The sequence below is a fragment of the Promicromonospora panici genome (assembly GCF_900608595.1).
In the GTDB taxonomy this organism is placed as follows: Bacteria; Actinomycetota; Actinomycetes; order Actinomycetales; family Cellulomonadaceae; genus Promicromonospora; species Promicromonospora panici.
In genome coordinates this window covers 339720-397390 of record NZ_UWYY01000001.1, presented here as the reverse complement: position 1 = coordinate 397390, position 57671 = coordinate 339720, and the positions used below count along the sequence as shown (strand labels likewise).

The following is a 57671-nucleotide window of genomic DNA, read 5'->3' as shown; positions in this document are numbered from 1 at the left end:
GATCGGTGAGCGGCCCTCACTGTACCCAATGGAAGGCCCAGGTTTCAAAGCGAAACCGTGTGACGTGCTCGACCCCGCGAATCGGGGTCGACGACGGCTCAGCAGGTGAGGCCGTCCTGCGGCACGGTGCCCTCCACGAGGTAGTCCTCCACTGCCTCCGCGATGCAGGTGTTCGACCGCCCGTACGCCGTGTGCCCCTCGCCCTCGTACGTGACGAGGAGGCCCGATGAGAGCGTCTTAGCGAGCGACTCGGCCCAGCGGTACGGGGTGGCGGGGTCGTTGGTGGTGCCGACGACGAGGATCGGCGGCGCGCCCTTCGCGGTCGGGTCGAACTCCTGCTTCGCCGGCGGGTAGGGCCAGTCCGTGCACTCGATGCCGGAGTACCCGAACGACTCGCCGAGCGTGGGCGCTGCCTCCCGGATCTGGGCCGCGAGCTGCTGCATCTTGCCCATGTCCTCCTCGGCGCGGGCGTCGGCGCAGTTGATCGCGCGGAAGGCTTCCTCGCTGTTGGACTTGAACGTGCCGTCCTCGCTCCGGTCGTTGTAGACGTCCGCCAGGTAGAGCAGGTCGTCGCCGGTGCCCTCCCAGAGGACCTCCTGCAGGGCCTGCGTGAGGAACGACCAGGACGCCTCGTCGTACATCGTCACGGCCACGCCGTAGAACGCGAGCTTCTTGGTCACCGAGCGATCGGACGACGTCGGGATGGGGTTGGGTTCCGCGTCCTCGACGATCGCCTGGATCTGCTGCAGGCCGCTGGTGACGTCGCCGGTGAGTGGGCATTCGCTGCTCGCCTGGCAGTCCGTCACGTAGGCGCGCAGCGCGCTCTCGAAGCCCTCTGCCTGCTGCAGCGCCACCTCGTCCGAACTCAGCGTGGGGTCGAGGGCGCCGTCGAGCACGAGGCGCCCGGCGCGGTCCGGGAACAGGCCGGCGTAGGTGGCGCCGAGCTGGGTGCCGTAGGAGAAGCCGAGGTAGTTGAGCTCGTCGTCGCCCAGCGCGGCGCGGAGCATGTCCATGTCGCGCGCGGCCGACTGCGTGTCCACCTTCCCGAGCAACGGGCCCGTGTTCTCGGCGCAGGCCTGGCCCCAGGCCCGGACGGCGTCCTGCCGGTCGGCCAGGCCCTCCGGCGTGTAGGGGTAGTCCGTGCTGAGGAACTCGTCCTTGCCCGCGTCGTCGTAGCACTCGACCGGCGTCGACTGCCCGACACCGCGGGGGTCGAAGCCCACGATGTCGAACGAGGAGCGCAGCGACTGCCCGAACCGCGCCGGATCGCTCACGAAGTCGACGCCCGACCCGCCCGGCCCGCCCGGGTTGACCAGCAGCGAGCCCACCTTCTGCCCCGAGGCGGGGATTCGCTTGAGCGCTACCTCGATGCTGCCCGCCCCGGCGTCCTGCCAGGAGAGCGGCGCCGACGCCGTGGCGCACTGGAAGCCCTCGCCGCACTCGGTCCACTCCAGCGACTGGCCGTAGTAGTCCTCGAAGCCCTCCGGGGCGCCCTCCGTCGCCGAGCCGTCCGACTTGCCCACGTCCTCCAGCGCCGTCTGCACCTTGGGAGGTGCACCGCAGGCGGCGAGGAGGAGGACGGTGGTGAGCAGGGTGGCGACGACGGCCGCAGGCTGACGACGGCGGGCGGGGCGAATCACCCGGACAACCTACCGGTTGTGCCGGGAAGATTTCTTACCCGTTGGCGAACCGACACGCGACCCTCACGAGTCGAGCCAGGCGACCGGTCCAGGGCTGCCCTCAGCGGTCCGGGGCAGCAGCTGGACCTGGCCCTTGTCGCCCAGCATGACCGGTATCTCGTCGCCGGTGTCCGACTCCGCCGGCACCTCGACGACTGTGGTGGTCGGCACGAAGTCCATGGTGCAGATGCCCTCGCTCGGCGGCGTCAGGCGCACCGAGAGCACGCCGTCCGCGGCGGCGACCTTCGCGTCCTTGCTGCCCCCGCCCATGGTCGCCTTGGGCTCCGCGTAGGTGGGGCACGAGCTCGAACCGTTGGTCACGACGTACAGCAGACCCTCCACGGGGGCCCAGGCGACGCCGACCGTCGAGTCGGTGTTCCCCTCCAGTCCGGGCGGCAGGCCGCGCCCGGAGTTGCCCGCCGCGATCTCCATGTCGGCGGCCTCCACCGGCACGTCGCCCTCGCCGGCGTCGTCACCCGTGCCGTCCGAAGGGCTGGGGCTCGGCGTGTCGCTGTCCTCCGGGGTCGGGGAGGTGGTCGTGGTCGACGTGCCCGCCTCAGACCCTCCGACGTCGGACTGCGCGCATCCCGATAGCGCGAGCGCCGCCGTCATGCCGAGGCCCAGGGCCGTCATACCCGCACGTGCCATAGCCCGCGTCGTGACGCCGGACCGGTCCATCCGCCTGATCTTCATGCCCAGATCCTTCCACTCGCCGCTGAAATCCACCTGGTGGAGGGGCCGCGACTGCGGCCCCTCCACCCGTGTCATGTGGCGGGCGGTGTGGATCTTGCACTTCACCCCCGACGCGTAGGACTCACACGCGCGCCGAGGAGAAGCGCAGCTTCTCCGGGGTGGCGTCCGCGGCGGTCTTGCGCAGGAAGGCGCGGCGGTGCACGGAGAAGGCGTTGCGGTCGTCGAAGAAGTCCCGCGCCATCTCCGCCAGCTCGATGGTCTGGTAGTACGACAGCGGCCGGTCCGTCGCCCGGCGCTCCGCACGGGCGGCGAGCATCCAGCCGAGCGTGGCGGGCTCCTCATAGCCTTGGGCGGCGGAGGAAAGCCAGGTGTTGAACTCGCCCCACTCCCGCGGCCCGACGGCGCTGATCAGACCGATGCGGGCCGCCTCGGCCACCGAGATCGGCAGCTTGCGGTTCAGGAGCAGCGACGCGCGGTGGTCCCCGACGCGCGCCGGGACGCTCCACGAGTGCAGCTCGGAGCCGTAGATCCCCATGTCGTAGTACGGATTGAGGACGACGCCCTCGCGGGCGAGCGTGACGTCCGCGCAGAGGCCGGCCATGACGCCGCCCGCGCCGGCGTTCGCGGTGAACGCGGCGACGGTGAGCTGCTCGGCGGTGGCGATGGCGAGGCACAGCTCGTCGATGGCGCAGATGTTGTCCCAGGCCTCGGCGGCCGGGTCCGGCGACGCGTCGACGGTGCCCAGGTGGATCCCGTTGGAGAACGCGTGCTCGGTGCCCTTGATGACCAGCACCCGCGTGTCCTCCGTGAGGGCCTTCTCCACTGCGCTGGTCAGGCGGCGGCACTGCTCGGTGTACATGGCCCCGCTGTACGAGCGGATCGTGAGGTAGCCGACGGCGCCGTCGCGCACGTACGTCGTCTCGGCCAGGGCGTCGGGGACGCGCCGGAACGGGGCGTTGCTCGCGTCGATCACCTGCGCGGCCGGGAGCTTGGCACCCCGGCGGCCGCTCAGCTCGGCGGCGTAGCCGACCCAGAGCGTGCCGACGCCGCAGGCGATCGCCACGGCGTCGAGGTTGCGGCCCACCACGGTGCCGGGCGCGGCTCCGGTGTGCTCGGGCGACGCGACGGCGTCGAACACGCAGACCGACCTCCCGTTCACGCCGGCGGGGGCGCCGGGGGCGCCGTCGGCCGCGGCGACGAGGCGTTCCAGCTCGGTGGCGGGGCGGCTCCAGTCGATGCGGAAGTCCTCGCGGCGCAGCAGCGGCAGCTCACCGTCGACGGGCACGATCCGCAGGCAGGCCTCCGCCGGGATGGGCCGTTCGCCGTCGGCGACCTTGCGCACCACCTCGCCGATGCAGGCCATCGCCGCGTCCGCGACGCGGCTGTTGTAGAGCGCGCTCTTGGCGATCGGCTGGTCGGGCATGTCGAAGACCGCCGTCGCCCACACGGGGCCGGCGTCCAGCTCCTCGACGGCGGACAGCGCGGTGACACCCCACCGTTCCCTGCCGTCGCGGATCGCGTGGTCGAGCGACGAGGGGCCACGGTCTCCGACCGGTCCCGGGTGCACGATGACTGTCGGCCAGCGGTCGTAGATCGTGTCCGGCACGCGGTGCTTGAGGAACGGGCACAGGATCAGGTCAGGGTCGGCACGCTCGACGGCGCGCGTCATGGCGACGCCCGACTCGAAGGTCGGGGCCAGCTCGACACCGACGTCATGCCCCTGTTCCCGCAGGGAACACCAGACCCGCTGGGTGAGACCGTTGAAGGCTGAGACCAGCAGGAGGATCCTCATCGGGCGGTGGACTCCTTGTCGCACGGAAAAGCTCTGGGGGCGTCCCGCACTCTAACCAGGGACGGCAATCGGGACAATGTGCCTCGGTGGTTCATCTTCACCCGCGCCAAATCTTCACAGGTGCGGGACCAGAGCGGACGGCGCTCACCCTTGCGGACGCAAGGCTATCGCCATCGCCTCCAGCGCCAGCAGCGGCGCGACGTTGCCGTCCAGGCGCGTCCGGGCGACCCCTATCGAGTCCATCCGGCGCACCGTCTGCTCGGGGGTCGAGTCGGCGGCGAGGGAGCGCACCGTCTCGGCTAGCTCCGCGTTCACCAGGTCGACCTCCGCGCCGAGCTGCACCACGAGCACGTCCCGGTACAGCGAGAGCAGGTCCACCATCGCGCGGTCGAGCACGTCGCGCTGGTGCCGGGTGGCGCGCCGCTTCTGGTCGTCCTCCAGCTGCTTGAGCTGCGAGCGCAGGCGGGGCGGCAGCGTCTCGCCGTCGGCCACACCGAGGGCACGCAGCAGCTCGGCCTTCTCGGCCGCGTCCCGTTCCTGCGTGGCCGACACCGCCTCCGCCTTGGCCACGTCCACGAGCTCGCCCGCGGCGAGCACCGCGTCGCCGACGCCGCGGATGCGCCGGGCGATGCTCAGCACGGCGGTGCGCCGCTCGCGCGCCCCGGCGTCGCGCGCCAGGCGCTTCGCGAGGCCGACGTGGCTCTGGGCCGCGCGGGCCGCGCTCAGCGCCACCGCGGGGTCCGCACCGTCGCGCCGCACCAGCAGGTCCGCGACCGCCTGCGGCGGCGGGACGCGCAGGACCACGGCGCGGCAGCGCGACCGGATGGTCGGCAGCACGTCCTGGACCGACGGCGCGCACAGCACCCACACCGTGTGCGGCGGCGGTTCCTCGATGGTCTTGAGCAGCACGTTGGTGGTGCGCTCGGCCATGCGGTCGGCGTCCTCGATGATGATCACGCGCCATCGCCCGCCGGAGGGCGACCGGGACGCCGTCATGATCAGGTCGCGCACCTCGTCGATCGCGATGACCACCTTCTCGGTGGCCAGCAGCGTCACGTCCGGGTGGGTACCCGCCATGGTGGTGGTGCACGCATGGCACACGCCGCAGCCGCCCTGCGGGCACTGCAGCGCCGCCGCGAACGCCCGCGCGGCGACGGACCGGCCCGATCCCGGCGGCCCGGTCACCAGCCACGCGTGCGTCATCGCGGCCGGGTTCGCCACGGCCCCTTGGAGCGCGGCGACGGCGGACTCCTGGCCGACGACGTCGTCCCACACCGTCATGAGGCCTCCTCGTCGCCGGTGTCGCCGGGCGCGGCGGGCGCGGCAGGCGCGGCGGGCTCGCCGGGCGTGGGGAGGCTGCTGGCCTCGGCGACGACGGGCGTGAGACCCAGCCGGGCCGAGAGGTCCACCCGGATCTGTCCCTGGATGTCATCGATCGGCGCGCTGGCGTCGATGATCACCCAGTGCTCCGGGTCCGCCGCCGCGCGCTGGAGGAACGTGTCCCGGACGCGGGTGTGGAACTCGAGACCCGCGCGTTCCAGACGGTCCAGCGCACCCTTGCCCTCGGCGGCGGCACGGCGCGTGGCGGCCGCCCCTGGCTCGAGGTCGAGCAGGATCGTGATGTCCGGCCGCAGGCCCTTGGTGGCCCACAGGGAGAGGTGCTCCACCTCGTGGTCGGGCAGATCGCGGCCGCCCGCCTGGTAGGCGACGGAGGAGTCGATGTAGCGGTCGGTGATCACGACGGCGCCGCGTCCCAGCGCCGGCCGCACCACGGTCTCGACGTGGTGGGCGCGGTCGGCCGCGTAGATCAGCGCCTCGGCCCGCGGGCCCATGTCCTGGCCGTGCATGACCGCGGCCCGCAGCTCCTTGCCGAGCGCGGTACCACCCGGCTCGAACGTGAGCACGACCTCGCGGCCGGTCAGGTCGGCCAGCCAGTCGCCGAGGAGGCGTGACTGCGTCGACTTGCCGACGCCCTCGCCGCCCTCGAAGGAGATGAAGTAGCCCGGTGCGTTCACGCGGCAACCCTAACCGCGACCACCCACATCGACCGGTCGACCGACTTTGTCAGGCACACAAGTCACTCGGGTGGCCTGTACGTCTGACAAGTCGGTACTCAGCGCCGCAGACGCCGGCCTGTCACCTGGGTGGCCGTGATCCGCACCCAGGTGTCCCTCGTGTCGTCCAGGTAGCTGATCAGGTTGGTCGACTCGGCCGCGGCGATGTCGGCGTCGGTCTCCAGGATCTCCGCGGTGCCCTTCACGACGACGCTGTACGCGATCTCCGGACCCCACTGATCGACCTCGAAGGCGACCTTCTCGTTGATCGCGACCTCCGCGACCTTGGTGCCGGGGATGGTGTGGAAGTAGATGGTCCGGTCCGCCGTGGCGAAGTTCAGCGGGAAGATCTCGGGCTCTCCCGCGACGGCAGTGCCGAGCCGCCCGATGGGCTGCATCGAGAGGAACTCCCAGCACTCGTCCTCGGTCATCGGCGTGATGCTCTGCTCGTTGTCGGCCATATGCCCATCGTGCGCCCGGTGAGCAGGCCCCGCCTGGTGAGCCATCCGGTCCGCGCGTGTCAGACGTGCAGGTCACCGGGGTGCCCCGCACGTCTGACACGTGCTACTTGTTCGACGCCGACGACTTCTTGGCGGCCGGCTTCTTCGCCGGGGCCTTCTTCGCCGCAGGCTTCTTGGCCACCGTCGACCGCGTGGTGCGCTTCTTGGCCGGGCCCTGGGCGCGCTTCTCCGCCAGCAGCTCGATCGCGCGCTCTGCGGTGACCGACTCCGGGGTGACGTCCCGCGGCAAGGTCCGGTTGGTCTCACCGTCGGTCACGTACGGGCCGAACCGGCCGTCCTTGACCTGGATCGGCTTGCCGCTGTTCGGGTCGTCCCCGAGCTCACGCAGGGGCGGTGCCGCCGTCCGCCCGCGACCCCGCTTGGGCTGCTTGTAGATCTCCAGCGCCTCGTCGAGAGTGACCGTGAACATGGCCTCCTCGGACGGCAGGGTGCGGGAGTCCGTGCCCTTCTTCAGGTACGGGCCGTAGCGGCCGTTCTGCGCGGTGATCTCGTCGCCCGACTCCGGGTCCACACCCACGACGCGCGGCAGCGACATGAGCTGCAGGGCGTCCTCCAGCGACACCGAGTCGAGCGACTGCGTCTTGAGCAACGACGCGGTCTTCGGCTTGGGCAGTGCGGCCAGCGCCCGCTTCTTCGCCGCGGCCGACAGGTCCGGGTCGAGGTCCGGCTCGGGCAGCTGCTCCGTCACGTACGGGCCGTAGCGGCCGTTCTTGGCGACGATCGGGTTGCCGGTCTCCGGGTGCACACCGAGCACGCGGCCGTCGTCGGCCCCGGCGGCGAGCAGCTCGCGGGCCTTGATGACGGTCAGCTCGTCGGGCGCCACGTCGTCGGGCACCGAGGCGCGAGGCGGCGTCTTGCCCTCCTCGACCTCGGCCGCGAGGTCCTCGAGGTACGGGCCGTAACGGCCCACCCGCACGCGGATTCCCTCACCGATGTCCACGGAGTTGATCGCCGCTGCGTCGATCTCGCCGAGGTTCGCCACGAGCGCGCGCAGGCCGCCGCCTTCGCTGTCCACGCCGAGCGGGTCCGACGTACCGAGGTTGCCCGGCGCCTCGCCGAAGTAGAACTCCTTCAGCCACGCCACCCGCTCGCGCGACCCGGCGGCGATCTGGTCGAGGTCGGCCTCCATGGTGGCCGTGAAGTCGTAGTCGACGAGCCGGTCGAAGTGCTCCTCCAGCAGGCGGATCACCGCGAACGCGAGCCAGGTCGGCACCAGCGCCTGGCCGCGCGTGATCACGTAGCCGCGGTCCTGGATGGTCGAGATCGTCGCGGCGTACGTGGACGGGCGGCCGATGCCGCGCTCCTCCAGCGCCTTGACCAGCGACGCCTCCGTGTACCGCGCGGGCGGCGACGTGGAGTGGCCGTCCGCGGCCAGGTCGGTGCCGATCAGGGCGTCGCCCTCGGCCATCGTCGGCAGGCGCGTCTCCTTCGCCGCGGCGGCGCCCTCGGCCGCCTCGGTGTCCGCGTCCGCGCTCTCCTCGTAGGCCGCGAGGAAGCCGCGGAACGAGATCACGGTGCCCGACGCCGAGAACACCGCCTCGTTGCCGTCCTGCTCGCCACCCACGATGACGGCGCCGAGCCGGACGGACGCCGTCGAGCCCTTCGCGTCGGCCATCTGCGACGCGACGGTGCGCTTCCAGATGAGCTCGTAGAGGCGGAACTGGTCGCCGCTGAGCTCGCCGGCGACCTGCGCGGGCGTGCGGAAGGAGTCGCCCGCGGGGCGGATCGCCTCGTGCGCTTCCTGGGCGCCCTTCGACTTGCTGGCGTACAGGCGGGGCGCGCCCGGCACGTACTCGGGCCCGTACAGCTCGGCGGCCTGACGGCGCGCGGCGTCCGTCGCCTCCTTGGAGAGGGAAGGGCTATCGGTACGCATGTAGGTGATGTAGCCGTTCTCGTACAGACCCTGCGCGGTGCGCATCGCCTGACGCGACGACATCCGTAGCTTGCGGCCCGCCTCCTGCTGCATCGTGGAGGTGGTGAACGGCGCGGCCGGACGGCGCGTGTACGGCTTGGTCTCCAGGCTGCGGACGGCGAAGTCGGCGTTCTCCAGGCCGGCGACGACGGCGCGGGCGGCCCCTTCGCTGAGCTGCACCACGCCGGTGCGGACCTTGAGCCGCCCACGGTCGTCGAAGTCGCGGCCCGAGGCGACCTTGTCGCCCGCGAGCTGGGTGAGCCGGGCCCGGAAGGAGGGCTGGCCCGAGGCGACGCCGTCGTCGGGCGAACCGTCGGTGACCGCGAAGGTGCCCGCGACGTCCCAGTAGTCCGCTGAGACGAACGCCATGCGCTCGCGCTCCCGCTCGACCACCAGACGCGTCGCCACCGACTGCACACGACCCGCCGACAGGCCCTGGCGCACCTTGCGCCACAGCACCGGCGACACCTCGTAGCCGTACAGGCGGTCGAGGATGCGCCGCGTCTCCTGAGCGTCCACGAGGTCCTGGTCCAGCTCGCGCGTGTTCTCCAGGGCGCGGAGGATCGCGTCGCGGGTGATCTCGTGGAACACCATGCGCTTGACGGGGACCTTGGGCTTGAGCTCCTGGATCAGGTGCCAGGCGATGGCCTCGCCCTCGCGGTCCTCATCGGTCGCGAGGAAGAGCTCGTCGGCGTCCTTGAGGGCCTTCTTGAGCTCGCTGACCTTCTTCTTCTTGTCCGCGTGGACCACGTAGTACGGATCGAACCCGTTGTCAACGTCCACGGAGAACTTGCCGTAGGGGCCCTTCTTCATCTCCGCCGGCAGGTCCTTGGGCTGCGGGAGGTCGCGAATATGCCCGACGCTGGCTTCGACCTCGTAGTCGTCGCCGAGGTAGCTCTGGATCTTGCGAGCCTTCGTGGGCGACTCCACGATCACGAGCTTGCGTGCCTGGGACATCCGGTCCTGCCTGCTTCCTGCGGGGTCTGGGGGAGGGCGCCGAGCGGCGTTGGAGAGTTCACGGTACGCCAGGCGCAACGGATCGCACCCTATCCGGGCCGACAGCCGGTTGCCCGGCGGTTTCACATGACCGTGGTGATTTTCACCCGTGGCGTGAACGACAGCGGAGCGTCACATCAGGCACACGGTCTCTTCAGGCTGGTCCCCTACGGTTGAGCCTATGACGGACCGTACCCTCCCGCTGCCTGACCTCCCGCAGCCCGCACGGGGTCGCGTCGTCGGTACGGCCAAGGGTTACACACCGCCCGCCGCGCCCGCATCCAAGGCTCGCAGGACCCGCCCGGTCCGGCCGCCTGCACCTCGCCCGACGCCGCCGGGCCCGCCCCCGCCGTCGGACGACGCGGGCGGCCGCCCGACCCCGGCGCGAGTGCCCGGGCTCCAGCCGCGCCTGCGCCCCCGCATCCTCGCAAGTGTCGTAGCGGTGCTCGCACTGTGGGGCGTGTGGGCCACGTGGGACACGTTGGTCGTCTCGGAGCGTGGCCAGCGTGCCGACCAGCTCGCGCTCGAGGGCGCCGTCAACGGCAAGGGCGTGCTCTGGGAGCTCGCGGAGCCGGTGCTCGGTGTGGTGTCGAACACGTTCGTCGGGCTCGGCCTCGCGGTCGCCGTGATCCTCGCGCTCGCCCGCGGTCGCTGGTGGCTCGCGGCGCAGGTTGCGATCCTGGTGGCCGGCTCCAACCTCACGACCCAGCTGCTCAAGCACGCGGTCCTCGACCGGCCCGCGCTGCTCGACGTCCCGCGGGCCGACATCAACACCCTGCCCAGCGGGCACACCACAGTCGCCGCGTCCGTCGCCGCGGGCCTCCTCATCGCCGTTCCCCGGCGCTGGCGGCCCGTGGTCGCGGTGGCGGGCGCCGCCTACACGGCGGCCACCGGCGTATCGACGCTGATCGGGCAGTGGCACCGGCCGTCCGACGTCGTCGCCGCGGTCCTCGTGGTGCTCGCCTGGAGCGCGGGCGTCTGCGCGCTGAGCTCGCCGTCGTCCCTGGACGAGCCGCAGGCCGGCCTGGGGCGGGGCGCGGGCCTGGGGCGGAGTGCGCTGGAGCCGGGGACGTCCGGCGTCGTCGGCCTGCTGCTGCTCGGCACGGCCGCCACGGGAGCGCTGGCGATCGGTGCGCTCGGCAGCGTCCGCGGCTACGGCTGGGGGCTGCCCTTCGGTGGCGACCTGACCGCTTACATGGGCGGGATGCTGGGCGTGATCGCGGTGACCCTGGCCTCGTTCGCGCTGCTGCTGGTGGTCCGCCAGTCCACAGCCCGCCCCTGACCCGCCGTTGAGTGCGGGATCTTCGCCCTTCAGATCAAGTTTGACGGGCGAAGATCCCGCACTCAACGACCGGTTGTCACGGGGTGGTCGAGTAGCCGCCCGTGTACGAGCCGGAGCCCGAGTACGCGTCGACGACCCAGCGGTAGGTGCCGGACGTGCCCGAGTAGGTCACGCTCTCGTCAGGCGACGAGGTGATCCCCTGGGCCACCGTGGTCCAGGAGCCGTTGCTCGCCTTCTGCAGGTAGAGGTCGAAGTCGGCCCCAGAAGGCCCGTCGAGGCAACCCTCGATCGTGCCCGTCAGCGCCGAGAAGCCGGTGGCGCCCGGCTTGAAGGCGTAGCCGCCGCTGCTCAGCGAGCCACTGAACGCCGTCTCCTCGCCCGTGCAGCCGGTGGGCGTGGTGCCGCCCCCGCCGGTGACGAGCGAAACGCCCGCGGCGCTGAGGGCCTCGTTCACCGGGTTGAAGTACGTGGTGCCGCCGGAGGAGCAGTTGCCGGAACCGCCCGAGGTCATGCCCTGCGCCTGCGTACCGGCGAGCAGCGAGCCGCCGGAGTCGCCCGGCTCGGCGCACACGTTGGTGCGGATCAGGCCGTTGACGGTGCCCTCGGCGTAGGTGACCGACGCGTTCAGCGCCTGGATGGTGCCGCAGTGCCAGCCGGTCGTGGAGCCCGAGCGGCAGACGGTGGCGCCGACGGCGGCAGCGGTGGAGCCCGCGACGTTGACCGTTCCGCCGTTGTAGTTGTTGACCGCGCCGATCGGGGTGTCGTCCGTGCCGGTGTTCACGTAGGCGTAGTCGTTGCCCGGGAACGACGAGGTCCGGAAGGTCCCGCTGGGGCTGGTCGTGGTGTTGCCGACGTTGCCGCAGTGGCCGGCGGTGACGAAGCCGCTGGTGGCCGCGAAGCCGACCGAGCAGCGGGACCCGCCGATGTAGTAGGCGTTGCCGCCGATCACGTTGATGAACGTGCGCGGCATCTCGGCGACCTCGACGAGAGACACGGAGCCCGCCGGGATCCCGGCCTGCTCGACGGCGGCGGCGACGGAGGCCTTCGCGCCCTCGGCGACCTCCATGACCACGGTGTTGGACTCGACGTCCACGTAGGCGCCCGCGACCTCGGCGTCCGGCGCCGCCCGGAAGGCCTTGGCGGCCAGCCGGTCGAGCTTGCTCAGGGACTTGTCGACGGTGACCGCGGTGGCACCGGCGGCGCGGACCTCGGCCGCGCCGGCCTTGTCGGTGACCGCGACGAACAGCTCGGTGCCGTCCACCCAGGCGCCGGCGTAGCCCTGGTCGAGGGCCTTGGCGATGGCGTGCTGCTTCTCCGACAGCGCCTCGTCGGTCTTGATCCGGTCCACGGCCTGCGCGGTCGTCAGACCCAGGTCGCGCTCCATCGCGGCGACCATGCCCGGCGCGTAGCCGGAGACATCGGGCTTGTCGGATCCGGCGGCTGCACCCGCGGTAGCGGCGGTGATGCTGGCGGCGAGGAGCGTCGCAGCGGCTGTAGCCACGGTGATCGCTCTGAAGGATGTGCGTCTCATGTCCAGCGACTCCTTGTCGTCGGGGCAATGAATTCACCCAGTGCGGCAAAGCGTAGGGTCGCTTCCAGCGAACTCCCAGATACCTTTTGGGACATATCGGGAGGATATGCGGGCATGCCGAGGAGCAGGTAGGGGAAGTCCCTACCCGCTCCTCGACCGACCGGACGTCGGTCGCTAGCGCGGTTCGATCAGTTGGTCAGCAGCGAGACCCCCGCGGCGCTCAGTGCCTCGCCCACCGGCTGGAAGAAGGTCTGGCCACCGGAGGAGCAGTTGCCCGAGCCGCCGGAGGTCATGCCCTGGGCCTGCGAGCCCGCGAGCAGCGAGCCGCCCGAGTCACCCGGCTCGGCGCAGACGTCGGTCTGGATGAGGCCGGAGACACTGCCCTCGGCGTAGTTCACCGTGGCGTTGAGCGCCTCGATGGTGCCGCAGTGCCAGCCGGTCGTGGAGCCCGAGCGGCAGACCGAGGCGCCGACGGCGGCCGGAGACGAGCCCTCGACGGCCACGGTGCCGCCGGCGTAGTCGTCCACCACGCCGACCGGGGTGTCCGAGTCGACCGAGACGAAGCTGTAGTCGTCACCCGGGAAGGAAGAGACCTCGAAGGTTCCGGACGGCTCGCTCGCCGTGGCGCCCACGGACCCGCAGTGGCCGGCCGAGACGAAGCCGCCCGTGACCGCGAACCCGACCGAGCAGCGCGAGCTGCCGTTGATGAAGTAGGCCTCGCCACCGATCACGTCGGCGAACGTCCGAGGCCGCTCCGTCGCTTCGTTCAGGGTGACCGCGGAGGCGGGAACGCCCGCCTCGGCCACAGCGGCCTTGACGTCGGCAGCGGCGCCGTCGACCACGTCGATCACGATCTCGTTGGTCTCCACGTCCACGTGGTACGAGGTCACGTCGGACCCGGTCAGCGCACCGTCCAGGTCCGCCGTCCAGGCGTCGAGCGCCTCGAGCGAGTTGTCGACGGTGACGGGGGTGGCCCCGGCCGCACGGACGTCGGCGGCCTCGGCGGCATCGGTCACGGCGACGTGGAGGGCGTCCGTGCCCTCGACCCAGGCCCCGCCGTAAGAGGCACCGAGCGACTTCTCCAGGCTGCGCTGCGTACCGGCCAGGATCTCCTGGGCCTCGATCTGAGCGACGGCGTCGGCCGTGCTCAGGTTCAGGTCGCGCTCCATTGCGGCGACCAGACCTGGCGCGTAGCCCGCTCGTGCGGTCTCGACGGCGGACGGTCCAGCGACGGCGACGGCGTTGATGGTGCCGGCAAAGAGGCCCACGGTGGCGGTTGCCACGGCAAGACCCCGGAGGGAAGTGCGTCTCATCTCCAGCGACTCCTTGTGTCGTAGAGCGGGTGAAATTCCACCCACGAGTGATTTTTCACCCGCAGCGACACTGTAGGAGGAGTCGGACGTCCCGCCCAGATCACACTCAGGTCATACATATTTCCTATGGAGGGCAAACCACGTAAGGGCTTGTCAACGCGCAACCGGTCAGACGTACGGGTCACCCCGGTGACCTGCACGTCTGACACGTCGGGGAGTCAGCCGAGCATGCCGTACATCGCCAGCCACTGCTCGTACTGCGGGCTGCGCCGGACGGCGTCCCGGTGCGCGCGGTGGGCGGCACCCTCGACGGCCTCCAGGTCCACGCGCAGGTCGGCGTCGTGCCGCCACCCCAGGTAGTGGGTGCGCCGCAGGGGCGCCCCCGCGAGGGGGACCGTCACGACGCCGGGCGGGTCGAGCTGCCCGGGTTCCACGAGCGCGACGGCCCGCCCCGCCCGCACCTGGTCGACGGCGGTGGTCCACTCGGCGTCGCCCATGCCGCGCGGCGTGAAGCCCGCGCGCACACAAGCCGACACGAAGCACTCCTCGAGGCAGCCGTGCGACGGCACGCAGAGCCACTGCTCCTCGGACAGCTCGGCGAGCGAGACCTCGGGCTTGCCCGCGTACGGATGGTGCTCGTCGATCAGGACGAACATCGGGTCGGTACAGACCCGCGTCCACGCGACCTCCACGGCCGCGGGCGGCGAGACGTCGGAGCACATCCCGACGAGCCCGACGTCGATGGTGCCGCGGGCGAGCCGGGACGCGACGTCGTCCGGAAGGTGGGGCATGGCCGTCGTGACCTGGGCGCCCGGGATCGCAATGTGCAGCTGGTTGACGAACAGGCCGCCCAGCGCGGTCCCGGTGATGCCCACGCGGACCGTCTCCCCGTGCGCGACGTCGCCGTTGACGAGCCGCTCGGCGTCGTCCGCCAGGGCGGCCATGGCCGGGAGCAGCACACGGGCGTGCCGGAGTATCAGCTCACCGAGCTCGGTCGGGCGCGCGCCGAAGCGGTCGCGGACGAAAACGTTCCCGCCCAGCGACCGGTCGATGCGGTTGAGCTGCGCAGTCAACGCCGGCTGCGCGATGCCGAGGGCAGCGGCCGCCTTCGTGACGCTGCCCGACTCAGCAACAGCGACAACCATCCTCAAGTGCCGCATGTCGAGTTCCACACGGTGGAAAGTATCTGCCATAGGCGCGGATGTCTCTGTTCCGGACAAGATTTATCGGCGTGAGCGACTGACCGTTACGTCCCGGAAACGGACCGGTCACCGCGTGCGGGGCAGATCCTGACGATCGAGCGTCACTCCGCCAGGAAACCGTCACGGACCAGCCCGCGTACTGCCGGGAGCAGCTCGGTGGCCAGGGCGTCCACCGGAACGTCGAACAGCGAGGCGAGCGCGCCGACGATCTGCCCCACCGTCAGCTCGCCGTCGCACGCACCGACCAGGGCAGCGAGCGGGCTCGACGCCTGGACCCCGCGGCCCAGCCCGTCTCCCTGCCGCAGGATCACGACGTTCGGGTCGGCCTCGCCCGGCGTCAGGTAGCGCTCCTCCGTGACATCCGCCGCCGTGACCAGGTGCGCTGCGGCCAGGTGCGCGTCGTCGCGGGACGCGAGCCAGTCGTGGCCGGCGAGGCTGCGCGCGATGTGCGCCCCCAGCGGCTGGCGGACCGATCCGGTGTGCTCCTCGAGCCGCCGGAGCGTGGGCGCCCCGGACGCCGGACGCCGAAGGGTCACGATCCCGAAGCCCACGGCCTCGACGTCCCGGGACGCGAAGTCGTCGAGCCACGCGCCGTACGCGGCGGCCCAGGCATCGGGTTCGCGGTCGGGTGTGGTGCCGCCGTCCCGGATCCACGTCTCGGCGTACTCGGCGGGGTCGAGGACCTCACGCTGGATGATCCAGCCGTCGAGGCCCGCGCCGTCGAGCCACGCGCCGACGCGCTCCGTCCACGGCTCGCCCCGCCGGTGCTCCCAGTTGCCGAGGAGCTGCGCGACGCCACCCGGCGCGAGCACGCCGCCGACGCCGAGGACCAGGTCCCTGACCAGGTCGTCGCCCGCCCGGCCGCCGTCGCGGTACTCGTAGTCGCCCAGAGCGTCGGCGACCGCCCGGCCGGCCGCGCCCGCGTGGGGCGTGATGACGAACGGCGGGTTCGAGACCACGAGGTCGAACCGCTCCCCCGCCACAGGTTCCAGCATGGATCCGTGCCGGAGCTCCACCTCCGTCCCGGACCGGGCGTTCAGCGCGACGTTGAACTCCGCGAACGCCAGCGCCCGCCGCGAGATGTCGGTCGCCACCACTCCCTCCGCGTGCCGCGCCGCGTGCAGGGCCTGGACACCGCAGCCGGTGCCGAGGTCGAGCACCCGCCCGGTCGGGTTACGCACGGTGACCTGCGCCAGCGTGAGGGACGCGCCGCCGGCCCCGAGCACGTGGTCGGTCGCCAGGCGGCCGCCCGTCGCCAGCTCGCCGAGGTCGGACGCGAGCCACCAGCGTGCGTCGCCGACGGCGTCGACCGAGGAGTAGGGGCGCAGGTCCGCGACGGCGCGCACCTCGTCGTCGTCCACCGTGCCCTGCGCGGCGACCAGGCCGAGGCGCTCGGCGCCCGCCGTCCCCGTGCCGGGGAGGGCCCGGTCCAGTGCCGACCGTTCCACCGGGGCGCCCAGGAGGAACAGTGCGGCGAGGGTCGCGCGCGGGTCGTGGTCCGCCGGCGGCTTGCCGGCCACCGCCGCGGCGAGTGCCCGCCGAGCGGGCAGCGCCTGCTCCCGGTGCAGCGCGGCCGCGGCGAGCGGTCCGAGCAGGTCCTCGACGCCGTCGACGTCGTAGGCGGAGGAGACCAGGTCATCACGGAGCGAGACGACGAGGGCGGGGTCGGTCACGGGCGGCTGCACGAGCCCATCCTGCCCGCAGACTCCGCACCCTTACCAGACGGGCGGCTCGCGCCTGCTGGTGGGCCGGTCACGCCCGCGCGGCGAGCCGCCGGAGCTATCCGCGGCAGTTGGACGCCACGTAGGCCTGCACGCGTTCGAGTGCGCCCACCATCGCCTGGGTGTCGAGCTCCTCCTGCGCGCCACCCACAGCGGCGCTGACGGCCGGGCCGTCGTTCGCCTTCACCTTCTCGATGTTGTTCGCGACCGTCGAGTAGTAGGTGAAGGCGATCGCCCAGTCCTCGGCGATGTCCTCGGGCGGCGTCACGCCCTCCAGGGCGTTGCGGGCGTTGATGAACCCCTTGCGCAGGGTCTCCGGCTCGTCCTCGACCATCGCCGACTGCGCGTTGGCGGCCTGCGTCCACGCCATCTGTGTCTGTGCGCAGGACGCGGCCTCCGCGCTCGTGAGGGCGCCGTCGCCCCCGACCAGGCTCATCCCCCAGCCGGTGCCCAGGCCGAGGACGGCTGCGACCACGCCGGCCGTCACCAGCACCACCGGGCGGTCCAGGACCTTGGGCAGGCCACGGCGCAGGGTCTTCTTGATGCGCTTCTGCTGGGCGGTGTCCGGGACGGGGATACCGCCCCTGGTGCGCTTCTGGCCCGCCTTCGGCTCGGCCTCGCTCTTGCGGGACTCGGCCTTGCTCCTGCGGGACTCGGCCTTGCTCTTGCGTGACCCCGCAGAGCTCGGCAGGGCGGGCGGGACGTCGTCCGGAAGTGCCGCGGGCGGGACGTCGTCGGCCTCCGGGCCGACGTCGGCCACCGGGCCCGCGTTCAGCGGGAAACCGCCGGCCGGGGTGGGGGCGGGGTCGCTCTTGGGCGCCCCCTTCGTGCCGGACTTGGCACCCTTGCCCTTGGACCTCGACTTCGCGACCTTGGCGCTCTTACCGCCGACGTTCTTGCTGCGGCCGCGCGTCGTGGCCGGTTCCGTGGTGACCACCGGGCCCCAGGGATTCGCTTCGCCGTCTCCCTCACCGTCTGCGACGACGGGCGCCGGGACCGGACCCCAGGGAGAGCTGCCGTCGTCGTCGGGGGCGGTGGTGGTGTCCGGGAGGGCGGGGGCCGTGGTGCTCGCGCTGCCCCAGGGGCTGGGAGCCGGCTCGCTCTCCGCGAGGCTTTCGGCCCACTCGAGAGCGCTGGCGCTGGGCGCGGACTCCCCGGCCGCGAGGCTCTCTGCCCACGTGAGCGCGTTGCTTGCGGGGGGACCTCCAGCGCGGGACGCAGCACGACCACCCCGGGAGCCCTTGCGCCGTGTCGCACTCATAGCCGCGAACTTTACCCGCTACCCCGGGGAAGACAGGAGGGGCGATCGTGTGATACGTGATGAACTGGGGGTGAAGTTGCTACCGGTTCAGGTAGGTGATGCTCGCCCAGAACACGACGATCACCCAGGCGACGATACCGATGGCGAGCGTCACGAGACCCCAGTTGCGCGCCCGCCGGGAAGCTTTCCGCGCCTTGTCGTGCTGCTGCGTCTTCCACAGGGAATTAACGCGCAGCGCGCTCACGAGGGCGACGATTCCGGTGGGCCAGAAGCAGAAAATGGTCACCAGAACGGAGAACAGGAGATACGTCCGCGGCGGGTACTGCAGCTGCGCCGGGTAGGTGTGGACGTTGACGTGCACGGGCGCGCGCGAGCCTCCCGGCACCACGGGCGGTACGGCGGAGCTGCTCATGGACGTCCCCCTCACCTACGTAAAGGGAGAACTTAGTCCAATTTCGGCGATTTGTTGAATGCGCAGGTCAACCGGGGATTTTTCGTAGTACCTCACGATAGAAATGCACACCCCGGCTCAGGGAATCAACACTGAGGTGTTCGTCCGCGCCGTGCATCGACTGCCGCTGCTCACGCGTCAGAGCGAACGGGCTGAACCGGTAGACATGGTCGCTGATGGGGGTGAAGGTGCGGGCGTCAGTGGCCGTGAGCGTCACGTACGGCACAACTACTGCATCCGGGTACGAAGCGCCGATCGCCTCGCTCAGCAGGGCGAACTGCTGGCTGTCGGCGGGCGAGACCTCACTGGGCTCACTGCGCTCCACGATCTCGATCTCGACCTTCTTGTCCCGGATGGTGCGGCGAAGCCGCGCGACCGTCCGGTCCACGGTCTCGCCGAGCGCCACCCGGACGTCAAGGTGCGCGCGGGCAGACGACGCCGCGACGTTCGCCCCCGAGCTGCCCTCGAGCTCGGTGACCGCCACGGTCGTACGGACGGTCGCCCAGGCCTCGGGGCCGCCCCGGGCGAGCATCCAGGCGGCGATCTTGCGCAGCGGTCCTGAGGCGAGCTTGGTCGCCGTCCGCAACAGCACGCCTCTGGCCCCCTTGGCGCCCGGCGCCACCCGCTCCAGCATGTCCACCGTCGGCGCGTTCACGCGGGCCGCGTACCGGTGCTTGCTCACCCGCGTCACGGCGCGGGCGAGGCGCGCCGTCGCCGTCCGCCTGCCGGGTGTCGCGGCGTGGCCGCCGACGTCGGTGGTGTACAGGTCCACCCCGACCCGGCCCTTCTCCGCGACGCCCACCAGGGCCGTCTGCCGGTCCAGGCCCGGGAAGGCGTCGGTCACCACGCCGCCGCCCTCGTCGATCACGAGCCACGGGCGCACGCCCAGCTCGTACAGGCGCCGGACGGCGGTCTGCGCCGATCCACCTGCGGTCTCCTGGTCCGCGCCGAAGAACAGCCAGATGTCCCGCTCGGGGACGAGCCCCTCGCCGAGCAGCGTCTCCACGGCGTCGAGCACCGCGACGAGCCCGCCCTTGTCGTCGAGCGTGCCGCGGCCGTGCACGACACCGTCCCGGATCTCGCCCGAGAAGGGGGGCGCGGACCACTCCATGCCCCCGACCGGCGCGACGTCCTGGTGGGCCATGAGCACCACGGGGAACGGGTGCAGCACGTCCTCGCGGCCCCGACCCGGCCAGCGGTAGAGCAGGCCGTGGTCGCCCGCGGGCTCGCTCTGCAGGGCGTGCACGCGGGGGTAGAACGCCGCCAGCGCCGCCCTGTGCCGCGCGAACGCCTCGTGGTCGACGTACTCCGGGTCCCGCACCGACACGGTCGGGATCTGCACGAGTGACGACAGGTGCCCGGCCGCGATGTGGCCCGCCGAGGCGTGGCGGTCGCCGTACGGCTCGGACGGCGTGAACGACGAAGCGCCCGGCCTGTCACGCAGCACGGCGTCGGGCGCCGCGGGCTGCTCGGAGACCCGCTCCGCCTGCTCCGGCGGCTCGGCCGCCGGCGTGCCGGAACCGCCCGAGGCGGAACCTGCCCGCTCGGCCGGCGTCGTCGCGGATCGCGAGGGCCGGGAGGATGTCGTGTCCGGGCGCCTCGGCGACAACGGCGCCGAGGGCTGCGGCTGCGGCTGGCCGGCTTCGCGGGGGCGCGGCTGGGATGTCGGCTCCGCGGCAGGCGCTACCGGATGGACTGACGCCTTCGCGATCATCTCGGCCGTGACCTGAGGGATGGCCTCGGTCGGGTCGATATCGGCACTCACGGGACCTTCTCCTGCTCCGGGTCTCCCACGAGGGGGGCTCCTGCGTCGGGGCTCTCGGCCACACCCGCGGATCGCGGGGCGTTCGGTAGCACAACACCGCAGACGATAGCGGTCGCAGCCGGTTTTACACAGACCGTGGTGTGGTGCGGAGTGAAGACCGGCGTGCCGAACGCGCACGGTTGTGCCTGTCCCATTTTGCCGGATACGGGCGCGGTCCGCGCGCCGGCGGCAGTCAATGCGGTTGACCGGCGGCGGAGCCCCGGAGTGCACTGTGCGGATGACCACTGAGCGCTGGACCTCCGCCACCGTCTACCCCGACATGTGGGCGGATCCGGACGACGACCCGCGCGAGGCCCTGGCGAAGCCGGTCGGCGAGAAGGAAACTCTCTGGAACTACCTGAAGCACTACCGGCTCACGCTGGAGATGAAGTGCGACGGGCTCGACGCCGAGCAGCTGACGCGCCGGTCGGTGCCGCCGTCGACCATGTCGCTGCTCGGGCTGGTGCGGCACCTCGCGGCTGTGGAGCACAGCTGGTTCCAGCGCGTTCTGCAGGAACAGCCCGAGCTGCCCCGGCTGTTCGGCAAGTCGCCGGACAACCCCGACGTGGACTTCGACGGCGCCGTCGCGGATCCCGCCGTCGTCGAGGACGCCTGGGAGAACTGGCGACGCGAGGTCCGGGCCGCCGACGCCTGGATGGAGACGCTGCCCGAGGTCGACCTGGGCCGGACGGTCACCCGCGGCGACGACGAGATCCCGATCCGCGACGCCCTGGTGCACATGGTCGAGGAGTACGCCCGCCACGTCGGCCACGCGGACCTGCTGCGGGAATGCATAGACGGCCGAGTAGGCCAGTAGCCACCCGCCGAGGTAGAACCCTGGCGAGGTAGAACCAGGGCGAAGTAGAACCAGGGCGAAGTAGAACCGCAGCGGTGCTGCGGTTCTACTTCGCTACGGTTCTACCTCGCCCTGGTTCTACCTCGGCGTCAGACGGTGGCTTCCGCTCGGTCCTGCTCCGCCTGCTGTTCCGCGTCGACGCGGGTCGCGCGCACGCGGGACCAGATCACGGCGCCGAACGCCACGGCAGCCGCCACGAGGGCGATGCCGATGCGGAGCGCGTGATTGGCGTCCGCCGGCACACTGATCGCCACGACCGCCGGGGCGATCAGCAGCGCCACCAGGTTCATCACCTTGATCAGCGGGTTGATCGCCGGGCCGGCCGTGTCCTTGAACGGGTCGCCCACGGTGTCGCCGATGACCGTGGCGGCGTGGGCGTCCGAGCCCTTGCCGCCGTACTTGCCGTCCTCGACGATCTTCTTCGCGTTGTCCCAGGCGCCGCCCGAGTTCGCCAGGAAAATCGCCATGAGCACGCCCGTTCCGATGGCCCCGGCCAGGAACCCGGCCAGCGGCCCGACGCCGAGGCCGAAGCCCACCGCGATGGGTGCGAACGCCGCCAGCAGGCCCGGGGTGACGAGCTCACGCAGCGAGTCCTTGGTGCAGATGTCGACGACCTTGCCGTACTCGGGGCGCTCGTCGAACGTCATGATGCCCGGGTGCTCCCGGAACTGTCGACGCACCTCGAACACGATGGCGCCGGCCGCGCGCGTCACGGCGTCGATGGCGAGACCGGAGAACAGGAACACCGTGGCACCACCGAGGATGACGCCGACGAGCGTCACCGGCGAGATGATCTCGTAGCTGAGCATCGAGGTCACCAGCCCGGTACCCACGTCGCCGACCTGCGCGAGCGCGTGGGAGACGGCGTCGGCGTAGGAGCCGAACAGCGCGGTCGCGGCGAGCACCGCGGTAGCGATCGCGATGCCCTTGGTGATCGCCTTGGTGGTGTTGCCGACGGCGTCCAGGTCGGTGAGGATCTGCGCGCCCTCCTCGTCGACGTCGCCGGACATCTCGGCGATGCCCTGCGCGTTGTCGCTGACCGGGCCGAACGTGTCCATGGCGACGATGACGCCGACCGTGGTGAGCAGGCCGCAGCCGGCGAGTGCCACGAGGAACAGCGCGAGCGGCACGGAGCCGCCGGCCAGCAGGAACACGCCGCAGATCGCGGCGGCGATGATGCCCGCCGTGTACACGGCGGACTCGAAGCCCACGCCGATTCCGGAGAGGACAACGGTCGCCGCGCCGGTCCGGGAGGTCTCGGCCACGTGCAGCGTCGGCTTCTTGTCGGTGCCGGTGAAGTAGCCGGTCACCCAGAGGATGACGCCGGCGAGCACGACGCCGATGAGCACGGCGAGCGCGGACACGACGCGTGGGTCGGCGGTCACGCCGGAGAGGTCGGCGGTACCGGTCAGCCGGTCGAACGACGACGGCAGGTACGCGAAGGCGGCGATCCCGGCCAGCACTGCGCCGATGATCGCGGAGATGTAGAACCCGCGGTTGATCGCGGTGAGCCCGCTCTCGGACCCGCGGACCCGGGTGATGAACACGCCGAGCAGCGCGACGAACGCGCCGATGGCGGTGACGATCAGCGGGAACACGAGGCCCTGCTCGCCCATCGCAGCCTTGCCCAGGATGAGGGCGGCCACAAGGGTCACGGCGTAGGACTCGAAGAGGTCGGCGGCCATGCCGGCGCAGTCGCCGACGTTGTCACCCACGTTGTCCGCGATGGTGGCGGCGTTACGGGGATCGTCCTCCGGGATGCCCTGCTCGACCTTGCCGACCAGGTCGGCGCCGACGTCGGCCGCCTTGGTGAAGATGCCGCCGCCCACGCGCATGAACATGGCGAGCAGCGCGGCCCCGAAGCCGAAGCCCTCGAGCACGGCGGGCGCGTCGACGTCGTACACGAGCACGACGAGCGCGGCGCCCAGCAGGCCCAGGCCCACCACCGACATACCGACGACACCGCCGGTGCGGAACGCGATCCGGGCACCCTCGGCGCGACCGCCCGGCCGGGTCGCGGCCGAGGCGACGCGGACGTTCGCCCGCACCGCGAGCCACATGCCCAGGTAGCCGATCGCCGCCGAGAACCCGGCGCCGAACACGAACGCGATCGAGCGTCCGACGCGCACGCCGCTCTCGCCGGGCAACAGGAACAGCAGGCCGAACACGACCAGGGCGAACAGCACCAGAGTGCGGAACTGTCGCTTCAGGTAGGCGGACGCGCCCTCCTGCACGGCCTGGCCGATGTCCTGCATCTTGGCGGTTCCGTCAGGCGCGGCGAGCACCTGGCGGCGCAGCACGAACGCACACCCGAGTGCGGCAACCGCGATGACGGCGATCACCGCCACCGTGGTGTAGCTGCCTGCGCCGAAAACAATGCCGTCTTCGAGCATTCGTCCTCCTCGACGAGCTCTGAGGAAGTCCCCCAGAAAGTGTGTTGCCCTGCACGGGGTTGACCCGTACAAGGCCGGTACGCCCCGCCAGCGACGTCGATGGCGGGAAGAAAGCAGAGTCTACCCACATGTGACGGCAGTCACTATGTGGGGCGCGACGGGTCAGCGCGGTCGATCCGCTTGCATCTACTGGGTTCCGGCGCGGTCGGTGAGCCCCCGGATCTCCTGGAGCAGCCGCGCCGCGTCCGTGAGGTCGGGCAGCACGACGTCGGCGCCGGCCTCGGCGAGCCGCTCTGCCGGCGTCGTACCCGACGCGACGGCGATCACCCGCGCGCCACCCTCCATCCCGGTGCGGACGTCCTCGAGGGAGTCGCCGACGATCACGGTGCTGCCGACGTCGAAGGTGCAGCCGAACCGTTCGCCCGCGCGACGCTGCGCGACCGCGACCAGGGCGGGCCGGTGCGCGTCGTCGGACGAGAACCCGCCGATCGTCGCGTCCACGTACCGGTTCATGCCGAACACACCCAGCTTGATCAGGGCGTTTGCCCGGAGGTTGCCCGTGAGGACGGTCGAGACCAGGTCGGGCTCGGCCCCGACGGCCTTGAGCGCCTGCATGGCCCCGGGGAGCACGGTGCCGAACTGACGCACGTCCTCGGTGTGCGCCGCGAAGCGCCGCGGCACCACCTCGAGCATCCGGGGCAGCAGGTCGTCCGCCTCAGGGCCGGTGACCCCGTTGTCCTCCAGGAGCCCCCGGATCGCCAGCGGCATGGTGACGCCGGTGCCCTTCGCCGGGAGGCGTTCGGCGGGTCGTCCCACGACCTCGGCGAACGCCTCCCGATATGCCGTCCGATCCACCTCTCCGACGTAGACGAGCGTCCGGTCGATGTCCCAGAGCACAAGGACCCTGGCATCGCCACGGGAGGCGACCGATGCGGTCACGACGCCAGGGCCGAGATCCGCTCGGTCAGCACGCGCGCCCCGACCCCGGACCGTCGCGTCGTCGACCCGCCGCGCCGGAGGTCCGCGGACAGGTCGCGCAGGTGCTCGCGCAGCCGCGCCGACTGCACGGTCTCCGCGATGGCCACCGCCTCCTCGCCGGTCGCGCAGGCCGCGTCGAGGTCGCCGGCCCTGGCGTGCGCCTGGGCCGCCCGGCTGAGGAACAGCCCGTGCGTGCGGCGCTCGCCCGCCCGGTCCGCCTGGATCGCGTGGCCGAAGCTCTCCACGGCGCGGGCCGTGTTGCCGAGCGCGAGGTGCGCCGACCCGGACTGCCCGTGGATCTCGCCCTCGTTCATCCAGTACAGCCAGTGCGGGTCGTCCTCGCCGCGGCCGCGAGCGCACAGCTCCGAGGCCTCGCCGAGAGCCCGGCGTGCCGCCTCGCCCTCGCCGGCGGCGGCATGGCCGCGCGCCTGCCGGGTGAGCAGCGTCGCCGCCAGGTGCGGCGCGTCCAGGCGGGCGATCCGGCGTCGGCCGGCCTCCGCCGCGCGGACGGCGTCGCGCGGGTCCCCGCTGGAGTAGCCGTGGATCGCGAGGTAGGACAGGGCACCCGCGCCCAGCCGGTCGTCAGCCGCGGCGTGGGCGGCGCGCAGACCGGCCAGCATGTAGGCGCGGGCCGCGTCCGGACGGCCCGCGTCGAACGCGAACCAGCCCGCCTGCGTGGCGGTGTCCGCGGCGACGGCGGCGAGCTTGCGGCCAGTGACCTCGTCGTACGTGCTGCGCTCCAGCACCCGGACCACCAGGGCGAGGTGGGCGCGGGCCAGGTCGGCCACCGCCCCGCTGCCCGAGCCCTTGTCCATGACGCGCAGCTCGTCGAGCGTGCCCTGCAGGTGCCCGCAGAGCTCGAGCGACACCCGGGTGCCGGCGGTCCCACGGCGCAGCGGTTCGGCCTGCTCGGCGTCCCAGCGCTGGATCATCGAGTTCAGCGCGATGCCGGACGCCGGACGCGGCGACTCGCTCCCGGCCTCGTCACTCATGGCCGTGGCCGACACCGGGCCGTTGGCGTCCGCGGGCAGCCAGTCCGCCGTGTTGTCGGCGACGTGCGCGAGGCGCAGCGCGGTGAGCATGCGGTCCGCCGTCCACGGCAGGGCCGGGTCGGGGGCCGTGGGCGTCACGAACTCCTGCGCGGCGGGCTGCCCCGACGCGGCGGTGCGCGCGGGGGCTGCGGCGTCGGGCAGCGGGCTGATGCCCGGGAGCGGGAGCCGCACCAGATCCGGCGGCGTGCCCAGGCCCGTGAGGAACTGGACCACGCGCGAGACGTCGGTGAGGCGACGGTCACCGCACTCGAGCATCGACAGGTAGGACTGGCTCAGCCCGGTCAGGGCCGCGACGTCCTCCTGCCGCAGCGGGACGAGCTGGCGAACCATGCGGCTGACCTGGCCGAAGTCCCAGTCGGCGAGTGCCGACCGGACGGCTTCGTCCTGCCAGACGCGCGTGGGCACACTGGGAAGTGACACCACGGGGACTGACTCGGTACGCCGACACGCGGCGCAGCGAGCTTCGGAGTTGTAACGGCTGAGTACACAACCGCATCGGGCACAAGTGCGAACGGTGGCACGAGGCAACGGGGGCTCCTGAGGGTCCGGCATTTCTCTTTTGCCGAGTTCTCGGCTCGGATGACCACAGTGGTATCACCCCCACGAGGTCCATGCATCCGGACGGTACTAGGTATTTTCTTCCATGCCAACGGCCTACCGAGATCGTACGTTTTCGCAGGTCAGCCCCAGACTTATTTGGACGATTGTCCAACTCGTGCCCGAATTGAGTCAATTGTAGACCGGGACGGATCAAACAAAAACGTGCAAAAGCGCAGGTCGCTCCGAAGAACCCCGCTACCGCCTCGTTCCAGGAGGAATCGCCGGTTCAGCGGGCCAGCACGGCTCCCATCGCCCGCGCCAGGTACCACGGGTCGACGACGGCGGTGAGCTCGCGCGCCGAGTGCATCGACAAAATTGGCACTCCGACGTCGACAGTGCGAATGCCGAGCCGCGCCGCCGAGATCGGTCCGATCGTCGAGCCGCACGGCAGCACGTTGTTGGAGACGAACTCCTGGGTGGGCACCCCGGCCGTCGCGCAGGCCACGGCCCAGGCCGCCGCGCCGTGCGCGTCCGTCGCGTAGCGCTGGTTCGCGTTGATCTTCAGGATCGGGCCCCCGCCGGCCACCGGGTGGTTGGCCGGGTCGTGCCGCTCGGCATAGTTCGGGTGCACCGCGTGCCCGACGTCGGACGACACGTGCAGCGACGCCGCGTACGCCTGTGCCCGCTGCTCGGCGGTCGCGCCCAGCGCCGTCGAGATGCGGACCAGCACCTCCTCGAGGAACGGTCCCGCCGCGCCCGAGCGGGAGGCGCTGCCGATCTCCTCGTGGTCGAAGGCGGCGAGCATCTCGATCGAGGCTCCTCCGTTCGTCGGGCCGCCGTTCGTCGGGCCGCCGCTGGTCGGGCCGCCGGCGGTCGACGCAGCCCTGCCGAGGAGCGCCGTCAGCCCGGCATGCGTGGAGAGCAGGTTGTCCAGCCGGGCCGACGCGAACAGCGCCTGGCCGGCGCCGAAGGCCCGGCCGGGCTGCGTGTCGGCCAGGACCACGTCGTACCCGCCGATCGTCGCGGGGTCGACACCGGCGTCGGCCGCGAGCGCCGCCAGGACGTCGGCGCTCTCCGCGTCGCCGAGGCCCCAGACGGGCTGGGTGTGCCGCTGCTTGTCGAGGGTGAGCCCGTTGTCGTTGACGCCGCGGTCCAGGTGGATGGCGAGCTGCGGGATGCGCAGCAGCGGTCCGGTGCGCACGAGGTGCTCGGTGCCGTCGAGGGTGACGATCCGGCCGGCCAGCTCCAGCTCGCGGTCGAGCCAGGAGTTGAGCAACGGCCCGCCGTACACCTCGACGCCCGCCTGCCACCAGCCACCCGCGCCGCGGGTGGTCGGCTTGGGCTTGAGCTTGAAGCCCGGGGAGTCGGTGTGGGCGCCCAGGATGGTGAACCCGGTCGCGGGACCCGCGGCGTCGGGCACCGTGAAGGCGATGACCGAGCCGTCGCGGACCACGACGTAGCGCCCGCCCGGGGTCACGTGCCAGGCGGCGTCCTCCGCGAGGCGGGTGAAGCCCGCCCCCTCCGCGCGCCTGGCCACCTCCACGGCCGCGTGGTAGGACGACGGCGACGCCGTGACGAAGGTGCCGAGATCCTGGACGTGGGCGCGGGCGGCGTCGGGGACGGCGGGGAGCTGGGCGGGAGGCGTCTGGGCGATCACCGCCCCATTATGTAGCCGCCTCTCGGGTCAGCCGGCCGACCTGCGCACCACTTGCTGGTCCTCCGTGATGGTGACCGGCACGGGATCGCTGAGCACGTAGGGGTCGTTCTCGCCGGCGTTGTACTCCTGGATCAGGACGACGACGTCGTAGTCACCCGGGGGGAGCCGGTGCGGAAAGATGTCCTCGTCCCAGAACGGGACATCACCGGTGAAGGCGAAATCGTCCGGCACCGGTTCGGGTGCGCACATCGAGTTCGAGGCGAAGACGGTCACCGGGAACTCGACCGGGCCGCCGTTGCTCCGCACGGAGGGTTCCGCGACACCCTCCCGGAAATCGCGCGGGACGTCCACCACCGTCCCGTCGTGGATCCATACCAGGGTCGAGCCGTACCACTCGGTGCTCGGGTCGCCTGATGTGGGCGTGAGCCGGAACGGCACCGACATCTCGTCGCCGTCGTCGGTCACCTCGCCCGCGACCTCGAACCGGAATCCCTCGTCGGTGCTCGCGAGCTCGGCCGCGGGCATACCGCAGGTGATGTCGCCCACCCCCCAGGACCGCGGGCGGAACCCGTCCTGGATCAGCTCCAGGGCCGACGTCGGCTCCGGGCTCGCCGACACGCTCGGCGACGCGCTCGATGACTGGCCGGGAGGTGGCGGCGGATCCGCCGTCGGCCAGCCGAGCAGGCTGCCCGCGCCGAACGCGAGAGCTCCCGCCACGGTGAGCGACCCAGCGCCGAGCGCGGTCCGCTTGGCCGTCCGACGCCGTCGGGCTCGCCGCTGCATGACGCCCACCACGGCCGCGGGGCCGGTCGGGGAGTCGGCCGGGACACCCTGGTACATGGCGGCCATCGTCTCGCTGAGCAGGTCGGCGCCCTCCGGGTCGGTCCACCCGTCGTCCACGTCGCGGTTCATCGCGTGCCCCTTCCGGAATCGATAGCCGTACCCGGCGCGCCGTCGGGCTGAAGCACGTCGCGCATGGCGTGCAGGGCATCGGACAAGTACCGCTTGACCGTGCCGGGCGCGACGCCGATGGTCTCGGCCACCTGCGGGATCGTCATGTCCTCGAAGTACCGCAGCACCACGCAGGAGCGTTGCCGCGGGGTGAGCCGCGTCAGCGCGTGGACGACGTCGGCTCGCGCCGTGATGCCCGACTCGGGCGACCGCACCCAGTCGCTCGTCGCGACCACCGGCTCGATCTGCGCCCACTTACGCTGTCGCCGCCAGCCGTCCAGGTACAGGTTGAGGACCGTGCGGCGCACGTACGCCTCGGTGTGAGTGGCCCCCCGTCCGTCCAGCAGGATCGTCCGCATGCCCGACGCCGGACGCGCGCCCTCCACAGGTTTCCCCGGCGGCCGCAGCCGCGAATAGACCTTGACCAGTGCGTCCTGGACGAGGTCCTCGGCCTGGCGGACATCGCCGCAGAGCACGTACGCATATCCGACCAGCGCGGTGCCGCGCTCTGTCGCGAGCCGCTCCAGGTCGTCGCTCCAGCTCATCTCAGGCCCCTTCCAGCCATCCCTACAAGCCCAGACGAACGACTCTTGCCGAACGTTGTACGGAAGGGTCACGGGTCCGCGAGGTAGAGCGCCTGTCCGAGTCTCCCCTGTATCACCGGGAGACTCGGACAGGCGCTCTACTTCGCGGATCTACCTCGCGGACTCGTCGTGGGGATCAGTCGCCGGCGGAGTAGTACAGCCAGTCACCCGCCATGTTCATGCCGACCCGCATGCCCTGGTAGCCGTCCGGCCGCTGGGCGTCAGCTTCCTCGGCCGTGAGCAGGCCCGCGTCCACCACCTCCTGCCACGCCTCGTCCGAGTCGGCGAACTCCTCGGTCGCGACCCGCGGCCAGACGACGGTCGCGTCAGCCGTGTCCTCGTCGACGATCGCTGCGGCGGTGTCGGTCAGCAGCGCCGCGAGCGTCCGGTAGTGCTCCGTGCCGGACTCGGGCAGGGCGAAGGTCTCCTCCGGGGTCTCGGCGCCGGACAGGAGCTCCGTCCCCGACTCCTCGGTCAGCGCGATCAGCGCGTCGGAGTCGCAGTCCATCGCCGCGATCACGATGGACCCGGCCGTCGCCGCGGTGCTCCCGGTCACCGAGTTCCCCGGAACGAACTTCGGCTCGAAGCCGGTCGATGAGCACTCGGGCCCGGCGTCTCCGCCGACGGGCGTGGCCGGCTCGAGGGACACCCAGAGCCGCGCGACGCCGTCGGGCACGTGCGGCAGCCGGATGTCGATGGCCTCCCCGTCGGCTGCTGCCAGGGGCCCGACCTCGTCCCCGGCCTCGTCTCCGTCGCACGAGATCTGGGTGGACCCGACCACCTTCCCGGTGGACGGCACGACCAGCTCGATCGGAAGCAACGCCTCCGGGTCTCCGCCCGCACACTGACCGTGCACCCTCAGGTCGGTGTCCGACGGGTAGCCGCTCTGGGTCATCTCGGCCCTGATCCAGTCCGCGGTGCGGTCCAGCTCGAACCGCGCGATCTGGCCCTCGACGGGCTTCGGGAACTCGACGGTGGAGTCGCCCTGTGCCGCGCCCGGGCTCAGGCTGCTGTGCGGGGCGTCGGCGTTGACCCGAACCAGCACCGGCTCGCTCACCGCCGTGGCCCGCTGGCCCGGAGCGACCTCCGGGAAGGCGACCACCCGGACCTCGTAGTCCCCCTCGGGCAGCGGCGCCTCATAGACCGGGTCGATATCGGTCGACATCGGCGAGCACGTCGACGCCGAGCCACCCGTGGCCGCGACGGCGCCCGGGGCGCCGCCCAGGAGCGGCTCCGCCTGCTCGCCCGCTGCACCGAAGACGTTCGGGCCCAGGTCCTGCACCACGCCGTCCTTGCTCCACACCAGGACTGGCGCGACACCCAGCGTGCCCTCGCCGTCCTGCAGAGTCGACGCCATGCCCCACGACGTCGAGACCCTGCCCCCGAGGTCCGCCGTCCGCGCGTAGATGTCACCGGCCGACGCCACCGACCAGCCCGGCGCCGTGGACTTCAGGTCGTCAACGGGCATGCCACACGTCAGGTCGCTCCAGTCGAGCCAGGGCGGCTGGTAGCCGTCCTGGAGCTGGAAGTCCGGCGCGGGCGACGACGCGCCCGGCAGCAGCTCGGACTGCTGCGGCGGAGCGAGCTGCGCTGCCCCGAGCACCATGGCGCCCGCAAGGGCGAGTGCTCCGCCGCCGAGCCCGCCCAGCTTCGCCGTCCGACGCCGCCGCACCCGCCTGCTCATCACTGTCATCGCCGCGGCCGGCCCCGTGGGCGACGCGGGGTCGACCCCGCCGGCCATCGCGCTGAAGGTCTGCTTCAGGAGACCGGCCTCCGCCGGGTCCACCCAGCCGTGGTCCTGGCCCGGGCTGTGGTCGTGCTGGTTCATCGCAAAACTCCTTCTGCTGTGGCCGCTCCGGCCGGTTCCAGTACGTCCCGCAGGACGCGCAGCGCGTCGTGCAGATGCCGCTTGACGGTGCCCGGGGCGTTCCCGAGCGTCTCCGCCACCTGCTCGATGGTCATGTCCTCGAAGTAGCGCAGCACCACGCACGCACGCTGCCGGGGTGTGAGCCGGGCGAGCGCGAGCACCACGTCCGCGCGGGCCGTGATGCCCGAGTCGGGAAAGCGCACCCGGTCGTCCGTGGCAACCCTGGGCTCGATGACCGCCCACTTCTTCTTGCGGCGCCAGCCGTCCAGATACAGGTTCAGGACCATGCGGCGCACGTACGCCTCCGCGAACTCCACCGGTGCGTGCGCGGCGCCGTCCCGCGCGTTCTCGTCCAGTGGCAGCTGGTACACGCCCAACGTCGCCTGACCGCGCCGCCCGCCCGGACGCACCAGGCGGGAGCAGTACTTGACCAGTGCCTCCTGCACCAGGTCCTCGGCCTGCCGGACGTCGCCACAGAGCGTGTACGCGTACCCCACGAGCACGCTGCCGCGTTGCGCGACGAGCGTCTCCAGGTCTTCGTGCCAGCCCATTGCCGGCTCCTTCCTGCCAACTTGAACGTCCCGACGAACCAACCCCCAGAAAGGTTGGGGCGTTTCGCATCCGATCCCGCACGACCCCTGCCGAAGCTTGTTCATGCTGCCCTACGCTGCTGCGCATGGAGCCCAACCAGGGTGGCGCCCGCCGGTGCCTTGGCGGCCGGGGCTGACTTTCGTTCAGCAGGCGTCAGGCAGCCGTTATCGGGTGGGTTATGGCTCTTCCAAGCCTGCTGAACAGAGTCAGCACCGCGGCCAGCCACACCATCTACTTGGGGCGCTTCTGGCGCAGGGCAGTCGCGGGTCAGGATGGGGGCATGGTGCATGGGGATACAGCGAACGACGTCGGGCAGCCCGCCGCGCCGACGTACCCCCTCCGGTTCCGCGCCGCCGAGGCCCGCGGGGCGCGGATCGGCCGGCCGCTGCGCCTGCTCGGGCGGGTGCGCGGCGTGGACGAGGCCCTCATGGACCGGATCGGCCGCGCCTTCTTCGAGGCGGACGACGCCGGGGCGGCGCTCGCGGCAGCGATGCGACTGCCTGCGGGGACGCCAGGGCGCGTGACCCACCGGCGGCTCCGGGAGGCGCTGGCCGACGGCGGCGGGGACGCGACGCAGGACGGGGCCCGAGTCGGCGCGGATGCGCCCGAGGCACTGCGACGCTTTCTCGACGAGGCCACCGACGTGCCCGGCTGGGTGGACTGGGACCTCGTCGAGAAGGGCGCCGCCGTGCTGCGGCGACTCGGGCAGAACGCCGGCGACGTGCTGCTCCAGCTCTCGCTGGTCGGCGGTTACCGGTTCGGCGGCCCGGCGGACCTGCTCGCGGCGACCGGCGCATTGACCGGCGGCACGGTGCGCCGGCTCGCGGAGACGCAGGAGTGGACGGTCGGTCTGTCCGAGCCCGGGGCGCTCCGGCCCTACGGCCCCGCGTGGCGGGCCACCGTGCATGTCCGGGCGATGCACGCACTGGTCGGCGCGTCGTTCGGACACTGGGACACCGCACGCTGGGGCCTCCCGATCAACCAGGCCGACCAGGCCGCGACGCTCGGGCTGTTCGACGCCACCCTGATCCTGGGGTGCCGGACGCTCGGGGCGCGCATCCCGCCGTCGGACAGCCGGGCGCTGATGCACCTGTGGAAGTGGGTGGGGCACCTGATGGGCGTGCACCCCGACTTCCTGGTCGACGACGAGTGGGCGCGAAACCGCATCAACTACCACGTGCTGCTCGCGCAGGCCGGGGTCTCGGACGCCGGGCCGCGCCTCGCCCAGGCGGTGGTCGCCGCCCAGGCCGACCGGACCTATCCCGGCCCGTCCTGGTGGCAGCCGTGGCGGGCGCGGTTCGAGCGGGAGCGGCTGCTGTCGATGCTGACGGCGTTCCTCGGGGTGCGCAGCATGCGCGAGCTCGGGCTGCCGCTGCGCCTGCCGTGGGCGCACGCGTACCTGCTGCCGCTCAACCTCTGGCGGTACCACGTTCTCGGCCGCTCGCGCTGGGGCCGGGAACGCCTCGACCGGTGGGGCCGACGCCGGAGCGACGCGATCCTGGCCAGCTACGTGTCAGATGCTCAGGTCAGCGGAGTGACCTGAGCATCTGACACGTCAGGGGATGGTGACGGTGACCGGGTCGCTGACCACCAGGTAGTCCTCGCTGGCGCCGTCGGTCCCAGGGTCGCCGATGTTGTGCGCCTCGACGGCCCGCACCTGGTAGGTCCCAGCCGCGCGAACGTTGTCGTAGAACATGCCGCCCTCCTCCTTGTCCGCCTCGACACAGCTGCTGTACGACGGCGCGAAGGCCTCGCCTGCCCACTGCCTCGCCTCGTTGAGCCGCTCCGGGATCTCGTAGTTGGCCTCTCTCCACGCCTGGCCGAGGTCGACCACCCGTCCGCCCTGCGACCAGACCAGCAGTGGGGCGTCCCCGATAGTCTCCGTGCTGCCAGAGGTTCCGGGGGCGACGTACCCCGGCATCTCTCCCATGATCTGTACCGGAATCGATGCGGCGTCCCCACGCCCGTAGTGCAACTCCCCGATGATCTTGATCGTCAGCGAGGGGCTCGTCGACACCAGATCCTCGTCCTGCATGCCGCACCACACGGGCCAGTCGTCTCCCCACGGCTGATACCCGTCGTCGAAGGGTGCGGTGATCACGTTCACCGGTTCCTCCTCCGCCACTGGCGACGTGCTCGCCTCCGGTGTCGGTTCGACGGACGCGGCTCCCGACGGTGTCGCCTCCGGCGTGCTGGACGGCGACGGCGAGGGCGACGGGCTCGCCGACACAGTCGGGCTGGGCGAGACGCGCGCCGTCGGGACCTCGGACGGTACGGGTCCCGTCTCGGTGCTGTGGATCGTGGGCCGCCCCGGCAGCGGTTCCGACCGGGTCCAGGTCGAGGCCTGCGCGGCACTGAAGGCGAGCGCGCTGACGACAACAGCCGTGCTCAGCCCGACGGCCCCGGCCTTGGCGATGCGCCACGTCCGGACCCTGCGGCGCAGGAGGCCGAGGTTCTCCTCGGGCACGCTCGGTACGCCGGGGGGCGTGGCGCCGTCGACCAGCGCGCCGATGGTCTGCCGCAGGACGTCGCGGCCAGGACCGAGATCGGCGTCAGGTCCAAGGTCATCGTGGCTGTTCACAGGAGGCCTCCTTCCGGCACCAGCACCCCACGCAGGGCGCGGATCCCGTCGGCCAGGTGTCGCTTGATGGTGCCCTCGGCGATGCCGAGCGTGGCGGCGATCTGGGGCACGGTCAGGTCGTCGTAGAAACGGAGCACCACGCACGCCCGCTGGCGCGGGCTCAGCCCACGCAGGGCGACGGTCACGTCGGCGCGGGCGGTGATGTCCGACGCCGGCGCCTTCACCCGGTCCTCGACCGCCACCTTGGGCTGAGCCTTGCGCCACAGCGCGAACCGCCGCGTCTCGTCGAGGTAGAGGTTGAGCATCGTCCGGCGCACGTACGCCTCGATGCCGGCGTGGCTCCCGCCGTCGTGCAGGGGAAACTCGGTGTGGCCCTCGGTGCCGGCCGCCTCCGGGCGGCGGAACCGCCGGAAGACGCGGACCAGGGCGTCCTGCACCAGGTCCTCCGCCCGGCGCACGTCACCGGTCAGCGCATACCCGTAACCCACCAGGGCGCGCCCTCTGTTCGTGACGAGGTCCGTGAGCTCGTCATCCCAGCGGGTGCTCATCACGCACCTCGGTCCAGCTGTTCTCCGGCCACCGTGTCCGTCCCCTCGCCCGGCGGGCCCTGTGCCCCGCTCTCACACACATACGAGCGGGGCACAGGAACCGTTGGGACGTGGACCGGACTTTTTCAGTCAGGGGTTGGCGGCGTTGTAGTACCGCCAGGTGCCGGACTGGTCGATGCCGATGACCATCCCCGTGTAGCCGAACGTTCCGTCCGCCCGCTGGGCGTCGGCCTCCGCCTGCGTGAGCAGGCCCGCGTCCACGACCTCCGCCCAGGCGTCGTCCGAGTCAGCGAATTCCTCGGTATCGACCCGCGGCCACGTGATCGTCTCGTTCCCCGGGTCCCCACCGTTCACGACGCCGGTGGTGCCGGCCAGCAGCCGGACCAGCGTCTCGTACGGCAATGTGTCGTTCTCCGGCAGGCCGAAGACCTCCTCCGGGGTCTGGAGGGTGGACATGAGCTCCGTGCCGTGGTCGGTCGCCAGCTGGATCATCCGCTCGGAGTCGCAGGCGCTCGCAGCATTCACGATGGCCTGGGCGGTGGTCCCGGCGTTCGGGCTCGGCGAGTTCGCCGGAGCGTACTGCATGTCGAGATTGCTCGCCGAGCACTCGGCGGAGGCGTTCCCGCCGTCGGACGTCGGGGCGAGGGCCGCCCAGAATCGCGCGACGCCGTCGGGGACGGACGTCAGCCGGATGTCCACGGCCTCCTCGCCGCCGCCGACCACGGGATCCGACTCGAACGGGGAACCGTCGCACGGAACCTCGCCCGACCCGAGCGCCTCGTTGGTGGACGGCTGCACCACCTCGTAGGTCACCACGTCCGCCGGGGCCGTGCTCTCGCACTCCGCGGTGACCGACGGCGTACCGGTCGTCACGTACCCGCGCTGCGTCAGCTCCGCCGTGACCCAGTCGGTGCTGCGGTCGAGCACGAACCGCGAGAGCTCGCCCTCGGCCGGCTCCGGAGGCTCGATCGTCGCAGGGCCGCCGCGCGTCCCGGTTGCGGTGTGCGCGCCGTCAGCGTCGAGGCGGACAGCGACGGGGTCGCTCACCGCCGTGGCCCACTGACCCGAGGCGGTTTGCGGGAAGGCGACCACTCGCACCTCGTAGTCACCCTCCGGGAGCGGCCTCTCGTAGGTGTCACTGGTCTCGGTCGCGGTCGGCGCACACGACGTGAACGCACCGCCCTGGGCTTCGACCGTTTCGCCTCCGTGATCCGGCTCGATCACGGCTGGACCGAGCAGCGGCTCGGTCTTACCCGGCGCCTCGAAGACGTTCGTCCCGAAGTCCACCACCACGCCATCCTGGCTCCACACCAGCACCGGGGCCACGTCGAACGAACCCTCACCCCCGGCGATGTGCGCCGGCATGCCCCACGTGGTCGAGGGTTCACCGTCGAACGCGGAGGTCCGGGCGTAGATGTCCCCCACCGACGCCGCCGACCAGCCAGCCGCTGTCGTCACCAGGTCCGCCACGGGCATGCCGCACTGCAGGCTGGCGTCCACGTCCCGGATCCACGAGGGCTGGTACCCGTCCTGGATGACACTCGTCGCGGGCGGCCCGGCCCGGCTCGGCTCCGGCACCTCGGTCGCGGACTGGCTCGAGGACCCGCTCGGCGACACCTCCGGCGTCGTGTACGCGTTCTGGGACGTTCCCGGCGGCACCGGGTCGCCCTGGCCCAGCAGTGTCGTCTGCGTGGCGCCGAAGGCGATCCCGCCCACCAGCACCAGACTCACACCGGCGAGTCCGCCGATCTTGGCCGCGCGACGGCGCCGCACGCGGTCACGCACCACTCCGAATGAGACATGCAGGTCGTCCACCTCCGCACCGGGCATCTCGTCGGCGGCGCCACGGAGCGCGCCGCTCAGGAAGTCGTTCTCGTCGTTCCAGCCTTCATTTCGGTCGATGGGGCTCATCGGGCGGCCCTCCCTTCGGCAGGTCGGAAGTCATCGGGGCGCAGGATCTCCTGCAGGCTCTTGGTGGCGTCGGACAGGTAGCGCTTGACCGTGCCCTGGGCCGTCCCGAGGGCCTCGGCGATCTGCGGCACCGTCATGTCCTCGAAATAGCGCAGGACGACGCAGGCCCGTTCGCGAGCGCCGAGCTTGGCCAGCGCCGCCATCACGTCGACGCGGGCAGCCGCGGCCTGGTCGGCGCCGCGCGTGCTGGGGTCGTCGCTGAGCAGGTGCTTGACCCCGGACCAGCGCTGGCGCTTGCGGTATCCGTCCAGGTAGATGGTGAGGACGGCGCGACGCACGTAACCCTCCGCGTTGGTGAACGGGGACTCGGTCGCTGACTCCAGGTCGTGCGCCTGGCTGCCGGCGGCCACGCCGACGGACCTGCCCTTGCCTGGTGCCCCGCGTAGCCGCGAGTAGACCTTGACCAGTGCGTCCTGGACCAGGTCCTCGGCGAGCGCGCGGTCCCCGGAGAGCATGTAGGCATAGCGGACGAGGGCGCTTCCGCGCGTCCTCATGAGCTCATCGAGCTCGTTCTCCCATACCGCCATGGCCACCTCCCCGGTGCGCGAGTGCTGTCATCGTCTCCACAACCACCATGACGCGCACCGGGGAGGTTTCGTTGGTCTGCTGTATCAGCCTCGGGATTCGTACGAGAGCCCCTGCCAGATGCTCGTCGAGATGAAGCGACGCTCGTCTGCCGAGCCGGGGTCGATCTCCATCAGCGCGTACACCTCGTATCTTCCTGAGGGCATCCCCGCGGCTGGATCTTCCAGACAGGTCAGGTCAGGTTCCGCGCGCGGAACGACGATGGGCGTGCCGCCCTTTTCGTCGACCCGAAAGCGTTCCGTCGGCTGGGACGCGACGTCGGAACCGACGGAGACAACCCGGCCGTCCCTGAGCCAGACCAGCGCGACCGAGGTGCGTGTCGTGTTTATTGCCTGGCCCTCAGCCGTATCGAATGTCATCGTCACAATCTTTTTCGAGGTCGCCGTCGTCAGCGAGTCCGGGCCCCAGGTGAAGTACGACCTGCCCGGGATGTCCGACGCGTAGTCCCCGCACGCCAAGCTCGTTCCTTTCAGCCACGGCGGCTGGTAGCCCTCTCGGACGTCGACGTCGAGCGGCTCCTCGTCCGGCAGCTCGACCGCCGGGACGTCCATGGTGACGGGCTCGCTGACCGCATAACCGTCGATGCCTCCGTCTCCGTCGCTCCACCACAGCACGGCGTATACGTCGTAGGTGCCGGCTGGACGCTGGTCCAGGTACTCCTGCACGTTCGGAGTACCGTCGGTTGTCCACCTCCCGCACGCAGTGGCGGAGTCTGCCTGGGCTACGTCAGTGGCGGACTCACCGGCGTCAGGCAGCGAATACTGGCCTTCGAGCCAGCCCGGCCCGATATCCACCACCCGGCCGTCGCGCGCGAAGACCAGCTGGGGAGGTACGCCGCTGAGGTCCGAGCCGACCTGGTCGACCCGGGTGATCCGGACCGGCGCCGCCAGGTGGGCGTCCTCGCCCTCCCCCACGACCTCGGCGTTGCCGCTCAGCTCCAGGCCTACGGTGTCGGACGTCGACGTCAGGGCCGTCACCTCCATGCCACAGTGAAACGGCCCTTCCACCTCCGGCCACCCGGATGGCACCCAGCCGCCGACCGCCGCAGTCGAGGCATCCGGACTCGGGGTCGCCGGCGGCACCGGCTCCGACAGCAGCCGCGAAGGCCCCCACCACGCCGCGACGGCCAACAGGCCCGCGAGCACCATCGACACTCCCGCCACGGCACCGACCTTCACGGCCCGACGGCGGCGCACCGCACCCGCCACCGCATCCAGCCGCTGGTCCAGGTTCGTGTCCACCTCCGGCGCCGGGACGTGCGCGAGCGCGCCGCGCAGCACCTCCAGCGCGTTGAAGAGGTGTCGTTTGATCGTGCCCGGCCTCGTCCCCAGGGCCGCGGCGATCTGCGGCACCGTCATGTCCTCGAAGAAGCGGAGCAGCACCGCCTCGCGCTGCCGAGGGGAGAGCTGCCTCAACGCGACACCGACGTCGACCTGCGTAGTCACAACCTGCTCCGCCCCAGGCACGTGCGCGTCGTCGGCCAGGAGGTGCTTGATGCCTGACCAGTGGTTTCCGCGCCGGCACGCGTCCAGGTAGATCGTCAGGATCGCCCGCTTGACGTACGCCTCGGCGTTCGTCATCTGGGGCTGGTCAAGGTTGACGACCTGCGGCCCGCCGTTGCCCATCTCGGGCGGACGGCGCAGGCGCGAGTAGACCTTGACCAGCGCGTCCTGCACCAGGTCCTCCGCCTGCGGTTTGTCGCGCGTCAGCGAGTACGCGTACCCGACCAACGCACCGCTGCGCCGCCTCACGAGCTCCGTGAGCTCCGTCTCCCAGTGCGCCATGTCCGACGTCCCCTCTCCCTCTCATGTTCCCTGACGGGTGGGGGAGGGAGAACGATGATGGTGACAGAAAGTTCGCCCGACTTCATTCCTCGACGATGTACTCGGACCCTGTGCGCGCGGACATGAACTGCCGCTCGCCACCCGAGCCGGGGTCGAGCTCCGTGAGGGCATACAGCTGGTAGCCCCCGGCGGGCATCCCGGCGTCCGGGCTCTCGAGGCACGTCCGGTCGGGTTCGATCGGCACGACGACAGACGTCTTGCTCTTCGCGCCGAGCTGCAGGCCCCACGCCGGCTGGGACCAGACGTCGCTGCCGACCCCGACCACCCGACCCGCGCTGAGCCAGACCAGGGTGATCGGCGTGCGGGTCGTGTCGACGGCCCCGCCTTCGGTCTCCGTGAAAGTGACCGTCACCTCGGAGAACGGGACGGTCTCCCGGTCGGCGGCGGTCTCGACGCCGACCGTCAGGCCGGACCGCTCAGAGGGCTTCTGCGGGCCGCCCGGGATCTCGGAAGCGTAAGCCCCGCAGGCCAGGCTCGTGCCTTCGAGCCACGGCGGCTGGTAGCCATCGCGGATTTCGACGGTCAGCGGCACCTCGTCCGGCACCTCGATCGCGGGGATCTCCATGGTGACCGGCTCGCTGACGGCGATGCCGCTCATGCCCGACTGGCCCGCTGGTTCGTCATAGGAAGCCCATGGCAGCACTGCGTACACGTCGTAGGTGCCCGCCGGGCGCGCGTCCCGGTACTGCTCGAAACCCGTCATGCCATCGGTCGTCCAAGCGCCGCAGGCGGTGGTGGCGCCCGCCTCGGCGACGTCGTCCGCCGACTTGCCGGCGTCGGGCAGGACGTGCCCGCCGCCCTCGTTCCAGCCACCGCCGATATCGACCACCAGGCCGTTCTGCGCGAACACCAGCTCGGGGAACCGGCCGTCGATAGACAGGCCCTCGGTGTCGGTCCTGGTGATCCGGATGGGCGCCTCCAGGAAGGCGTGGTCCCGGAACTCGTCCCCGTCCACCAGCTCGGCGTCGCCGGTGAGCTCCACGCGCACGGCGTCCGACGACGACACCAGGTCCGTCACCTCCATGCCACAGCGGAACTGCTCGCCCAGACCTTCCCAACCCATCGGCGCCCAACCCCCACCGACCGCCGCGGCGTCCGGACTCGGGGTCGCCGGCGGCACCGGCTCCGACAGCAGCCGCGAAGGCCCCCACCACGCCGCGACGGCCAACAGGCCCGCGAGCACCATCGACACTCCCGCCACGGCACCGACCTTCACGGCCCGACGGCGGCGCACCGCACCCGTCACCGCGGCCAGCCGCTGGTCCAGGTTGGTGTCGACGTCCGGCGTGGCGACCTCGGCGAGCGAGGCACGCAACAGTTCCGTCGCGTTCGAGAGGTGCCGCTTGATCGTGCCCGGCCTCGTCCCCAGGGCCGCGGCGATCTGCGGCACCGTCATGTCCTCGAAGAACCGCAGCACCACCACCTCGCGCTGCCGCGGGGACAGCCTTGCGAGGGCCGCACCGACGTCGACGCGGGCCGTCGCGACGCGGTCCGCGCCGGGCGAGCGGTCGTCGTCGGCCAGGAGGTGCTTGAGACCGGACCAGCTGTTCTGCCGCCGGTACCCGTCGAGAAAGATCGTCAGGATCGCCCGGCGCACGTATGCCTCCACATTGGTCAGCTGGGGACGGTCCAGGTCGACGACCTGCCGCCCGCCGTTGCCCATCTCAGGCGGACGGCGCAGGCGCGAGTAGACCTTCACCAGCGCGTCCTGCACCAGGTCCTCCGCCTGCGGCTTGTCCCGAGTCAGCGAGTACGCGTACCCGACCAGGGCACCGCTGCGCCGCCCCACGAGCTCCGTGAGCTCCGTCTCCCAGTGCGCCATGTCCGACGTCCCCTCTCCCTCTCATGTTCCCTGACGGGTGGGGAGTGCAGAACGATGATGGTGATGATCAGAGTCTGGGCACGCCGCTCCCCAGGTCGACGGTGATCGGGTCGCTGACCAGGAGACCGCGCGGTGCGTTCTCCGGATCGGGGTCCTCGAGGTCGGCGACGATCACGATCAGCTCGTACCGACCACCGGCTCGTTCGTTCTCGTATTGGGGGAACTCGTCGTCCACGAGCGTGTCCGCACGGCAGGACGACGAGCTCCCGGCGTAGGCAGGCCCGCTCCAGGTCCCGTAATCGCTCAGCGCCCGGAGGGTCTCGTCGTTGGCGTGCTCCGCCCAGTAGGTGGGGAGGTCGACGACTCTGCCCTCATGGACCCAGACGATCAACGGGAAGGTCATGTAGGGCGCTGGCCCCTTGGCGGTCTCCTCCATGGCGTCCGACAAGGTCCCGGAGATGGTGACCGGCAGGCTCCAGCTCGTGACCTCCCCCGTGGCGACAGGCTTGAGTTCGCCGCTGATCGCGACGTCCAGCACACCTGTGTCCATCGCCAGCAGCTCCTCGACGGGCATGCCGCAGTAGACGCCCTCGTCACGGGGCCACGTGGCCGGCACGTACCCTGGCGTGTACTCGACCCGCTCCTCCGCGGGCAATGGCTCCGACCGGAGCAGCGGCTTCACCGTGAACGCGCCCCACGCGAGCGCCACGGCCAGCACCATCGACACGCCGGCGACGGCGCCCACCTTCGCCGTCCGACGGCGACGTACCGCACCCGTCACCGCGTCCAGGCGCTCGTCGAGCGAGGTCTCCATCTCGGGCGTCGCGATCTCCGCGAGCGCGGCGCGCAGCAGCTCGATCGCGTTCGAGAGGTACCGCTTGATCGTGCCGGGCCTGGTCCCCAGGGTCGCCGCGATCTGCGGCACCGTCATGTCCTCGAAGAACCGCAGCATCACGGCCTCGCGCTGCCGCGGGGAGAGCTGGGCCAGTGCGGCCCCGACGTCCACCCGTGCGGTGGCTACCCGGTCCGCCCCGGGCGACCAGTCGTCGTCGGCCAGGAGGTGCTTGAAGCCGGCCCAGCTGGTCTGCCGCCGGTAGCTGTCCAGATAGATCGTCAGGATCGCGCGCCGGACGTACGCCTCCATGTTCGTCAGCCGGGGCTGGTCCAGGTCGACGACCTGCCGCCCGCCGTCGGCCGTCCCGGGCAGGCGGCGCAGGCGCGAGAACACCTTCACCAGAGCGTCCTGCACCAGGTCCTCCGCCTGCGTCCGGTCGCGGCACAACGAGTACGCGTACCCGACCAGCGCCCTGCCACGTCCCGCTGCGAGCTCCGTGAGCTCGACCTCCCATTGCGCCATCTGAAGACGCCTCCTCTCCCTGCTCATGCTCCCTGACGGGCCGGGAGGGAAGAACGATGCTTCCGGCGGCGAGAGAAGTTTGCCGGAACCTACTCGCATTCCGGTCGGACCCGGCCGCCCTGGTACCTGGGACCGGGCGGAATCCGATGAGTTCCGCGGGCTCGGACTGTCCACCCCGGCATGAGCCACTACCGCGTCGAGACACGCCCCGAAACACCCACCGTCGGCATCACCGAGGCCATCACGATGACGGAGTTCGCGAAGGTCGCGGACCGCATCCCCGAGCTCGCCGGCTGGCTCGCCGAGCGCGGCACCCGCCCCGCCGGCCCGCCGTTCTTCCGCTACCACGTGATCGACATGGCGGCGGAGCTCGTCGTCGAGGTCGGCTTCCCCGTGCCCGACGACGTCACGCTCGCCTCCGCGGGCGACGTCACCATGAGCACTATCCCGGCCGGGCGGTACGTGACGACCGTCCACCGCGGGCACCCCGACGAGCTGGCCGACGCGACCAGCGAGCTCCTGAGGTGGGCCGCCGCCGAGGGGCTCGCGTTCGACCGGCACGACAACGACGCCGGGGATGCCTGGGCGGGCCGGTTCGAGTTCTATCTGACGGACCCGGCCGAGCAGCCCGACATGGCGGCGTGGGACACGGAGCTGGCGTTCAAGCTGGCGGACTGATCCCCACGGGCTCACGCCAGCTCGATGCGATAGCCCCGCTTCACCACCGTGCGGATCAGGTCGCGTCGCCCCGCCGCCTCGCGCAGCCGCGCGATGGCGACCTCCGCGGCGTGCGTGTCCTGCGAGACGCCCGGCAGCGCGGCGAGCACCTCCTCGCGCGGCACGACGTCGCCCTCGGCGGCCGCGAGCAGCCGCAGCACTGCGACGCCCGTCGGCGACAGGGGCAGCACCTTCCCGTCGAGCACCGCCACTCGCGACCGGATCACCAGCGCCCCGGCGACAGTGTTGAGCGCGACGGAGTCGATGTGCTCGTAGTGGCCCACGAGCGCGCGGACGAGCGCCCCGAGCCGGCCCCGTTCGGGCTGCAGCGGCACGATCCCCCGGTTCTCCAGCGGCTTCGCCGTCACCGGCCCGACGGCGGCCGCCACCGTCCCGCCGTCGACGAACCGGGCGCGTACCCGCTCGATCAGGCCCTCCGCCTCGACGGCCTGCATCCAGGCCTCGGCGCCGGGCGCGGACGTGAAGACGACGGCGTCGATGTCGCCGTCCGCCACGGCGTGCGCCGAGTCGCGCACCGCCGTCGGATCCGGCGCCGGGCCCCAGCGGTAGACCACCAGGCTCGCGACCTGCGCGCCGGCCTTCTCGAACACCTCGTCCAGCCCGTCGGCACCGGCGCCGTGGTGCTGGATCGCGATGCGCATGCCCTGCACACCCTCGCTGAGCAGCACTTCCGCCACCTCGGCGGACGTCTCGGACTCGGCCACCCAGTCGGCCTGCAGACCGGCGGCCTGGATGGCGCCGCGAGCCTTGGGGCCTCGGGCGACGATCCGGGTCTTGGCCAGCAGGTCCAGGAGCGGCCCCGCGAGGCCGTGCGCGTCGGCGGCCTCGATCCAGGCGCGGAAGCCGATCCCGGTGGTGACCACCACGACGTCGGGTGGGGCCGTGACGATGGCGCGCGTCGCGGCGATGAGCGTCTCGTCGTCGACGTGCGGGATCATGCTCAGCACCGGGGCGTGCCGGATGGTGGCGCCGCGGCGTTCAAGGGCGGCGGCGAGCTCGCCCGCCCGCCGCTCCGCCGTGACGAGGACCGTCGCGCCGGCCATGACCTGGCCCAGCGCCGGGCGGGTCGCCTGGGCGTGAGCAGGCGCTGCGACATCAGACACCGGCACCTGCCAGACGTCGCTCACGTGATCCCTCCAGGAGTCCTTCCGCTGCTACGCGGCCGATGACGACGACCGCGGGCGACCGCACACCACGGGCCGCTGCCACGTCGGCCGCCTCTTCGAGACGCGCCCGTGTGACGCGCTGCTCCGGCGTGGAACCGTTCTCCACTATCGCCACGGGAGTTGCGGGGTCGGCGCCTGCGGCCAGGGACTGCGCCACGATCGCTCCGAGGGACCGCACCCCCATCAGTACTACAAGAGTAGCCGCGCCGTCCCGCACGCAGGAGAGTGCGGCTGCATCCAGTGGCCCCGATGTGTCAGACGTCCGGGTCACCCCGGTGACCTGCGGGTCTGACACGCCCGGGGCGCAGTGGCCCGAGACGACGTGGAACCCCGTGGTGACCCCGCGGTGGGTGAGCGGGATCCCGGCCAGGCCGGGCACGGCGACGGCTGACGTGATCCCGGGCACGACCTCGACCGGCACCCCGGCCGTCACGCACGCGACGACCTCCTCGCCGCCCCGACCGAGCACGAACGGGTCACCTCCCTTGAGCCGCACGACGTGAGAGCCCGCCAGGGCGTGCTCCACGAGCAGCTCGTTGATGCGTTCCTGCGGGACGGGATGGCGGCCGGGCTCCTTGCCGACGTCGATCACGCGGACGTGCGGCGGGAGCTCGGCGAGGATCTCGACGGGCCCCAGCCGATCCGCAACCACGACGTCGGCCGACTGCAACGCCCGCCAGGCCCGCAAAGTCAGCAGATCGACAGCCCCGGGCCCACCCCCGACAAGCGTCACCCGCCCCCTCGTCGAGTGCTGGCTCTTCGCCCCTTCAGAGCCATCTGAAGGGGCGAAGATCCCGCACTCAGCGGGGGTGGTCATGGCAGACCTACGTGGACCACGCCGTCTCGGATCTCGACCGGGTAGGTCGTCAGGTTCGGCGGCAGGTCTCCCTTGGGGGTCTTGTCCGCCGCGACCAGGCATTCGCCGGTGATCAGGGAGAACACCTGCTTGTAGACCGGGGCCGCCACCGTGGGCACGCCGCCCCGGGTACCGACGATGCCCCGCGACATGACGTGCGCCCCGGAGAACGGGTCGAGGTTCTGGACGGCGTACACCTGGGCGCCGTCGGCTCCCTGTCCAGGGGCGGTCGAGGCGTCGGGCAGCCGGAAGAGCGCCACCTGGACGTCGCCGAACAGCGCCGCCGCACCCCGCTCGGGGAAGAGGTCGCTGAGCAGGCATACCCGCTCCCAGCGGACCGGGGCGTCGGACACCAGGGTCGTACCGGCCACCTGCGCTTCTGACATGTCGTCGGAGCTCATGCTCGTACCTCCAGCTTCGGGCCCGCGATGACGACGCCGGACGCGCGCTCCTGCTCCGTCGCGGGGCGGCGCTGGCCGCGCTCCTCGACGTAGGCGAGCGACGGGTCGGCGTCCTTGGGGGCGTTGACGAACGACGAGAACCGACGCAGCTTCTCCGGGTCCTCGAGCACGGCCTTCCACTCGTCCTCGTAGTTCTCGACGTGGCGGGCCATAGCGGCGTCCAGGTCGGCGCAGATGCCGAGCGAGTCCTCCATGATCACCTCGCGCACGCCCTCCAGGCCGCCGTCGACCTCCTCGATCCACGGCGCCGTGCGCTGCAGCCGGTCGGCCGTGCGGACGTAGTACATGAGGAAGCGGTCGATCGTGCGCAGCAGTTCCTCCGAGGTCAGGTCCTCGGCGAGCAGCTTCGCGTGCCGCGGCGTCTGACCGCCGTTGCCGCCCACGTAGATGTTCCAGCCCTTGTCCGTGGCGATGACGCCCACGTCCTTGCCGCGCGCCTCCGCGCATTCCCGGGCGCAGCCGGAGACGCCCATCTTGAGCTTGTGCGGCGAGCGCAGGCCGCGGTAGCGCAGCTCCAGCTCGACGGCCATGCCCACGGAGTCCTGGACGCCGTAGCGGCACCACGTGGACCCGACGCACGACTTCACGGTGCGCAGCGACTTGCCGTACGCGTGGCCGGACTCGAAGCCGGCGTCGACCAGGCGGCGCCAGATGTCCGGCAGCTGCTCCACCCGGGCGCCGAACATGTCGATGCGCTGGCCGCCCGTGATCTTCGTGTACAGCCCGAAGTCCTTGGCGACCTGGCCCACCGTGATGAGGCCCTCGGGGGTCACCTCACCGCCGGGCATCCGGGGCACCACCGAGTAGGTGCCGTCCTTCTGCAGATTGGCCAGCATGTGGTCGTTGGTGTCCTGCAGCGTGGACTGCTCGCCCGACAGGATGTGGCCGTTGCCCAGGCTCGCCAGGATCGACGCGACGACGGGCTTGCAGATGTCGCAGCCGCGGCTGTCCGGCTGCCCGAACCGGGCCACGATGTCGCTGAACGAGTGCAGGTCGGCGACCCGGACGGCGTCGAACAGCTGGGCGCGGGACATCTCGAAGTGCTCGCACAACGCGGTGCTGACCTCGATGCCGGCGCGCTCCAGCTCGGTGTCGACCAGCTTCTTCACCAGCGGCAGGCAGGCGCCGCAGGTGGTGCCGGCTCGCGTGCAGGCCTTCACGCCGGGGACGTCGGTGCAGTTGTGCTCGGTGACGGCGCCCCGGATCGTGCCCGCGGAGACGCTGTTGCAGGAACAGACGTTGGCGTCGTCGGGCAGCTCGAGGCCCGGGGCACCGCCGCCGCCCTCGGGCAGCAGGAAGGCGCTCGGGTCGTCACCCGGCAGCTCGGCGCCGAGCATCGGGCGCAAGCTGGCGTACGGTCCGGCGTCACCCACGAAGACGCCGCCCAGGAGGGTGCGGGCGTCGTCGGACAGGACGAGCTTCTTGTAGACGCCGGCGACCGGGTCGGCCCAGACCACCTCGACGGCGTCCTCGGTGCGGGCGTGCGCGTCGCCGAACGACGCGACATCGACGCCGGAGAGCTTGAGCTTGGTCGCGGTGTCCGCGCCGGGGAACTCGGCGAGGCCGCCGAGCAGCCGGTCCACGACCACCTCGGCCATCGTGTTGCCGGGCGCGACCAGGCCGATGCAGCGTCCCTCGATGCAGGCCACCTCGCCGACGGCCCAGATGTGCGGGTCCTCGGTACGGCACGACAGGTCGACGACGGCGCCGCCGCGCTCGCCGACCGGCAGGCCGGCCGCGCGGGCCAGCTCGTCACGGGGACGTACGCCGGTGGCCACGACGACGACGTCGACGTCGAGCCGCCCGCCGTCGGCGAAGTCGAGCCGGCCCACGTGGCCGGTGCGGCGGTGCGGCTTCATCTGGCTGGTCGCGGTCTCCGCGCGGACGCCGATGCCCTTGCCGTTGATGAGGCGCTTCAGCGCCTGCCCGCCGCCGAGGTCGACCTGAACACCCATGAGGTGCGTGCCGAACTCGATCACGGTGGCCTGCGCGTCCAGCGCCGTGAGCGCGCCGGCGGCCTCCAGACCGAGCAGACCGCCACCGATCACGGCGCCACGCACGGGCTTGCCCTCGGGGTAGCTCCGGCGCTTCTCCTCGACCCAGCCGCGCAGAGCCGCGACGTCGTCGATGGTGCGGTACACGAAGACGCCCGGCAGGTCGTTGCCCGGGATGGGCGGCATCGCGGCGTTGGAGCCCGTGGCGAGCACGAGCTCGTCGTAGAGGTGCACGTGGCCGAGCCGGTCGGTGACCGTCTTGGCCTCGCGGTCGATCGACTCGATCTTGCGGTCGGTGTGCAGGGTGACGAGCGGGTCGGCCCACAGGGCCGGATCGCCCAGGGCGATGCCCTCGGGACCCTCGTCGAACCAGCGGGTCAGGCCCACGCGGTCGTAGGGCGCGCGGGGCTCTTCCGCGAAGACGGTGACGCGGTAGCGGCCGGCGTCGTCCCGGGCGCGGAGCGCCTCGACGAGCCGCTGCGCGACCATGCCGCCGCCGATCACGACAAGGTGCTGAGAATCGCCGGAGTTGACCATGTCTTGACCGTAGGCGGCTGGTTTTTCGCGTTGGTGCGGCTGTCGTTACCCGGGCCGAAACTCTTCCTCACAGGCTCGATCACCGCCGAGTGAGTGTGTCCCCGGTGAGGGCTTCAGGTCTGGCGATCGAGGCGGCTCGGGTCCGGGCGTGGTCGACGCCGCTACGGTGGCCGCATGGACATCCGGACCGTGCCCAACCCGCTGGTCCGCGCGGGCGGCCGCTGGCTCCGCCGGATCAACGACCGGCACCCGTGGAGCCACAACGACCACTTCCACGGCTGGATCCTGCGGCGGCTCCCGGTTCGACGGCGGCGGGCGCTCGACGTCGGCTGCGGCGCCGGTCTCCTGCTGGGCCGGCTGCGGGGACGCTTCGACGAGGTGCTGGGCATCGACGCCGACTCGGCCATGGCCGCCGTCTCGACCGAGCGCTTCGCCGGTGACCCGGTGGTGAGCGTGCGCCACATCCGGTTCGAGGAGGTCGACGGCACGTTCGACACCATCACCATGATCGCGGTCCTGCACCACATGCCGCTGGAGGCCGCCCTACGGCACACGTCCGAGCTGCTGGAGCCCGGCGGCCGGCTGCTCGTCGTCGGCCTGGCGCGGCCCGACACGGTGACCGACTTCAGCTGGGATCTTGCATCGGCCCTGCTCAACCCGCTGGTCGGGATGGTCAAGCATCCACGGCCGGTCACGAAGCCTGTGGACGACGGCGGCCCACCAATGCCGGTCCGCGACGCCGTCGAGACCTTCGCGGAGCTCTCCCGGGTCGCGCGCGACGTGCTGCCGGGCGCGCGGGTCCGCCGTCGGCTGTTCTTCCGCTACACGCTGGAGTGGACCCGCCCGGGCGGTCGTGGGCGTCGCACGGAGTAAGTGCGCCGCCTCGCGGGTTGTAGCCCTTGCAGCACAACGTGACGACGGGCCGGACCAGCCCCCGAGGAGACACGAACCATGAGCCTTCGTCAGTACGAGTACGCCCTGGCAGTTGCCGAGGAGGGCTCGGTGACCGCGGCGGCGGAGCTGCTGCATGTCGCTCAGCCGTCGATGTCCCAGCAGATCCGCGGCCTGGAGCGGGAGCTCGGCGTGCAGCTGTTCGCCCGCACGCCCACCGGGCTGGTGCCCACCGTGGTCGGCCGGGCATTCCTGCGGGAGGCCGAGGTAGCTGTGAACGCGTCCCGTCGGGCGCGGGCGGCGGCCCGAGCGGGAGCCGACGAGCTGGCAGGCGAACTGGTCGTCTCGGCCCAGCTGGGCTTCGGCGCTCGACAGCTGCCGAGCGCGCTGGGCACCCTGCGCCGCCGATTTCCGCGGCTGGAGGTCACCGTCTTCGAGGAGCCGAGCTCCGCGGAGCTGGAGCGGCTGGGCCGCCGGGGCGTGCTCGACCTCGCGCTGATGGCGCAGTGCACACAGACGCCCGACGACGCCCACCACCTCGGCGACGAGGAGTTCGTCGTGGTGCTGGGCGCCGGGCACCCGCAACTCGCGGCGGAACGGGTGGACCTGCGCGGCCTGGCGGGCGAGCCGTGGGTCCGGTTCGACCGGGACAGCGCCCTCGACGGCGTCCTGCGGGAGGTGCTGCGGGACAACGACCTGCCTCAGACGACCGCCGCCCGCGTGTCCCAGACGGCGACCGCGGTGCGCTGGGCCGCCCACGGGCTGGGGGTCACGCTCGTCCCGGCCTCTGCGGTGCCCGACGGCTACGAGCACCTGGCCCGCCCCGTGTTCCCCGCCGTGTCCCAGCCCGTCGTCGCCGTGCTCCGGCGCGACGCCGGCCCCGCGGAGACTGCCCTGCTGGAGCTCCTGCGCCAGGAGACCTGGTCCGAGTCGGTCTCCCTCGTGCGGGCGTCCTGACGGCCGAGAGCAGTTGCCGGCCGACCCGATCCGCGCGGTCCTACCCGGCGAGCCGCACCACGACGTTCCCGCGGTGCAACCCGGCGAGCACCTCGTCCTGGGCGTTGATCGCGCGCTCGAGGCCGCCGTCGAGCAGCGTGCGTGCGAACGTGATCCGGCCTTCGGCGTACCACTGGGCGTAGTGGGTGTTCCAGGCCTGGATCTGGTCCAGGGTCTGCCTGGTGGAGAAGGGGCGGATCTGGATCTCGTTGATCAGGGCGGTCATGATGTCCAGCCGAGGGAATCCGCCGTCGCCACCCCCGACCTGGCCGGCGAGCACGCCGCACAGGGCGAAGCGGGCGCCGGACGCCGCATGCCGGATCGCGGCCTCGAACTGGGTGCCGCCCACGGTGTCGAAGAACACGGTGATCCCCTCGGGGGCGAGCTCGGCGAGCCGGTCGTCGAGGTCCTCGGACTTGTAGTCGATAGCCGCATCGAGGCCTAGTTCTTCGACGAGGAAACGGCACTTGTCCGGCCCGCCGGCGATCCCGATGACCCGGGCGGCGCCGCGCGCCCTGGCGACCTGGGCGGCCATCGACCCGACGCCGCCGGCGGCCCCGCTGACCAGCACGACGTCGCCCTCGCCCACGCCGGCGACGTCGACCATGCCGTAGTAGGCGGTCACGCCCTGGTTGAGCAGGTACTCGGGGCCGGGGAAGACGCCGTCCGGCACGGGGAAGGCCGCAGCGGCGCCGAGGGTGCTGTGCCCACGCCAGCCCGACATGTGGAGCACGGCTGTGCCCACAGGAAGGGCCGCGTCGCGCGACTCGACGACCCGGCCGATCGCCGGGCCGTAGAGCGACTCGCCGATGCGGAAGGGCGGGACCGGCAGCTGTGGATGCGCGAACATGAGGTCGCCCGTGGCGGCGATGATCTGCTGGAGGCTGTTCTCCACGCGCACCTGGCCCTCGCGCAGAGGCGGCAGCTCTACCGGCACCACCTCGAGCAGCGAGCTGGGACGCTGGGCGAGATCCGTGCGGTGCGCGCGCAGCACGACGGCAGATGATTCCTGGACGGTCATTGATGAAACCTCGTGGTCAGTCCTGTTTTTCTTTGGCGGAATTCGTTCGGCGTCAGTTCCTGGGATATTCGCCGCCGTCCACGGAGAAATAGGTCCCGGTGATCCAGCTCGCCCTGTCGGACACGAGAAAGAGCACAGCGTCGGCGATGTCGTCAGGCCGGCCGTCGCGCCCGAGCGGGGGTGTGTTGACCGCGCCCGATCCCTCGTCGTCGCTCGCCCACCGCTTTCGCGTCTCCTCGCCACCGGGTGTCGCGGTCCGGCCGGGGCCCAGGGCATTGACCCGCACCCCGGAGGGGGCCAGCTCGGCGGCCAGGGCCCGGCTGTAGGTCTCGAGGCCCGCCTTCGCCGCCTGGTAGTGCGCGAACGCCGGGACCGGCGGGAGAACCGCGGCCGAGGAGATGTGCACGATCGCTCCCGAACCCCGTTCCCGCATCCCGGGCACCAGCAGTGCGTTCAACCGCACCGGCGCCAGGAGGTTCAGGTCGAGCGTGTCCTGCCAGTCCTCGGCGGGGATCGTCATGGCGCTGGCACCCTCGTTGGCCCGCGCACCACCCGCGTTGTGGACGAGCATGTCCACGCCGCCGAGTGTCTCCAGCGCGGCCTCGGCCAGCGCCTCCGTCCCCGCCTCGGTCCGGATGTCAGCCGTCACGAACGCGGCTCCGTCCGGCGCGGCGTACGTCGTCGACCTGGCGGTGGCCAGGACCTCGGCGCCCGCCTCGAGAAGCTGCCGCACGATCGCCGCCCCGATTCCGCGGGAACCACCGGTGACGAGTGCGCGCTTTCCCGCGAGCTCTTGAGTTGCCGACCCATTCTGAATTGTGTTCACGCCACCGACGGTAGGTTGACACAAGAACGAGGAGCAAAGACGAAATAACAGCAGGGGCCATAGGTAATTCCTATGACCCCTGTTCAAGCTTCACGCCGGTTCCGGGACCGCCTCCTTGCTCTCCTTGAGCCAGTCCACCAACCCGCACACGGCGTCCTTGCAGGAGCCGCAGCCGGTCGTCGCCCGGGTCTCGCGCACCACCTCGTCTACCGTGTGTGCGCCTGCCTCGCACGAGTCGGTGATGTCGCCCTTGGTCACGCCGTTGCACCGGCACACCACCGCGTCGTCCGGCATGTGCTCGGGGGACGATGCCGGGGCAGCCGTCGGCATCACCGGCGTGAGCAGCAGGAACGCGGGGTCGAGCGGGGCGGGCGTGCGCCGGGTGTAGGCGGCGATGAGATCCGCGGCGACCCGCGGATCGCCGACGCACGTGGCGCCCACGAGGATGCCGTCCGACACGACCACCTCGACGTACCGCCCGGCTCGCGGGTCGGCCAGGCGCACCGCGCGCTGCGTCGCGGCGTTCGGGCGCGACGGCCCGCAGACCCCCATGGTGGTGACGCTGAGCGCACCCGCCTTCACCTTCACGACGTCGGTGCCGCGCGTGTCGATGCCCTCGTCCGACTGCGCACGGCTCATCGTGGCGCCGCTGGTCAGCAGGGCGCCGAGGCGGACGGCCATGCTGGGCTGGGCGCCGTCGTGCGGCAGGCGCAGGTGGGCCAGGGGCTCGGGCTCGACCGGGGCGACCGGCTCGACCTGCGAGACCAGCGTCTCCGCCAGGCGGCGGGCCTGGTCCCAGCCCTCGGCGACCAGCCCGCGCGAGCCGGACGGCGGCTGCGCGCAGTCGCCGATCGCGTGCACGCGCGGGTCGTCGGGGCTGGCGAGGTCGTAGCCGACCACGATTCCGCGGTCCGTGGACAGCCCCGCCGCCGCGGCAAGCCCGGTCTCGGGAATCGTGCCGACGGAGAAGACGATGAGGCGCGCAGCCACCACTTCATCGCCGGCCTGCCCGCCGTTGTCCTTGACGCGGATGCCGACGGCGTGGCCGCCCGCCACGAGCACCTCGCTGGACAGGCTGTTCGGCAGCACCGTGATGCCCTGCCCCTCGAGGCCGGAACGGACCACGTCCGCGGCCTCCGGGTCGAGCTGGCGCTCCATGAGGGACTCCACGTTGTGGATGAGCGTCACGCTCAGGCCACGACCGGCCAGCCCGACGGCGGCCTCCAGCCCCAGCACGCCCCCACCCACCACGACGGCGCGCGGGGAGTTCACGGTGGCGGCCACGATCTCGCGGGCGTCGTCGAGGTTGCGCAGCGCGTGCACGCCGGCGGGCAGACCGCCGTCGGCCCTGCGCAGACCCGGGATCGGCGGGATCCGGGCGGCCGCACCCGTCGCGAGCACCACATGGTCGTACGGGTGGGACGTGCCGTCGTCGGCGGTCACGACCCGCGCCTCCCGGTCGATGGAGGTTGCCGTGACGCCCCGGCGCACGTTGACGCGGGCGCCGTCGGGCAGGGGCATCGTGATGGCGGCGACGTCGGTGCGCCCGGCGACCACGTCGCTGAGCAGCACCCGGTTGTACGGCTCGTACGGCTCGGCGCCGAGCACCGTGATGTCGAACGCCTCGGGCTCGCGACGCAGCAGCTCGTCGACGAGTCGCGACCCGACCATCCCGAAGCCCACCACGACGACCTTCACAGGGACACGCAGGTTCATGTCGAGAGCTCCTTCTTTCGGCGGGCGGCATCCCGGTGGTCGACCTCGTCGAGACCCGTCCTGGTCTCGACGGGCTCGACCGCTGGGGCGTCGGCCACGGGCTTGAGATCCACGGCGCAGACCTTGAACTCCGGCATCCCGGAGATCGGGTCGGTCGCGTCGGTCGTCACCTGGTTCACGGATCCGATGCCGCTCCAGTGGAACGGCATGAAGACGGTGTCGGGGCGCACGGCGTCGGTCCAGCGGGCCGTCGCCTCGACCCGGCCCCGCTCGCTGGTGAGGCGCACGCGGGCGCCGTCGGGCACGCCGATGCGGTAGCCCAGCACGGGGTGCAGCTCGACGTACGGCTCGGCCACGAGGCGCTCCAGCTCAGCGACGCGGTGCGTCTGCGCGCCGGACTGGTAGTGCTGCAGCACCCGGCCGGTGACCAGGTAGAACGGGGCGCCGGGGCGCACCTCGTCGCTCGGCCCCACGTGGTCGACGGCGACCATGCGCGCCCGCCCGTCGGGGGTGGCGAAGCGTTCGAGGAACAGCCGCGGCGTCCCAGGATGCATGTCGGTGTCAGACGCACGGGTCACTCCGGTGACCTGTGGGTCCGACACGTCGGAGGGGGTGGCCGGGACCGGCCAGAACAGGCCTGGGCCGCCGGACGCCTCGTCGGCGTCGAGGCGGGCGTGGGACAGCCCGGAGTAGTCGGCGGGGCCGCCCGCGGAGGCGCGGGCCAGCTCGTCGAACACGACCGACGGGTCGGTGGGGAAGGCCAGCGACGCGGGCGCGCCGAGGCGGCGCGCCAGCTCGGCGAGGATCCACAGCTCGGACCGCGCCTCGCCCGGCGGCGGCACGGCGGCCCGACGGCGGATGACGCGGCCCTCGAGCGACGTCATCGTGCCCTCCTCCTCGGCCCACTGGGTCACGGGGAGCACGACGTCGGCCAGCAGCGCCGTCTCACTCGGGACGAAGTCGCAGACCACGAGGAAGTCGAGGCTCTTCAGACGGTCGATCACGCTGCCCGCGTTGGGCGCGCTGACCACCAGGTTCGACCCGTGCACCATGAGGGCGCGGGGCCGGATCGGGCCACCCGTCTCGCCGGTGCGCGCGCCGAGCGACCTGAGGAGCTGCACCGCCGGCAGGCCCGGGCCAGGGAGGGTCTCCGGGTCCACGCCCCAGACGGCGGCCACGTGCGCGCGGGCTGCCGGGTCGTCGATCTTGCGGTAGCCCGGGAGCTGGTCGGCCTTCTGCCCGTGCTCGCGGCCGCCCTGCCCGTTGCCCTGCCCGGTGATCGCGCCGTACCCCGACCCGACGCGGCCCGGCAGGCCGAGCGCGAGCGCCAGGTTGATCGACGCCGTGACGGTCGCGGTGCCCTGCGTCGATTGCTCGACGCCGCGGCCCGTCAGCACGTACGCGCCCGAGCCGCCGTGCACGGGGGCGGCGGCGGCCAGCAGCCGGGCCACGCGGCGCAGGTCGCCCGCGGGCACTCCCGACACCGACTCGACGCGCTCCGGCCACCAGCCCGCGACGGACCGGGCGACGTCGTCGAACCCCGTGGTGCGCTCCTCGAGGTACGCCCGGTCGGCGAGCCCCTCGGCGAGCACCACGTGCAACAGCCCGAGCAGGACCGCGAGATCCGTACCCGGCACGGGCGCGAGATGCACGCCCTCGGCGGGCTGCTCAGAGGTGGGATCGTCGGCGAGCCGGGCCGTCGCGGACCGCCGTGGGTCGACGACGACCAGCCCGCCCGCGGCCCGCGCACCGGCGAGGTGCTGGACAGCGGGCGGCATGGTCTCGGCGAGGTTCGAGCCGAGGAGCAGCACGGCCTGGGCGCTGCCGAGGTCGGCCAGCGGGAACGGCAGCCCGCGGTCGACGCCGAACGACCGGTTCATGCCGGCCGCCGCGGACGCCATGCAGAACCGGCCGTTGTAGTCGATGTTCGGGGTGCGCAGGACGGTCCGCGCGAACTTGCCGAGCACGTACGCCTTCTCGTTGGTCAGCCCGCCGCCGCCGAACACGGCGACGGACTCCGGTCCGTGCTCGGCGGCCAGCGCCGCGAGCCGGGACGCGACCAGGTCGAGCGCCGCGTCCCAGCTAGTCGGCTCGAGCTCCCCCGACACACCCCGGACCAGCGGGGTGACCAGCCGGTCGGACGCCCCCAGCACCGCGGCCGACGTCCACCCCTTCTGGCACAGCCCGCCCCGGTTGGTCGGGAAGTCGCGCGGCTGCACCTCCGGCGCACCCGCGCCGTCGGCGGTGGGCCGCGTGAGCGACATCCCGCACTGCAGGGCGCAGTAGGGGCAGTGCGAGTCAACAGTGGTTCCGGGGGAAGCGAGCATGTTCAGACCCGTGCCTCGGCCATGGCGCCGCGGCCGTAGACGAACCAGCAGACGAACGCCATCACGGCGTAGACCCCGATGAACAGCCACAGCGCGGGCACGAGCGACCCGGCCAGCGTGGTGGACAGCGCGAACCCGCGGGGGATGAGGAACCCTCCGAAGGCGCCGACCGCGCCGGCGATGCCGATGCACCCGGCGGCGGCCTTCGCCGTCGCGCCGCTCACCCGGAAGACCGCGGGGATCATCCGGTAGACCGAACCGTTGCCCACGCCCGTCGCCACGAACAGGACGAGGAACGAGCCGAAGAACACGGCGAAGCTGCCGGTACCGAGGGCCCAGATCGCGCCCATCGCGCCGAGCGCCATCACGCCGAACGACGCGATGGTGATGACCATGCCGCCGACCCGGTCGGCGAGGATGCCACCGAGCGGCCGGGCGACCGACCCCACGAGCGCGCCCATGAACGCGAGCGGCAGGGCGACGTCGGGGAACTCGCCCTTGAGCAGGGTCGGGAAAGCGCCGGCGTAGCCGATGAACGAACCGAACGTGCCGATGTAGATGAAGCTGATGATCCACGTGTGCTTGTCGTGGACCGCGACACCGAACGAGCGCGGGTCCGCCTTGGCCGTGGTGAGGTTGTCCATCCAGCGCCAGGCGAGGAACGCGGCGAGCAGGATGAACGGGATGAAGATGAGGCCGGCCCGGTCGAGCGCGACGCCCGCACCGGTCACGATGACGAGCGGGACCGCGAGCTGCACGGCCGCCGTGCCGATGTTTCCGCCGGCGGCGTTCCAGCCGAGGGCCGCACCCTTCTCCTTCTCGGGGAAGAAGAACGAGATGTTCGCCATCGAGGAGGCGAAGTTGCCGCCGCCCAGGCCCGCGAGCGCCGCGGCGACGAGCAGCACGGGGAACGGGGTGGTCGGGTCGTTGACCGTGAGGATCAGCGCGCCCGTCGGCAGCAGCAGGAGCAGCGCGGAGACGATGGTCCAGTTACGGCCACCGAAGACCGGGACCGCGAACGTGTAGGGGATGCGGAGTGTGGCGCCGACGAGGCTCGGCACCGAGATGAGCCAGAACATCTGGTCGACCGTGAGGTCGAAGCCTGCCGCGGGCAGCTGCGGCACCACGATGGACCAGAGGGCCCAGGCGCCGAAGCCGAGGAACTCCGCGAAGATCGACAGCACGAGGTTGCGGCGGGCGGTGCGGCGTCCGCCGTCCTCCCAGAGGGTCTTGTCCTCGGGGTCCCAGTGGTCGATCCAGCGGCCGGTGTACCGCTGGACCGCTGACTTCGGCGCGGTGCTCGCTGCGGTGTCGGTGGTGGTCGAGCCGGTGGGCTCGCTCACCGTCGGAGTCTGGTCGTCGCGTGTGGTCGGAGTGGACACGTTGTTGTCCTCCCTGCGTGGGCGTATGCCCGACGACGCCGGGCGCGCCCGGACCGACTGCTGTCAGTCCGGGGCCGGCCCGACGTCGGACCGACAAGGAGGAACCTAGGGAGAGGGTGTTTCATCGCCCGGCCAAGAGCAGTTAATCGACCGTAAGGAAGAACGCACAGCGGTCCGGCTACCCGTGTGAGGGGTTTGCGCACGGCACCGGCGTGCGGTACGGCCTTGACTGAGTCCCCGAGCGGCACTGACCACCGCGACCGGGTCACTCGATCGGCGTCAGGACCTCCACGCGGTTGCCCGCGCCGTCGAAGGCGTGGAATCGCTCGTAGCCGTCGAAGGTGTGGCGGTCCTTCCAGGTGATCTCGAAC

At 71.8% G+C, this 57671-nt stretch carries 45 protein-coding genes (1 of these 45 only partly in view); 6 read left to right on the top strand and 39 right to left on the bottom strand.

The window, feature by feature from the left end; genetic code table 11:
• Positions 1 to 98 precede the first annotated feature (98 nt).
• The 7 genes from EW117_RS01840 to topA form a co-directional block, all read right to left on the bottom strand.
• A complete protein-coding gene (locus tag EW117_RS01840) occupies positions 99 to 1640 on the bottom strand; it encodes an alpha/beta hydrolase (RefSeq protein ID WP_242504020.1) in 1542 nt (513 codons plus the stop codon).
• Positions 1641 to 1703: 63 nt separating this feature from the next.
• Positions 1704 to 2372, bottom strand: a complete 669-nt coding sequence (locus EW117_RS01835) for a hypothetical protein (protein WP_129783021.1) — start codon at positions 2370 to 2372, stop codon at positions 1704 to 1706.
• Positions 2373 to 2493: 121 nt separating this feature from the next.
• The gene (locus tag EW117_RS01830; RefSeq protein ID WP_129783020.1) at positions 2494 to 4164 is read right to left on the bottom strand and encodes an enoyl-CoA hydratase-related protein; all 1671 of its coding nucleotides are present in this window, start codon (positions 4162 to 4164) and stop codon (positions 2494 to 2496) included.
• Between the two features lie 144 nt (positions 4165 to 4308).
• Complete coding sequence (locus tag EW117_RS01825) at positions 4309 to 5445, bottom strand: DNA polymerase III subunit delta' (protein WP_129783018.1); 1137 nt, start codon at positions 5443 to 5445, stop codon at positions 4309 to 4311.
• A complete protein-coding gene (gene tmk / locus EW117_RS01820) occupies positions 5442 to 6179 on the bottom strand; it encodes a dTMP kinase (protein WP_129783016.1) in 738 nt (245 codons plus the stop codon). The genes EW117_RS01825 and tmk overlap by 4 nt, the downstream gene beginning before the upstream one ends.
• Positions 6180 to 6277: 98 nt before the next feature.
• Positions 6278 to 6679: a pyridoxamine 5'-phosphate oxidase family protein gene (locus tag EW117_RS01815; protein WP_129783014.1), complete on the bottom strand. Its 402-nt coding sequence runs from the start codon at positions 6677 to 6679 to the stop codon at positions 6278 to 6280.
• A 103-nt stretch (positions 6680 to 6782) separates the two neighbouring features.
• Complete coding sequence (gene topA, locus EW117_RS01810; RefSeq protein ID WP_129783012.1) at positions 6783 to 9608, bottom strand: type I DNA topoisomerase; 2826 nt, start codon at positions 9606 to 9608, stop codon at positions 6783 to 6785.
• Between the two features lie 220 nt (positions 9609 to 9828).
• Here topA and EW117_RS01805 point away from each other — a divergent pair, with 220 nt between their 5' ends.
• Positions 9829 to 10929 (top strand): phosphatase PAP2 family protein, encoded by a 1101-nt coding sequence (locus tag EW117_RS01805; protein WP_242504019.1) that lies wholly within the window; start codon positions 9829 to 9831, stop codon positions 10927 to 10929.
• A 76-nt stretch (positions 10930 to 11005) separates the two neighbouring features.
• Here the strand turns inward: EW117_RS01805 and EW117_RS01800 are convergent, their stop codons facing one another.
• The 7 genes from EW117_RS01800 to EW117_RS01770 form a co-directional block, all read right to left on the bottom strand.
• Positions 11006 to 12460 carry a S1 family peptidase gene (locus tag EW117_RS01800; protein ID WP_129783010.1) on the bottom strand — a complete coding sequence of 485 codons (1455 nt, stop codon included), beginning with the start codon at positions 12458 to 12460 and terminating at the stop codon, positions 11006 to 11008.
• A gap of 188 nt (positions 12461 to 12648) precedes the next feature.
• Positions 12649 to 13773 carry a S1 family peptidase gene (locus EW117_RS01795; RefSeq protein ID WP_242504018.1) on the bottom strand — a complete coding sequence of 375 codons (1125 nt, stop codon included), beginning with the start codon at positions 13771 to 13773 and terminating at the stop codon, positions 12649 to 12651.
• 218 nt (positions 13774 to 13991) lie between these two features.
• The gene (locus tag EW117_RS01790) at positions 13992 to 14933 is read right to left on the bottom strand and encodes a LysR family transcriptional regulator (protein WP_242504017.1); all 942 of its coding nucleotides are present in this window, start codon (positions 14931 to 14933) and stop codon (positions 13992 to 13994) included.
• 143 nt (positions 14934 to 15076) lie between these two features.
• The gene (locus EW117_RS01785; RefSeq protein WP_165362406.1) at positions 15077 to 16660 is read right to left on the bottom strand and encodes a DUF7059 domain-containing protein; all 1584 of its coding nucleotides are present in this window, start codon (positions 16658 to 16660) and stop codon (positions 15077 to 15079) included.
• 94 nt (positions 16661 to 16754) lie between these two features.
• Positions 16755 to 17957: a hypothetical protein gene (locus EW117_RS01780; protein WP_129783008.1), complete on the bottom strand. Its 1203-nt coding sequence runs from the start codon at positions 17955 to 17957 to the stop codon at positions 16755 to 16757.
• A 79-nt stretch (positions 17958 to 18036) separates the two neighbouring features.
• Positions 18037 to 18369 carry a CD225/dispanin family protein gene (locus EW117_RS01775; RefSeq protein WP_129783006.1) on the bottom strand — a complete coding sequence of 111 codons (333 nt, stop codon included), beginning with the start codon at positions 18367 to 18369 and terminating at the stop codon, positions 18037 to 18039.
• Positions 18370 to 18436: 67 nt separating this feature from the next.
• Positions 18437 to 20173: a M20/M25/M40 family metallo-hydrolase gene (locus EW117_RS01770; protein ID WP_207211714.1), complete on the bottom strand. Its 1737-nt coding sequence runs from the start codon at positions 20171 to 20173 to the stop codon at positions 18437 to 18439.
• Positions 20174 to 20450: 277 nt separating this feature from the next.
• On the opposite strand from EW117_RS01770, the gene EW117_RS01765 reads away from it, so the two are divergent.
• The gene (locus EW117_RS01765; protein ID WP_129783004.1) at positions 20451 to 21029 is read left to right on the top strand and encodes a DinB family protein; all 579 of its coding nucleotides are present in this window, start codon (positions 20451 to 20453) and stop codon (positions 21027 to 21029) included.
• 128 nt (positions 21030 to 21157) lie between these two features.
• On the opposite strand, the gene EW117_RS01760 is transcribed toward EW117_RS01765, so the two are convergent.
• From EW117_RS01760 to EW117_RS01725, 8 genes are all read right to left on the bottom strand, one after another.
• On the bottom strand, positions 21158 to 23461 hold the full coding sequence (locus EW117_RS01760; RefSeq protein ID WP_129783003.1) for a sodium-translocating pyrophosphatase: 2304 nt from the start codon (positions 23459 to 23461) through the stop codon (positions 21158 to 21160).
• Positions 23462 to 23647: 186 nt separating this feature from the next.
• Positions 23648 to 24400 (bottom strand): HAD family hydrolase, encoded by a 753-nt coding sequence (locus tag EW117_RS01755; protein ID WP_129783001.1) that lies wholly within the window; start codon positions 24398 to 24400, stop codon positions 23648 to 23650.
• Positions 24397 to 25911 carry an NsdA family TPR-like regulatory protein gene (locus EW117_RS01750; protein WP_242504016.1) on the bottom strand — a complete coding sequence of 505 codons (1515 nt, stop codon included), beginning with the start codon at positions 25909 to 25911 and terminating at the stop codon, positions 24397 to 24399. The genes EW117_RS01755 and EW117_RS01750 overlap by 4 nt, the downstream gene beginning before the upstream one ends.
• Positions 25912 to 26317: 406 nt before the next feature.
• Positions 26318 to 27688: a M18 family aminopeptidase gene (locus EW117_RS01745; RefSeq protein WP_242504015.1), complete on the bottom strand. Its 1371-nt coding sequence runs from the start codon at positions 27686 to 27688 to the stop codon at positions 26318 to 26320.
• A gap of 27 nt (positions 27689 to 27715) precedes the next feature.
• Positions 27716 to 28600 (bottom strand): hypothetical protein, encoded by an 885-nt coding sequence (locus EW117_RS01740; protein WP_129782997.1) that lies wholly within the window; start codon positions 28598 to 28600, stop codon positions 27716 to 27718.
• Positions 28597 to 29184 carry a SigE family RNA polymerase sigma factor gene (locus EW117_RS01735; RefSeq protein ID WP_129782995.1) on the bottom strand — a complete coding sequence of 196 codons (588 nt, stop codon included), beginning with the start codon at positions 29182 to 29184 and terminating at the stop codon, positions 28597 to 28599. The genes EW117_RS01740 and EW117_RS01735 overlap by 4 nt, the downstream gene beginning before the upstream one ends.
• Positions 29185 to 29359: 175 nt before the next feature.
• Positions 29360 to 31051 (bottom strand): hypothetical protein, encoded by a 1692-nt coding sequence (locus tag EW117_RS01730; protein ID WP_129782993.1) that lies wholly within the window; start codon positions 31049 to 31051, stop codon positions 29360 to 29362.
• Positions 31048 to 31641 (bottom strand): sigma-70 family RNA polymerase sigma factor, encoded by a 594-nt coding sequence (locus tag EW117_RS01725; RefSeq protein WP_129782991.1) that lies wholly within the window; start codon positions 31639 to 31641, stop codon positions 31048 to 31050. Before EW117_RS01725 ends, EW117_RS01730 begins: the two co-directional genes overlap by 4 nt.
• A gap of 320 nt (positions 31642 to 31961) precedes the next feature.
• Here EW117_RS01725 and EW117_RS01720 point away from each other — a divergent pair, with 320 nt between their 5' ends.
• Positions 31962 to 33224 (top strand): oxygenase MpaB family protein, encoded by a 1263-nt coding sequence (locus tag EW117_RS01720; RefSeq protein ID WP_129782989.1) that lies wholly within the window; start codon positions 31962 to 31964, stop codon positions 33222 to 33224.
• 12 nt (positions 33225 to 33236) lie between these two features.
• Here EW117_RS01720 and EW117_RS01715 read toward each other — a convergent pair whose 3' ends face one another.
• From EW117_RS01715 to EW117_RS01685, 7 genes are all read right to left on the bottom strand, one after another.
• Positions 33237 to 34262 carry a hypothetical protein gene (locus EW117_RS01715; RefSeq protein WP_129782987.1) on the bottom strand — a complete coding sequence of 342 codons (1026 nt, stop codon included), beginning with the start codon at positions 34260 to 34262 and terminating at the stop codon, positions 33237 to 33239.
• Positions 34259 to 34810: a sigma-70 family RNA polymerase sigma factor gene (locus EW117_RS01710; RefSeq protein ID WP_129782985.1), complete on the bottom strand. Its 552-nt coding sequence runs from the start codon at positions 34808 to 34810 to the stop codon at positions 34259 to 34261. The genes EW117_RS01715 and EW117_RS01710 overlap by 4 nt, the downstream gene beginning before the upstream one ends.
• A 129-nt stretch (positions 34811 to 34939) precedes the next feature.
• Positions 34940 to 36721 carry a hypothetical protein gene (locus EW117_RS01705; RefSeq protein ID WP_129782983.1) on the bottom strand — a complete coding sequence of 594 codons (1782 nt, stop codon included), beginning with the start codon at positions 36719 to 36721 and terminating at the stop codon, positions 34940 to 34942.
• Positions 36718 to 37308 (bottom strand): sigma-70 family RNA polymerase sigma factor, encoded by a 591-nt coding sequence (locus EW117_RS01700; protein ID WP_129782981.1) that lies wholly within the window; start codon positions 37306 to 37308, stop codon positions 36718 to 36720. Before EW117_RS01700 ends, EW117_RS01705 begins: the two co-directional genes overlap by 4 nt.
• Positions 37309 to 37392: 84 nt before the next feature.
• Positions 37393 to 39150: an RNA polymerase sigma factor gene (locus EW117_RS30445; RefSeq protein ID WP_129782979.1), complete on the bottom strand. Its 1758-nt coding sequence runs from the start codon at positions 39148 to 39150 to the stop codon at positions 37393 to 37395.
• A gap of 82 nt (positions 39151 to 39232) precedes the next feature.
• Positions 39233 to 41032, bottom strand: coding sequence for a SigE family RNA polymerase sigma factor (locus EW117_RS01690; protein ID WP_129782977.1), 1800 nt, complete (start codon positions 41030 to 41032; stop codon positions 39233 to 39235).
• Positions 41033 to 41099: 67 nt separating this feature from the next.
• Positions 41100 to 42389: an RNA polymerase sigma factor gene (locus tag EW117_RS01685; protein ID WP_129782975.1), complete on the bottom strand. Its 1290-nt coding sequence runs from the start codon at positions 42387 to 42389 to the stop codon at positions 41100 to 41102.
• 180 nt (positions 42390 to 42569) lie between these two features.
• Between EW117_RS01685 and EW117_RS01680 the strand changes: the two genes are divergently transcribed.
• Positions 42570 to 43067 (top strand): GyrI-like domain-containing protein, encoded by a 498-nt coding sequence (locus tag EW117_RS01680; protein WP_129782973.1) that lies wholly within the window; start codon positions 42570 to 42572, stop codon positions 43065 to 43067.
• Between the two features lie 11 nt (positions 43068 to 43078).
• Here EW117_RS01680 and EW117_RS01675 read toward each other — a convergent pair whose 3' ends face one another.
• The 4 genes from EW117_RS01675 to nirB form a co-directional block, all read right to left on the bottom strand.
• Entirely contained in the window at positions 43079 to 44170 is a 1092-nt protein-coding gene (locus EW117_RS01675; protein ID WP_165362410.1) for a uroporphyrinogen-III synthase, read from the bottom strand.
• A 52-nt stretch (positions 44171 to 44222) separates the two neighbouring features.
• On the bottom strand, positions 44223 to 45026 hold the full coding sequence (cobA, locus tag EW117_RS01670; protein ID WP_242504014.1) for a uroporphyrinogen-III C-methyltransferase: 804 nt from the start codon (positions 45024 to 45026) through the stop codon (positions 44223 to 44225).
• An 80-nt stretch (positions 45027 to 45106) separates the two neighbouring features.
• Positions 45107 to 45550, bottom strand: coding sequence for a nitrite reductase small subunit NirD (gene nirD, locus EW117_RS01665; RefSeq protein WP_129782969.1), 444 nt, complete (start codon positions 45548 to 45550; stop codon positions 45107 to 45109).
• Complete coding sequence (nirB, locus tag EW117_RS01660; protein WP_129782967.1) at positions 45547 to 48141, bottom strand: nitrite reductase large subunit NirB; 2595 nt, start codon at positions 48139 to 48141, stop codon at positions 45547 to 45549. Before nirB ends, nirD begins: the two co-directional genes overlap by 4 nt.
• Before the next feature lie 174 nt (positions 48142 to 48315).
• Between nirB and EW117_RS01655 the strand changes: the two genes are divergently transcribed.
• Together EW117_RS01655 and EW117_RS01650 are read left to right on the top strand one after the other, a co-directional pair.
• Positions 48316 to 49014 carry a class I SAM-dependent methyltransferase gene (locus EW117_RS01655; RefSeq protein WP_129782965.1) on the top strand — a complete coding sequence of 233 codons (699 nt, stop codon included), beginning with the start codon at positions 48316 to 48318 and terminating at the stop codon, positions 49012 to 49014.
• A 78-nt stretch (positions 49015 to 49092) separates the two neighbouring features.
• Positions 49093 to 49989 (top strand): LysR family transcriptional regulator, encoded by an 897-nt coding sequence (locus tag EW117_RS01650; RefSeq protein ID WP_129782963.1) that lies wholly within the window; start codon positions 49093 to 49095, stop codon positions 49987 to 49989.
• Positions 49990 to 50029: 40 nt separating this feature from the next.
• Here EW117_RS01650 and EW117_RS30440 read toward each other — a convergent pair whose 3' ends face one another.
• The 6 genes from EW117_RS30440 to EW117_RS01620 form a co-directional block, all read right to left on the bottom strand.
• Positions 50030 to 51049, bottom strand: a complete 1020-nt coding sequence (locus tag EW117_RS30440; RefSeq protein WP_277986431.1) for an MDR family NADP-dependent oxidoreductase — start codon at positions 51047 to 51049, stop codon at positions 50030 to 50032.
• Between the two features lie 52 nt (positions 51050 to 51101).
• Complete coding sequence (locus tag EW117_RS01640; protein ID WP_129782961.1) at positions 51102 to 51875, bottom strand: SDR family oxidoreductase; 774 nt, start codon at positions 51873 to 51875, stop codon at positions 51102 to 51104.
• A gap of 90 nt (positions 51876 to 51965) precedes the next feature.
• Positions 51966 to 53591, bottom strand: a complete 1626-nt coding sequence (locus tag EW117_RS01635; RefSeq protein ID WP_165362404.1) for an FAD-dependent oxidoreductase — start codon at positions 53589 to 53591, stop codon at positions 51966 to 51968.
• Positions 53588 to 55918 (bottom strand): molybdopterin oxidoreductase family protein, encoded by a 2331-nt coding sequence (locus tag EW117_RS01630; RefSeq protein ID WP_207211713.1) that lies wholly within the window; start codon positions 55916 to 55918, stop codon positions 53588 to 53590. The genes EW117_RS01635 and EW117_RS01630 overlap by 4 nt, the downstream gene beginning before the upstream one ends.
• Before the next feature lie 2 nt (positions 55919 to 55920).
• Positions 55921 to 57300, bottom strand: a complete 1380-nt coding sequence (locus tag EW117_RS01625; RefSeq protein WP_129782959.1) for an MFS transporter — start codon at positions 57298 to 57300, stop codon at positions 55921 to 55923.
• 265 nt (positions 57301 to 57565) lie between these two features.
• Positions 57566 to 57671: the end of a VOC family protein gene (locus EW117_RS01620; RefSeq protein WP_129782957.1), read on the bottom strand. 284 nt of this gene lie beyond the right edge of the window; only the last 106 of its 390 coding nucleotides appear in the window; the start codon falls outside the window, past its right edge; its stop codon occupies positions 57566 to 57568.

Coding starts and splice junctions, on each gene's coding strand:
- EW117_RS01765 (WP_129783004.1), top strand. CDS start 20,451: ATGACCACTGAGCGCTGGACCTCCGCCACCGTCTACCCCGACATGTGG.
- EW117_RS01735 (WP_129782995.1), bottom strand. CDS start 29,184: ATGAGCTGGAGCGACGACCTGGAGCGGCTCGCGACAGAGCGCGGCACC.
- EW117_RS01835 (WP_129783021.1), bottom strand. CDS start 2,372: ATGAAGATCAGGCGGATGGACCGGTCCGGCGTCACGACGCGGGCTATG.
- topA (WP_129783012.1), bottom strand. CDS start 9,608: ATGTCCCAGGCACGCAAGCTCGTGATCGTGGAGTCGCCCACGAAGGCT.
- EW117_RS01790 (WP_242504017.1), bottom strand. CDS start 14,933: ATGCGGCACTTGAGGATGGTTGTCGCTGTTGCTGAGTCGGGCAGCGTC.
- EW117_RS01805 (WP_242504019.1), top strand. CDS start 9,829: ATGACGGACCGTACCCTCCCGCTGCCTGACCTCCCGCAGCCCGCACGG.
- EW117_RS01730 (WP_129782993.1), bottom strand. CDS start 31,051: ATGAACCAGCACGACCACAGCCCGGGCCAGGACCACGGCTGGGTGGAC.
- EW117_RS01655 (WP_129782965.1), top strand. CDS start 48,316: ATGGACATCCGGACCGTGCCCAACCCGCTGGTCCGCGCGGGCGGCCGC.
- EW117_RS01780 (WP_129783008.1), bottom strand. CDS start 17,957: ATGAGTGCGACACGGCGCAAGGGCTCCCGGGGTGGTCGTGCTGCGTCC.
- EW117_RS01710 (WP_129782985.1), bottom strand. CDS start 34,810: ATGAGCACCCGCTGGGATGACGAGCTCACGGACCTCGTCACGAACAGA.
- EW117_RS01760 (WP_129783003.1), bottom strand. CDS start 23,461: ATGCTCGAAGACGGCATTGTTTTCGGCGCAGGCAGCTACACCACGGTG.
- EW117_RS01675 (WP_165362410.1), bottom strand. CDS start 44,170: ATGGCCGGCGCGACGGTCCTCGTCACGGCGGAGCGGCGGGCGGGCGAG.
- EW117_RS01650 (WP_129782963.1), top strand. CDS start 49,093: ATGAGCCTTCGTCAGTACGAGTACGCCCTGGCAGTTGCCGAGGAGGGC.
- EW117_RS01740 (WP_129782997.1), bottom strand. CDS start 28,600: ATGAACCGCGACGTGGACGACGGGTGGACCGACCCGGAGGGCGCCGAC.
- EW117_RS01720 (WP_129782989.1), top strand. CDS start 31,962: ATGGTGCATGGGGATACAGCGAACGACGTCGGGCAGCCCGCCGCGCCG.
- EW117_RS01725 (WP_129782991.1), bottom strand. CDS start 31,641: ATGGGCTGGCACGAAGACCTGGAGACGCTCGTCGCGCAACGCGGCAGC.
- EW117_RS30440 (WP_277986431.1), bottom strand. CDS start 51,049: ATGACCGTCCAGGAATCATCTGCCGTCGTGCTGCGCGCGCACCGCACG.
- EW117_RS01680 (WP_129782973.1), top strand. CDS start 42,570: ATGAGCCACTACCGCGTCGAGACACGCCCCGAAACACCCACCGTCGGC.
- EW117_RS01825 (WP_129783018.1), bottom strand. CDS start 5,445: ATGACGGTGTGGGACGACGTCGTCGGCCAGGAGTCCGCCGTCGCCGCG.
- EW117_RS01690 (WP_129782977.1), bottom strand. CDS start 41,032: ATGGCGCACTGGGAGACGGAGCTCACGGAGCTCGTGGGGCGGCGCAGC.
- EW117_RS01705 (WP_129782983.1), bottom strand. CDS start 36,721: ATGAGCCCCATCGACCGAAATGAAGGCTGGAACGACGAGAACGACTTC.
- nirD (WP_129782969.1), bottom strand. CDS start 45,550: ATGAGCTCCGACGACATGTCAGAAGCGCAGGTGGCCGGTACGACCCTG.
- EW117_RS01635 (WP_165362404.1), bottom strand. CDS start 53,591: ATGAACCTGCGTGTCCCTGTGAAGGTCGTCGTGGTGGGCTTCGGGATG.
- nirB (WP_129782967.1), bottom strand. CDS start 48,141: ATGGTCAACTCCGGCGATTCTCAGCACCTTGTCGTGATCGGCGGCGGC.
- EW117_RS01815 (WP_129783014.1), bottom strand. CDS start 6,679: ATGGCCGACAACGAGCAGAGCATCACGCCGATGACCGAGGACGAGTGC.
- EW117_RS01795 (WP_242504018.1), bottom strand. CDS start 13,773: ATGAGACGCACTTCCCTCCGGGGTCTTGCCGTGGCAACCGCCACCGTG.
- EW117_RS01630 (WP_207211713.1), bottom strand. CDS start 55,918: ATGCTCGCTTCCCCCGGAACCACTGTTGACTCGCACTGCCCCTACTGC.
- EW117_RS01775 (WP_129783006.1), bottom strand. CDS start 18,369: ATGAGCAGCTCCGCCGTACCGCCCGTGGTGCCGGGAGGCTCGCGCGCG.
- EW117_RS01800 (WP_129783010.1), bottom strand. CDS start 12,460: ATGAGACGCACATCCTTCAGAGCGATCACCGTGGCTACAGCCGCTGCG.
- EW117_RS30445 (WP_129782979.1), bottom strand. CDS start 39,150: ATGGCGCACTGGGAGACGGAGCTCACGGAGCTCGTGAGGCGGCGCAGC.
- EW117_RS01685 (WP_129782975.1), bottom strand. CDS start 42,389: ATGGCGCAATGGGAGGTCGAGCTCACGGAGCTCGCAGCGGGACGTGGC.
- EW117_RS01830 (WP_129783020.1), bottom strand. CDS start 4,164: ATGAGGATCCTCCTGCTGGTCTCAGCCTTCAACGGTCTCACCCAGCGG.
- EW117_RS01700 (WP_129782981.1), bottom strand. CDS start 37,308: ATGGCGGTATGGGAGAACGAGCTCGATGAGCTCATGAGGACGCGCGGA.